The 57,671-nt window shown below is 50.5% G+C and carries 52 protein-coding genes, 1 tRNA gene, 1 rRNA gene and 2 other annotated features (1 of these 56 running past the window's edge); of the genes, 52 read left to right on the top strand and 2 right to left on the bottom strand.

Translation table 11 applies throughout. The annotated features are described in order from the left end of the window. The 4 genes from ACLB09_RS21355 to pstA all read left to right on the top strand — a co-directional run. Positions 1-671, top strand: partial view of a stalk domain-containing protein gene (locus ACLB09_RS21355; RefSeq protein ID WP_410771875.1) — the 3' portion only. The gene continues 757 nt to the left of window position 1, outside the view; only the last 671 of its 1,428 coding nucleotides appear in the window; the start codon falls outside the window, past its left edge; it ends in the stop codon at positions 669-671. 25 nt (positions 672-696) lie between these two features. Beyond that, positions 697-1,557, top strand: a complete 861-nt coding sequence (locus ACLB09_RS21350; RefSeq protein ID WP_410771874.1) for a phosphate ABC transporter substrate-binding protein — start codon at positions 697-699, stop codon at positions 1,555-1,557. A 78-nt stretch (positions 1,558-1,635) separates the two neighbouring features. Further along, a complete protein-coding gene (gene pstC, locus ACLB09_RS21345) occupies positions 1,636-2,583 on the top strand; it encodes a phosphate ABC transporter permease subunit PstC (protein WP_410772111.1) in 948 nt (315 codons plus the stop codon). Beyond that, positions 2,580-3,461 carry a phosphate ABC transporter permease PstA gene (gene pstA / locus ACLB09_RS21340; protein ID WP_410771873.1) on the top strand — a complete coding sequence of 294 codons (882 nt, stop codon included), beginning with the start codon at positions 2,580-2,582 and terminating at the stop codon, positions 3,459-3,461. Before pstC ends, pstA begins: the two co-directional genes overlap by 4 nt. A gap of 107 nt (positions 3,462-3,568) precedes the next feature. Here the strand turns inward: pstA and ACLB09_RS21335 are convergent, their stop codons facing one another. Then, a complete protein-coding gene (locus ACLB09_RS21335; protein WP_410771872.1) occupies positions 3,569-4,063 on the bottom strand; it encodes a glutathione peroxidase in 495 nt (164 codons plus the stop codon). A 236-nt stretch (positions 4,064-4,299) separates the two neighbouring features. On the opposite strand from ACLB09_RS21335, the gene ACLB09_RS21330 reads away from it, so the two are divergent. Continuing rightward, positions 4,300-5,259, top strand: a complete 960-nt coding sequence (locus tag ACLB09_RS21330) for an L-lactate dehydrogenase (RefSeq protein WP_410771871.1) — start codon at positions 4,300-4,302, stop codon at positions 5,257-5,259. Between the two features lie 357 nt (positions 5,260-5,616). Here ACLB09_RS21330 and ACLB09_RS21325 read toward each other — a convergent pair. Then, positions 5,617-5,690: transfer RNA gene (locus ACLB09_RS21325), tRNA-Arg, on the bottom strand. Positions 5,691-5,946: 256 nt separating this feature from the next. Here ACLB09_RS21325 and ACLB09_RS21320 point away from each other — a divergent pair. From ACLB09_RS21320 to ACLB09_RS21090, 47 genes are all read left to right on the top strand, one after another. Further along, positions 5,947-6,777, top strand: coding sequence for a hypothetical protein (locus ACLB09_RS21320; RefSeq protein WP_410771870.1), 831 nt, complete (start codon positions 5,947-5,949; stop codon positions 6,775-6,777). 199 nt (positions 6,778-6,976) lie between these two features. Further along, positions 6,977-8,401, top strand: a complete 1,425-nt coding sequence (gene tig / locus ACLB09_RS21315) for a trigger factor (RefSeq protein ID WP_410771869.1) — start codon at positions 6,977-6,979, stop codon at positions 8,399-8,401. Positions 8,402-8,656: 255 nt separating this feature from the next. Beyond that, positions 8,657-9,247, top strand: coding sequence for an ATP-dependent Clp endopeptidase proteolytic subunit ClpP (clpP, locus tag ACLB09_RS21310; RefSeq protein ID WP_410771868.1), 591 nt, complete (start codon positions 8,657-8,659; stop codon positions 9,245-9,247). A gap of 12 nt (positions 9,248-9,259) precedes the next feature. Further along, a complete protein-coding gene (gene clpX / locus ACLB09_RS21305) occupies positions 9,260-10,516 on the top strand; it encodes an ATP-dependent protease ATP-binding subunit ClpX (RefSeq protein ID WP_410771867.1) in 1,257 nt (418 codons plus the stop codon). A gap of 120 nt (positions 10,517-10,636) precedes the next feature. After that, positions 10,637-11,755: a flavodoxin-dependent (E)-4-hydroxy-3-methylbut-2-enyl-diphosphate synthase gene (ispG, locus tag ACLB09_RS21300; protein ID WP_410771866.1), complete on the top strand. Its 1,119-nt coding sequence runs from the start codon at positions 10,637-10,639 to the stop codon at positions 11,753-11,755. A 146-nt stretch (positions 11,756-11,901) separates the two neighbouring features. Beyond that, positions 11,902-13,620: an ATP-dependent protease LonB gene (gene lonB, locus ACLB09_RS21295; RefSeq protein ID WP_410771865.1), complete on the top strand. Its 1,719-nt coding sequence runs from the start codon at positions 11,902-11,904 to the stop codon at positions 13,618-13,620. A gap of 115 nt (positions 13,621-13,735) precedes the next feature. Next, positions 13,736-16,072, top strand: a complete 2,337-nt coding sequence (gene lon, locus ACLB09_RS21290) for an endopeptidase La (protein WP_410771864.1) — start codon at positions 13,736-13,738, stop codon at positions 16,070-16,072. A gap of 14 nt (positions 16,073-16,086) precedes the next feature. Then, a complete protein-coding gene (yihA, locus tag ACLB09_RS21285; protein ID WP_410771863.1) occupies positions 16,087-16,743 on the top strand; it encodes a ribosome biogenesis GTP-binding protein YihA/YsxC in 657 nt (218 codons plus the stop codon). Between the two features lie 172 nt (positions 16,744-16,915). After that, a complete protein-coding gene (locus tag ACLB09_RS21280; RefSeq protein ID WP_410771862.1) occupies positions 16,916-17,503 on the top strand; it encodes a non-ribosomal peptide synthetase module in 588 nt (195 codons plus the stop codon). Between the two features lie 119 nt (positions 17,504-17,622). Next, positions 17,623-17,778, top strand: coding sequence for a DUF421 domain-containing protein (locus ACLB09_RS21275; protein WP_410771861.1), 156 nt, complete (start codon positions 17,623-17,625; stop codon positions 17,776-17,778). Next, positions 17,762-18,256: a DUF421 domain-containing protein gene (locus ACLB09_RS21270; RefSeq protein WP_410771860.1), complete on the top strand. Its 495-nt coding sequence runs from the start codon at positions 17,762-17,764 to the stop codon at positions 18,254-18,256. The genes ACLB09_RS21275 and ACLB09_RS21270 overlap by 17 nt, the downstream gene beginning before the upstream one ends. Positions 18,257-18,499: 243 nt before the next feature. Further along, a complete protein-coding gene (gene speD, locus ACLB09_RS21265; protein ID WP_410771859.1) occupies positions 18,500-18,898 on the top strand; it encodes an adenosylmethionine decarboxylase in 399 nt (132 codons plus the stop codon). A gap of 214 nt (positions 18,899-19,112) precedes the next feature. Further along, the gene (gene hemA / locus ACLB09_RS21260) at positions 19,113-20,504 is read left to right on the top strand and encodes a glutamyl-tRNA reductase (protein ID WP_410771858.1); all 1,392 of its coding nucleotides are present in this window, start codon (positions 19,113-19,115) and stop codon (positions 20,502-20,504) included. Positions 20,505-20,695: 191 nt separating this feature from the next. After that, the gene (locus tag ACLB09_RS21255) at positions 20,696-21,343 is read left to right on the top strand and encodes a precorrin-2 dehydrogenase/sirohydrochlorin ferrochelatase family protein (RefSeq protein WP_410771857.1); all 648 of its coding nucleotides are present in this window, start codon (positions 20,696-20,698) and stop codon (positions 21,341-21,343) included. 2 nt (positions 21,344-21,345) lie between these two features. Beyond that, positions 21,346-22,308, top strand: a complete 963-nt coding sequence (hemC, locus tag ACLB09_RS21250; RefSeq protein WP_410771856.1) for a hydroxymethylbilane synthase — start codon at positions 21,346-21,348, stop codon at positions 22,306-22,308. Between the two features lie 5 nt (positions 22,309-22,313). Beyond that, positions 22,314-23,870, top strand: coding sequence for a uroporphyrinogen-III C-methyltransferase (gene cobA, locus ACLB09_RS21245; protein ID WP_410771855.1), 1,557 nt, complete (start codon positions 22,314-22,316; stop codon positions 23,868-23,870). 45 nt (positions 23,871-23,915) lie between these two features. Further along, entirely contained in the window at positions 23,916-24,920 is a 1,005-nt protein-coding gene (hemB, locus tag ACLB09_RS21240; RefSeq protein WP_410771854.1) for a porphobilinogen synthase, read from the top strand. A 34-nt stretch (positions 24,921-24,954) separates the two neighbouring features. Further along, positions 24,955-26,256, top strand: coding sequence for a glutamate-1-semialdehyde 2,1-aminomutase (gene hemL / locus ACLB09_RS21235; protein ID WP_410771853.1), 1,302 nt, complete (start codon positions 24,955-24,957; stop codon positions 26,254-26,256). A gap of 8 nt (positions 26,257-26,264) precedes the next feature. Continuing rightward, positions 26,265-27,167 carry an RluA family pseudouridine synthase gene (locus ACLB09_RS21230; RefSeq protein WP_410771852.1) on the top strand — a complete coding sequence of 301 codons (903 nt, stop codon included), beginning with the start codon at positions 26,265-26,267 and terminating at the stop codon, positions 27,165-27,167. A 168-nt stretch (positions 27,168-27,335) separates the two neighbouring features. Next, positions 27,336-28,709: a LysM peptidoglycan-binding domain-containing protein gene (locus ACLB09_RS21225; RefSeq protein WP_410771851.1), complete on the top strand. Its 1,374-nt coding sequence runs from the start codon at positions 27,336-27,338 to the stop codon at positions 28,707-28,709. A 157-nt stretch (positions 28,710-28,866) separates the two neighbouring features. Further along, positions 28,867-29,138: a binding site (T-box leader), on the top strand. Positions 29,139-29,276: 138 nt separating this feature from the next. Beyond that, positions 29,277-31,949: a valine--tRNA ligase gene (locus ACLB09_RS21220; RefSeq protein ID WP_410771850.1), complete on the top strand. Its 2,673-nt coding sequence runs from the start codon at positions 29,277-29,279 to the stop codon at positions 31,947-31,949. Positions 31,950-32,081: 132 nt separating this feature from the next. After that, complete coding sequence (locus ACLB09_RS21215) at positions 32,082-33,458, top strand: bifunctional folylpolyglutamate synthase/dihydrofolate synthase (protein ID WP_410771849.1); 1,377 nt, start codon at positions 32,082-32,084, stop codon at positions 33,456-33,458. A gap of 8 nt (positions 33,459-33,466) precedes the next feature. Then, positions 33,467-34,843 carry a UDP-N-acetylmuramate--L-alanine ligase gene (gene murC, locus ACLB09_RS21210; protein WP_410771848.1) on the top strand — a complete coding sequence of 459 codons (1,377 nt, stop codon included), beginning with the start codon at positions 33,467-33,469 and terminating at the stop codon, positions 34,841-34,843. 436 nt (positions 34,844-35,279) lie between these two features. Then, positions 35,280-36,584 (top strand): SPOR domain-containing protein, encoded by a 1,305-nt coding sequence (locus ACLB09_RS21205; RefSeq protein ID WP_410771847.1) that lies wholly within the window; start codon positions 35,280-35,282, stop codon positions 36,582-36,584. A 232-nt stretch (positions 36,585-36,816) separates the two neighbouring features. Then, on the top strand, positions 36,817-37,416 hold the full coding sequence (locus tag ACLB09_RS21200; RefSeq protein ID WP_410772110.1) for a Maf family protein: 600 nt from the start codon (positions 36,817-36,819) through the stop codon (positions 37,414-37,416). Positions 37,417-37,530: 114 nt separating this feature from the next. Continuing rightward, positions 37,531-38,202 (top strand): RadC family protein, encoded by a 672-nt coding sequence (gene radC, locus ACLB09_RS21195; RefSeq protein WP_410772109.1) that lies wholly within the window; start codon positions 37,531-37,533, stop codon positions 38,200-38,202. Between the two features lie 38 nt (positions 38,203-38,240). After that, positions 38,241-39,275 (top strand): rod shape-determining protein, encoded by a 1,035-nt coding sequence (locus ACLB09_RS21190; RefSeq protein WP_410771846.1) that lies wholly within the window; start codon positions 38,241-38,243, stop codon positions 39,273-39,275. Between the two features lie 209 nt (positions 39,276-39,484). Beyond that, entirely contained in the window at positions 39,485-40,363 is an 879-nt protein-coding gene (gene mreC / locus ACLB09_RS21185) for a rod shape-determining protein MreC (RefSeq protein ID WP_410771845.1), read from the top strand. After that, a complete protein-coding gene (gene mreD, locus ACLB09_RS21180) occupies positions 40,360-40,890 on the top strand; it encodes a rod shape-determining protein MreD (protein WP_410771844.1) in 531 nt (176 codons plus the stop codon). The genes mreC and mreD overlap by 4 nt, the downstream gene beginning before the upstream one ends. 77 nt (positions 40,891-40,967) lie before the next feature. Then, positions 40,968-41,630 (top strand): septum site-determining protein MinC, encoded by a 663-nt coding sequence (gene minC / locus ACLB09_RS21175; protein ID WP_410771843.1) that lies wholly within the window; start codon positions 40,968-40,970, stop codon positions 41,628-41,630. A gap of 3 nt (positions 41,631-41,633) precedes the next feature. Further along, positions 41,634-42,428 carry a septum site-determining protein MinD gene (gene minD, locus ACLB09_RS21170; protein ID WP_410771842.1) on the top strand — a complete coding sequence of 265 codons (795 nt, stop codon included), beginning with the start codon at positions 41,634-41,636 and terminating at the stop codon, positions 42,426-42,428. A 6-nt stretch (positions 42,429-42,434) separates the two neighbouring features. Then, positions 42,435-43,583 carry an FtsW/RodA/SpoVE family cell cycle protein gene (locus ACLB09_RS21165; protein ID WP_410771841.1) on the top strand — a complete coding sequence of 383 codons (1,149 nt, stop codon included), beginning with the start codon at positions 42,435-42,437 and terminating at the stop codon, positions 43,581-43,583. A gap of 149 nt (positions 43,584-43,732) precedes the next feature. Continuing rightward, complete coding sequence (locus tag ACLB09_RS21160) at positions 43,733-44,635, top strand: peptidoglycan DD-metalloendopeptidase family protein (RefSeq protein ID WP_410771840.1); 903 nt, start codon at positions 43,733-43,735, stop codon at positions 44,633-44,635. Continuing rightward, positions 44,628-45,485, top strand: coding sequence for a M50 family metallopeptidase (locus ACLB09_RS21155; RefSeq protein ID WP_410771839.1), 858 nt, complete (start codon positions 44,628-44,630; stop codon positions 45,483-45,485). Before ACLB09_RS21160 ends, ACLB09_RS21155 begins: the two co-directional genes overlap by 8 nt. Positions 45,486-45,550: 65 nt before the next feature. Further along, positions 45,551-46,732, top strand: a complete 1,182-nt coding sequence (locus tag ACLB09_RS21150; RefSeq protein ID WP_410771838.1) for an Rne/Rng family ribonuclease — start codon at positions 45,551-45,553, stop codon at positions 46,730-46,732. Between the two features lie 67 nt (positions 46,733-46,799). Continuing rightward, positions 46,800-46,887: a sequence feature (ribosomal protein L21 leader region), on the top strand. 14 nt (positions 46,888-46,901) lie between these two features. Further along, positions 46,902-47,213, top strand: coding sequence for a 50S ribosomal protein L21 (gene rplU / locus ACLB09_RS21145; RefSeq protein ID WP_059040908.1), 312 nt, complete (start codon positions 46,902-46,904; stop codon positions 47,211-47,213). A gap of 13 nt (positions 47,214-47,226) precedes the next feature. Then, entirely contained in the window at positions 47,227-47,559 is a 333-nt protein-coding gene (locus ACLB09_RS21140; protein ID WP_410771837.1) for a ribosomal-processing cysteine protease Prp, read from the top strand. Between the two features lie 19 nt (positions 47,560-47,578). Further along, the gene (gene rpmA / locus ACLB09_RS21135) at positions 47,579-47,890 is read left to right on the top strand and encodes a 50S ribosomal protein L27 (protein WP_044481732.1); all 312 of its coding nucleotides are present in this window, start codon (positions 47,579-47,581) and stop codon (positions 47,888-47,890) included. A 238-nt stretch (positions 47,891-48,128) separates the two neighbouring features. Beyond that, positions 48,129-48,872, top strand: a complete 744-nt coding sequence (locus tag ACLB09_RS21130) for a Spo0B domain-containing protein (protein WP_410771836.1) — start codon at positions 48,129-48,131, stop codon at positions 48,870-48,872. Between the two features lie 14 nt (positions 48,873-48,886). Next, positions 48,887-50,200, top strand: a complete 1,314-nt coding sequence (gene obgE, locus ACLB09_RS21125) for a GTPase ObgE (RefSeq protein WP_410771835.1) — start codon at positions 48,887-48,889, stop codon at positions 50,198-50,200. 215 nt (positions 50,201-50,415) lie between these two features. Then, the gene (locus tag ACLB09_RS21120) at positions 50,416-50,853 is read left to right on the top strand and encodes an ACT domain-containing protein (protein WP_410771834.1); all 438 of its coding nucleotides are present in this window, start codon (positions 50,416-50,418) and stop codon (positions 50,851-50,853) included. Positions 50,854-50,908: 55 nt separating this feature from the next. Beyond that, entirely contained in the window at positions 50,909-52,195 is a 1,287-nt protein-coding gene (locus ACLB09_RS21115) for a homoserine dehydrogenase (protein WP_410771833.1), read from the top strand. A 114-nt stretch (positions 52,196-52,309) separates the two neighbouring features. Then, positions 52,310-53,278 (top strand): homoserine kinase, encoded by a 969-nt coding sequence (thrB, locus tag ACLB09_RS21110; RefSeq protein WP_410771832.1) that lies wholly within the window; start codon positions 52,310-52,312, stop codon positions 53,276-53,278. Further along, positions 53,275-54,168 (top strand): prephenate dehydratase, encoded by an 894-nt coding sequence (gene pheA / locus ACLB09_RS21105; protein ID WP_410771831.1) that lies wholly within the window; start codon positions 53,275-53,277, stop codon positions 54,166-54,168. The genes thrB and pheA overlap by 4 nt, the downstream gene beginning before the upstream one ends. Next, positions 54,168-55,046, top strand: coding sequence for a branched-chain-amino-acid transaminase (gene ilvE, locus ACLB09_RS21100; protein ID WP_410771830.1), 879 nt, complete (start codon positions 54,168-54,170; stop codon positions 55,044-55,046). Before pheA ends, ilvE begins: the two co-directional genes overlap by 1 nt. A gap of 158 nt (positions 55,047-55,204) precedes the next feature. After that, positions 55,205-56,914 (top strand): LysM peptidoglycan-binding domain-containing protein, encoded by a 1,710-nt coding sequence (locus ACLB09_RS21095; protein ID WP_410771829.1) that lies wholly within the window; start codon positions 55,205-55,207, stop codon positions 56,912-56,914. Positions 56,915-57,341: 427 nt separating this feature from the next. Further along, positions 57,342-57,671: ribosomal RNA gene (locus ACLB09_RS21090) — 16S ribosomal RNA — on the top strand; the annotation flags it as partial.

Genomic DNA, 57,671 nt, shown 5'->3' with positions numbered 1-57,671 from the left:
AAGACGGCAAGAGCATTTATTTTATCCAAGGGGACAAACAAGAGAAGATTGCATACATAAGCGTGGATACCGGCAAAGTGACCGAGGTGCTGGCGGATAAAGTGGAAAACAAATCCGGTGTAAGGATTACGGAAGACGGGAAAAAAGTGATCTATTTCGTACAAGTGACGGGTAAAGCCGAAACGGACAAAGAAGGCACGGAGGAGTCGCTCAAAATCGATTATTCTAAAGCTGGTACTCAGGTATTCTCCCTGGATCTCGCCACCAAAGATTCTAAGCCTGTTCAATTAACGAACGATACTTACAATAAGCTGTATCTTTCCGTGCTGGCGGACGGTAGAGCCATTTACGTAAGCGCAGATCCGGATGGTGTGATTCCGAACAGCGTGCTGAAGGTCGTTTCTGCGGACGGGAAGAACATAGCGGATTTAGCGGGTGATCTGGATGTTATCTCGGCCGTGGTGTCGGGAGGCAAACTGATCGTGCTGGCAGCGTCGGAAAACGGCAGCAAGGTATATGAAGTGGCTTCGTCGGGCGCTAAAACCGAACTATACAGTACGGATAAAGATGTGACCGAGTTGACGGTTTCCAAAACGGGGACTGTCGGGTTAATCGCCGAAGGCAAAGTAGTGCTGGTACAAGGCGGCAAAGGAACGGAATTGACCAAATAGAACGGAATCGAGAGGAGAATCATCCATGAAATTTTTCAAAAAATTATCTTTGTTAACTGTAGCATCCGCTTTATTACTGTCGTCGGCGATCGCGGGTACGGCCGGGGCCAAGGACGATTTGAAAGGTAAAATCACCGTCAACGGTTCGACGGCATTGCTTCCGCTCACTTTGCAGGCCGCAAAGGAGTTTCAAAAACTCCATCCAAAAGTTAAGATCGCTGCCAGCGGCAAAGGTTCCGTTACAGGCCCCCAGGCCGTGAAGAAAGGAATTGCCGACATCGGAGCGTGCGACTGGGACGCCAGTACCGATGTGCCCGGGTTTAAAGCATTCGACGGTCAAGTGGCCAACAAGGTCGCCGTCATTCCGTTTGCCACGATCGTAAACAAAAGCGTAAAAGTCGATAATTTGACCACCGAGCAGCTTAAGGGCATCTATTCCGGTAAAATCACAAACTGGAAAGATGTTGGCGGCGAAGATGAGGACATTGTGGTGATCACCCGTTCCTTCGGTTCCGGCACGCGCGTCAATTATCAGGCTAAAGCACTGGGCGGCGGCGATATCGTGAAAAAAGAAAAGAACTACAAAGAAGTCGGCTCCAGCGGCGACATGAAAACAGCTGTAGCGACGACTCCGAATTCGATCGGTTACATCGACCTTACCTATATCAGCGGCAGCGACATTAAAGCCGTGAAGCATGACGGCGTTGCGGCGACTACGGAAAACGTCATTAACGGCAAATACAAAATCTGGTCCTACGGTTACTACATGACCAAAGGCAAGCCAACCGGGGCGACCAAAGAATTTATCGAATATGTGCAAAGCAAAAAGTTCCAAGAAAGCTCGCTGAAAAAGCTCAAGTTCATTCCGATCTCCGCCATGAAATAATTTGTTCTTTTTGTGATCGTAACCCGGCCAGCCCTGTTATCGGGGCTGGCCGCTGTATGGGAGGATACTATTGTGAGCATGCCAGTTCATCAAGCCGGCAACCCGGAGGAAGCTGATTCGGCCCCTTCGTCCAATCGCCGTGTGACCGGGCGGTTTAGCAAGGCGCTTTTTATAAACAAGTTGTTTAAAAATTACTTTCTGTTCAGCATTCTAACGCTCTGTGCCGTGCTGGCGATGGTCGTCTTTTTTATCGGCAGAACGGCGGTTCTTGTGTTCGGGGACATTTCTCCCGCCGAGTTCTTCTTCTCGCTGGACTGGACGCCGGAAGAGGGGCGCTTCGGAGCTGCCCTGTTTATTTTAAATACACTGTCTTTAACTTTGCTGACTTTGATTATGGCTGTTCCGATTTCCGTCGGGCTTGCGATTCTCATGGCTGAAATTGCGCCGAAATGGCTGAAAAAATCGATCCGTCCGGTTCTCGATCTGCTTGTAGGCATCCCTTCGATCGTATACGGTTATCTGGGTTTAACGGTCCTCCTCCCGCTCCTTCGTGAGCTGAGCGGCGAAGGATTGGGGGACGGCTTGTTGGCAGCCGCCATCGTGCTGACGATTATGATTCTGCCGACGATCAGCCGGATTAGCGACGATGCGATCGGAGCCGTCCCGAAAAAATACCGTGAGGCCGCCTACGCGCTGGGATCAACCCGCCTGCAGGTCATTTTTCGGGTTGTCCTGCCGGCGGCCGGCCGGGGAATCGTGGCCGCGGTCATTCTCGGAATGACCCGGGCCATCGGAGAAACGATGGCCGTTGTTATGGTAATCGGCAATACGCCACAGTTGGCCAAGTCGTTATTTGCATCAGCGTCGGTGTTGACGAGCAATATCGTGATGCAAATCTCGAACGTCGAGTTTGATTCGACATGGAATTATGCGCTGCATATGATGGCTTTCCTGCTGCTCCTCATTTCCTTCGCGCTCATTCTGATCATCCGCTATCTTGGAAAAAAAGGAGGGGCTGAGTCATGAACCGATTCGGCGCATCACGAAAACAGGTCCGCTCTCTGCGGTTGGACCGGATTGCAACGGCTTGTTTCTACGGACTCGGCGCACTGGTATTGCTCCTGATTTTCTGGCTATTGTTTACGATTTTAGGGAAGGGGTTGCCGGGAATTACCCTGTCCTTCCTGACCAAGCTTCCCGAGGAAATCGATCCTGGCGGCGGTATCGGCCCCATGCTGTTCAATTCCTTTTACGTGCTGATTCTGTCGCTGATCATCTCTATTCCGATCGGAGTCGGAGCCGGCATTTACATGGCCGAATATGCGCCGAAGAACCGGTTCACGGAAGTGCTGCGAATCTGCGTCGAATCGCTGTCCTCCGTTCCGTCCATCGTTTTCGGCCTCCTGGGACTCGCGATCTTCGCCGAGCTGCTCGGCATCGGGCTTACGATTCTGGGCGGCGCGGTAAGCCTCGCCTTCCTTAATCTGCCGATGCTGGCCCGCGTAACGGAGGAAGCCGTCCGCGCGGTTCCGGACGACCTGCGGAACGCTTCGTATGCGCTTGGCGCGACGAAGTTCGAGGTGATCCGCACGGTCGTTCTTCCTGTGGCGATGGATGGCATCGTCACCGGCATTTGTCTTGTGGCCGGGCGGGCTTTCGGGGAGTCGGCCGTCATTATTCTGACGGCGGGTCTCAGTACGTCCGGAGAGATGTGGGACTTCAATCTGTTCTCGCCGGGTGAGACGCTGGCGGTTCATCTATGGTATGTCCAGTCCGAAGCGATCGTGGAGGATGCCCGCCAGATTGCGGATAAATCCGCAGCGGTGCTGGTTTTTGTGGTGCTGCTGATCAACCTGGTATTCCGCGTGCCTCTGTGGTTCAACAACCGGAAGTTGAAACGTTAAAAAAATCGCTGTATTCGCAAGCGGCGGAGGCTGGTTACCCGCTCTTGCGATACAGCGATTTTTTGTTTATTTAGGTCTGTGGGATCGGGATGAAGGTTTTTGGCATGCTATTTCGCCTTATGAAGCTGACGGCGGATGTCCTCTTCCAACGCTTCCGGCTCGGTGCGGGCACTGTACTGCTTCACGATATTGCCTTGACGGTCGATGAGGAATTTGACGAAGTTCCACTCGATATCGCCTGTACGGTAAGGCTCCGGGGTATTTTCAACCAGATATTTGTATAGCGGGTGGGCGTTATCCCCCTTCACATCGACTTTGCTGAACATCGGGAAGGTTACCTGATAGTTCAAGTCGCAGAAGCTTTTAATTTCTTCTTCGGTCCCGGGTTCCTGTCCGGCGAATTGGTTGCAGGGAAATCCGAGCACGGTAAAACCCTGATCCTTATAAGTGCCGTAAAGATGCTGAAGCCCTTTGTAATGCGGGGTAAGGCCGCAGGCGCTGGCCGTGTTGACGATCAGCAGGACCTGTCCTTTGTAGGGCTCTAGCGTGGTTTCTTTTCCGTCGATGGTATTTACCTGGAAGTTATATATGGATTGACTCATGGCTCCGCCTCCGTTTTCAAATGTAATCTCTTCAATTTTAACTGATTAGGATGGCGAAACTCAATTGGATGAGAAAATGGATCGATGATCAAAAGGGAGCGAAATAGACTAAAAAGTGTAAAAAATATGAAAGCAAATCATTGGAATGCCCCTATCGATTCCGGTTATAATTTAGGAAGATATTTTTTTTGAATATAGATAGCGGATCGGAATCGGTTAAAAATGGAGGCGGGAAGATGGCCAGGAAATCAAGAAAAGTGACGATCGTCGGGTCAGGTCTCGTCGGGGCGGCTTGCGCATATTCGATGATCAACCAGTCCATCTGCGATGAGATCATTATGGTGGACCGAACCTATGACCGTGCGGTGGCCCAGGCGCTGGACTTGTCGCATTGCATGGACTTTACTTCCAACAGAACGAAAGTCCATGCCGGTTATCTGGAGGATTGCAAGGATGTGGACGTAGTCGTGCTGACCGCCGGAGCCAATCCAAAGCCGGGGCAGACGAGGCTGGATGTTCTGGAGGACGCGGAAAAAATCACCACGGACATCGTGACCCGGATCATGAGCAGCGGCTTTGACGGCGTGTTCGTCGTGGCGGCGAATCCGGTGGATATCGTGACTTACATTGTGCGCGAGGTTTCCGGATTTCCGCGTCATAAAGTGATCGGCACAGGAACCTCCCTGGACTCGGCGCGTTTGAAAACGCTGCTGTCCGACGTTTTCTCCATCGACCCCCGCAGCGTAAACGGGTATGCGTTAGGAGAGCACGGGGAATCTCAATTTGTAGCCTGGTCCCACGTGACGATCGGCGGGAAGCCGGTGCTACAAATCCTCGATCAGCATAAGGAACGATTTAAAGATGTAGATTTGAACGAGATCGCGCGCAAAACGAAGGATGCGGGATGGGAGATTTTTACCCGGAAGGGCAATACCCAGTTTGGAATCGGAAACGCGCTTGCCTACATCGTTCGTTCGATTCTCAATGACGAGCATAAAATTATCGCTATCTCCGTCATCCTCGAAGGCGAGTACGGACAAAGCGGCGTTTGCACCGGCGTCCCGGCCATCATCGGAGAAGGCGGCATCCAGGAAGTGGTGGAGCTCAACCTGAATGAAGAGGAACAGCGAAAATTCGATGAATCCTGCTCCATATTGCGAAGCGCGATCCAGGGTCTTCCCGGGAAAGCGGTTTGAGTGACAAAAAGCAGCTGCCGATTGGAAATATCCAACAGGCAGCTGCTTTTTAGAGTGACTCTGCACGTGGGATACTCGCGCTCCTGCGCGAGACTCCGCTGGGCCACTCCCGCTAATCGCGGGAGGCCTCGCTCCGACGAACCCCCAAAGGGGTTCTCATCCTCAGAGACGCAAAAAGCTCTCCGGAAAGGAGAGCTTTTGACTTATACGTCCCAGGAGGGATACTCGTGCTCCTGCGCGAGACTCCGCTGGGCCACTCCCGCTAATCGCGGGAGGCCTCGCTCCGACGAACCCCCAAAGGGGTTCTCATCCTCAGAGACGCAAAAAGCTCTCAGGAAGGAGAGCTTTTAACTTATACGTCCCAGGAGGGATTCGAACCCCCGACCGACGGCTTAGAAGGCCGTTGCTCTATCCAGCTGAGCTACTGGGACATGAAAAATAAAAAAACAGAAGCAAAAAATATATTATCATAGCTAGTTAGAATTCGCAACAGATTTTTTGCAGGGCGCTGAATCCGGTTGATGCGGACTCCGATTTTTTGTCTTCTATACTCTCTATGCTATAATCTCTGATGAATTAGACCGGAAGAAAGGAGGTGCCCTTATTAGCGAACATCATCAGAGCGAGAAGGACAACCTTGTTTTATTTCCCAAAACATTGGATTTTTATCAGATAGAGCTAACGAGAATGCTGGAGACGGAGCGTTACGGCGAAGCTTCGGAGCTCCTGAAATTTTTACTGCAATGCCAAGGGCAGGACCCTAGACTATACGAGGAATGGCAGGCGCTGTTGGATTGGCTGACAGACGCTTTTCCCCTGCTGCAGGGGAGCGGATCGGGCAGTGACGAGGATGAAGAAGTTGGCGAGGAAGACATGGCTAGACAGCATGTGGAGGCCAAGCTCGCTGAAGATAGCAATTATGCCGACAAACTGCTTCATGCCGTTATGGATAAGCCGATGTCTGAACAGACTTTTCTGGCGCTGGAACAACTCGCCTACCTGGATCGGCCGGAGGTCGACGATGAACTGATCGGCTGGCTGCACCGCATGGAGATACATCCTCTGCTTCAATATCGGGTATTGCAAATTTTGCGGCGCCGGGGAACCCAAGGTTTGATACAATTTTTCCGTTCGGGTGAACATGTGGAAATTGAAATAGAGTCGGTGCCGATCAAACCGGAGGAATTTCCCCAGTCCGTTCAAACCGTTTTGGAGCGGGTGGGGAATCAGACCCAGGTTCACGATCCGACGTTGTTTTATTTTGCCCAGGAACTTTGGACCCAATTTGTGATGGCGATTTACGGAACGAACGATTACAAATCGCTGCTTGGCGAAGAGGAGGCCATGATCGATATTTGGGCGGCGGCGCTGCATCAAATGGTGGCCGACAGTCTGCCCGGGGGAATAAGCGATGAGGAGATCCGCAGCCTCTACGGGATTACGGACAGTCTGCGTCTCCGTTACGAGCAAGCATACCGCTCTATGCGCCAATTCGTTGCTGCAGGAGTGAACGGGTAGTATTTTTATAAAAAGGCTAGATTGCTGTAAGAGTGGTTTCGAGCGGCTCTTGTAAAAAAAAGTTTTGTTGTTTATAATATAATGGTTATTCTGAACGTGGACTAAGGACAGCTATACTGGAACCAAGGTAGCTGCTTTTATCGCGCGATTCGGTTTCAGTATTTTAAGTATATGTGAAATTTGGAGGGGAAGGCATAAAATGAAAGCAACTTGGGAAAAAATAGAGAAGAACCTCGGCGTTCTTGAGGTTGAAGTGGAAGCGGAACGTGTATCCGCTGCACTGGATAAAGCTTTTCAAAAAGTAGTCAAGAAAGTAAACGTACCTGGTTTCCGTAAAGGTAAAGTACCTCGGGGTATTTTCGAATCCCGTTTCGGTGTTGAAAGCTTGTACCAAGACGCCATCGATATTTTGCTTCCTGAAGTTTATACTGAAGCGGTTGATCAAACCGATATTTTCCCGGTAGACCGCCCGGAAGTGGACGTTGAGCAATTCGCTAAAGGACAACCTTTCAAGTTTAAAGCTAAAGTAACGGTAAAACCTGAAGTGAAGCTTGGCGATTACAAAGGAATCGAAGTTCCTGCAACTGACGTTGAAGTCAGCGAAGACGAACTGAACGAAGAGCTTACCCGTATGCAAGAGCGTCATGCTGAACTCGTTGTTATCGATGAGGAAGCCGCGCAAAACGGTGACACGGTTGTGATCGACTTTGACGGTTCGGTAGACGGCGTTCCATTTGAAGGCGGCAAAGCGGAGCGTTATTCGCTCGAGCTCGGCAGCAATACGTTCATTCCTGGTTTCGAAGAACAAGTAGTCGGTCTCGCAACTGGCGACTTCAAGGACGTAACCGTTACGTTCCCTGAAACTTACCATGCTGAAGAACTGGCAGGTAAAGAAGCGGTATTTAAAGTGAAGGTTCACGAAATCAAACGCAAACAACTTCCTGAATTGGACGACGAGTTTGCTAAAGACGTTAGTGAATTCGACACGTTGAATGAGTATAAGGAAGACTTGAAGAAACAACTGGAATCCCGCAAGCAAAAAGAAGGCGAAGCGGAACGCGAAAGAGTTCTCGTCGATAAAGTCGGCGAAAGTGCAGAAGTTGAAATTCCGCAAGCTATGGTCGACAGCGAAGTTCAAAACATGGTTCGCGATTTCGATAACCGTCTTCGCGCTCAAGGCATGAACCTGGACATGTTCCTCGGTTTCTCCGGCCAAAGTATCGATGACTTGAAAGAACAGATGAAGGGTGACGCCGAGAAACGCGTTCGCAACAATCTGGTTCTTGAGCAAATCGCTAAAGCTGAGAAAATCGAAGCTACGGAAGAAGAAATCAATAAAGAGCTTCAGGATATGGCTGACGCTTACAAACGCAGCACTGAAGAAATCCGTAACATCCTTGCTGCAAACGGCTCGCTCGGCAGCTTGAATGAAGACGTGCTTCTCCGTAAAACGATTCAGTTCCTGCTTGAAAACTCCAAGGAAGTTCCAGCCGTAAAAGCTGAGAAATCCGAAGAATCCAGCAAGCCGGCTGCCAAAAAGACGACCAAAAAAGCAGCAGCTAAAGCCGAACCAAAAGCAGAGGCTGAAGAAGCTGTAACCGAAGATAAACAAGACGAAGAATAATCATCGTCTTTTCGCCTAAGAGATTCACGGGCGCATAACACATTGCAAATGTTAAGGCACGTATACAAAAATGCGTGCCTTAATTTTTCACTTTTCGACATACATTTATTTCCAAAATTAATCGGGACAATCCATCGGTTACATATTGTGTTTTCGAGGACATAAACTGTAATGTGTGAAAAATGACATGCGCGTTTGAACGTGATAGAATATTGTAGGGCGCAGGAAAATTGATAAGGAAAAGAGGTTGGTCACATGAGTCTGGTACCTATGGTCGTAGAACAAACAAACCGGGGAGAACGGTCTTACGATATCTATTCGAGACTGCTCAAGGATCGCATTATTTTTCTCAGCAACGCGATTGACGATGACGTAGCCAATCTCGTGATCGCCCAACTGCTGTTTTTGGCAGCGGAAGATCCGGAAAAGGACATTCATCTGTACATCAACTCGCCGGGTGGTTCTGTTACAGCCGGGATGGGTATATATGATACGATGCAATATATCAAACCCGATGTGTCAACGATCTGCGTGGGAATGGCTGCCAGCATGGGGTCGCTTTTGCTTACTGCAGGTGCACCGGGCAAGCGTTTTGCGCTTCCGAACAGCGAAGTGATGATTCATCAGCCTTTGGGAGGAATCTCGGGGCAGGCAGCGGATATTAAAATTCATGCCGATTGGATTATCAAGACGCGGGAGAAACTGAATCAAATCTATGTGGACCGGACGGGTCAACCCCTTGAAAAAATTCAGCGCGATACGGATCGCGATTTCTTCATGAGCGCGGAAGAGGCTAAGGCCTACGGGATTATCGACCAGGTCATCAACAAGCCCATTAAATCTTAAAGGGGTGTTTACATGTTTAAATTCAACGATGAAAAAGGACAATTAAAATGCTCGTTCTGCGGCAAATCGCAGGAACAAGTCCGCAAGCTCGTTGCCGGACCGGGCGTTTATATATGCGACGAATGTATCGAATTGTGCACGGAAATCGTGGAGGAGGAGCTCGGACATGAAGAAGAGCTCGATCTGAAAGAAATTCCGAAGCCAAAGGAAATTCGCGATATTTTGGATCAATACGTAATCGGGCAGGAACAAGCGAAAAAATCGTTATCCGTGGCCGTCTACAACCACTACAAACGGGTTAATACGCAAAGCAAAATTGAAGACGTCGAATTGCAAAAGAGTAACATCCTCCTGCTTGGGCCTACGGGCTCCGGTAAGACGCTGTTAGCGCAGACGATGGCTAAAATTTTGAATGTGCCGTTTGCGATTGCGGATGCGACTTCTCTTACGGAAGCCGGTTATGTCGGTGAAGACGTGGAAAATATTTTGCTGAAGCTGATCCAAGCTGCTGACTATGATGTGGAAAAAGCGGAACGCGGCATCATTTATATCGATGAAATCGATAAAGTGGCGCGCAAATCGGAAAACCCGTCCATTACGCGCGACGTTTCCGGTGAAGGCGTTCAGCAAGCTCTCTTGAAAATTCTGGAAGGCACGGTGGCTTCCGTTCCTCCTCAAGGCGGACGTAAGCATCCTCATCAAGAATTCATTCAAATCGATACGACGAACATTTTGTTTATCTGCGGCGGTGCTTTTGACGGGCTGGAGCAGATGATCAAACGCCGGATCGGCAAAAAGGTGATCGGTTTCAACGCGGTCAGCGATGGACAAAAGGATTTGAAACCGGGCGAATACTTGTCGATGGTACTGCCGGAAGACCTGTTGAAATTCGGATTGATTCCGGAATTTGTCGGCCGTCTGCCAGTCATCTCTACATTGGAGCCTTTGGACGAGAAGACTTTGGTCCGCATTCTGGCCGAGCCGAAGAACGCCTTGGTGAAGCAGTACCAAAAACTGCTTGAACTGGACAATGTGACTCTCCAGTTTGAACCGAAAGCGCTCGAGGCTATCGCTCGCGAAGCGATTAAACGGAATACCGGCGCTCGCGGACTTCGCGCCATCATTGAAGGCATCATGCTTGATGTGATGTATGAAGTTCCTTCCCGAGACGACATCACGGATTGCGTTATTACCGAGAAAGTCGTTCTGGAGAAAACGATACCCGAACTGGAAGACAAGAAGAGCAAGAAACAAGAAGAGAGCGCGTAAGGCTTTAAGCCATAACCGCTACAAAATAGATGCCGAAATCTCCATCTTTGCAGCAGAAAGGTCCCTTGATGGGCCTTTCTTTGCAGGGGTGGAGCTTTGGCGTTATGGGGGAGACCTAAAATGTTCTTGAGACAAGATACGCGGCCGGTCAAGGTCGGGAATCTGACGATCGGCGGCAGCAATGAAGTGATCATTCAGAGCATGTGTACGACCAAAACGGCGGATGTCGCCGCTACGGTTGCCGAAATTCACCGGCTGGAAGAAGCCGGATGTCAATTGGTGCGTGTGACGGTCAACAATGAAGAAGCGGCTGCGGCCATCAAGGAAATCAAGAAGCAGATTCATATTCCACTCGTCGCCGACATTCATTTCAATTACAAATTGGCTCTCATGGCCATTGAAAATGGTATCGATAAGGTCCGGATTAATCCGGGCAATATCGGCCGCCGCGAAAAGGTGGAGGCCGTGGTTAAGGCTTGTAAAGAGCGCGGGATTCCGATCCGCATCGGCGTTAACGCCGGTTCCTTGGAAAACCATCTGCTTGAGAAATACGGATATCCCACGCCTGAAGCGATGGTGGAAAGCGCCTTGTACCATATCGGTATTTTGGAGGAGCTGGATTTTCACGATATTATCGTTTCGTTGAAAGCTTCTGACGTGCCGATGGCTATTGCTGCTTACAGCAAGGCAGCAGAGGTAATTCCCTATCCGCTGCATTTGGGGATTACGGAAGCGGGTACGCTGTTCTCGGGTACGGTGAAAAGTGCTGCAGGGATCGGGGCGCTGCTCTCCATGGGTATTGGATCTACGCTGCGTATCTCGCTTAGCGCCGACCCGGTGGAAGAAGTAAAAGTGGCGCGGGAACTGTTGAAAACGTTCGGGTTAATTACCAATGCGGCAACGCTCGTTTCCTGCCCGACCTGCGGACGGCTTGATATCGATCTGTTCTCCATAGCCAATGAGGTGGAGGATTATATTTCGAATTTGAAGGTGCCGATTAAAGTTTCGGTCCTTGGCTGCGCCGTAAACGGTCCGGGTGAGGCTCGCGAAGCGGATATCGGAATTGCGGGAGCCAGAGGGGAAGGCCTTTTGTTCAGATATGGAGAAATGATCCGCAAAGTGCCGGAAGCCGAATTGCTGTCCGAACTGAAAAAGGAAATCGACCACATTGTCGAGGTCTTCGAAGCGACCGGGGAGATTCCCGGGCGCAAGGAGCATCGTCCTACTGCCGCAAGATAATGTCTGCAAGCGCAAGCGTGAAAATTGGATGAACAAGCCTGAGGCGTAGCCTCGGGCTTTTTTGTACTTTTAAGATATCCCCGTTTTATGATGGAGCGAAAAGGCTATACTACCAAGTATCAGTCAAAGTGGGGAGGCTCTGTGACATGGAACTGAATGTGATTCTGATGTCCGTCCAATTGTTTTTTGCCGTTGTCGTCGGTTTGTATTTCTGGAACCAGCTGCGTAGCCAGAAGGGAAACCGTACGGCCGTTGATCGCGAATCTCGTAAGGAGATGGAGAAGTTGCGCAAGCTGCGGGCAGTGTCGCTTACCAAGCCGCTTGCGGAGCGGACGCGGCCGGCTTCACTGACCGATATCGTAGGTCAGAAAGATGGGCTTCGCGCGTTAAAAGCGGCGCTGTGCAGCGCCAATCCGCAGCACGTGATCATTTACGGGCCCCCGGGGGTCGGTAAAACGGCGGCTGCGCGGGTTGTGATGGAAGAGGCCAAGAAGAATCCGGCCTCACCGTTTAAAGCCGATGCGAAGTTTATGGAGATCGATGCGACGATCGCCAGGTTTGATGAGCGCGGCATTGCGGATCCTTTAATCGGATCGGTCCATGATCCGATCTACCAGGGGGCCGGAGCCATGGGCGTCGCGGGCATCCCGCAGCCGAAGCCGGGGGCGGTGACGAAAGCGCATGGCGGGATCCTGTTCATCGACGAGATCGGCGAACTTCATTCGATCCAGATGAATAAGCTGCTGAAGGTGCTGGAAGACCGTAAAGTGTACCTGGAGAGCGCCTATTACAATTCGGAAGATACCGGAACGCCGGCGTATATTCACGATATTTTCCAAAATGGGCTGCCGGCGGATTTCAGGCTTGTAGGCGCGACCACGCGGTCACCACAAGAAATCCCGCCAGCACTTCGTTCGCGCTGCATGGAGATTTATTTCCGGCCGCTGCTTCCCGAAGAAATCGCGCAGATCGCCGATGATGCGGTGAAACGGATCGGCTTCCAGCCTTGTCCGGAAGCCGTTGACGTCATTAAAAAATATGCGACAAACGGCCGCGAGGCGGTTAATATGGTTCAGCTTGCCGCCGGTCTTGCCTTGACGGAGAAACGCGATCATCTGTTGGCCGCGGATCTGGAATGGGTGGCGACCAGCAGCCAGCTGACGCCGCGCCCGGACCGCAAAATTCCGTCTCAGCCGGAAATTGGCGTGGTAAACGGGCTTGCGGTTTATGGCGCCAATATGGGAACGCTCCTAGAAATTGAAGCTACGGCGGTTCCCGTGGAAAAAGGAAAAGGAACCTATAACATCACCGGTGTAGTGGATGAAGAAGAGATCGGCGGCGGCAGCCGTACGCTGCGACGTAAAAGCATGGCGAAAGGTTCGGTCGAAAACGTTTTAACCGTCCTGAAGCGGATCGGTCTGGATCCATCCGGATATGACCTCCACATTAATTTCCCTGGCGGAACTCCGATAGACGGCCCGTCTGCCGGACTCGCGATTGCTACGGCAATCGCTTCGGCGATCAAACGCGTTGCCGTTGATCACCGTATCGCCATGACCGGCGAAATCGGAATCTACGGCAAAGTAAAACCGGTAGGCGGCGTTGTCGCTAAAGTGGAAGCCGCTTTTCAGGCGGGAGCAACGACCGTGCTGATTCCGAAGGACAATTGGCAAACCTTGTTCGAAGGTTTGGACGGCCTTCGCGTAATTCCTGTCGAGTCGGTGGGCGAAGTATTCCGCCACGTGTTCGGGGCCGAAGCCGAGAAGGATTTCGGACTCATCGCAGGCGGGGAACTCTTCGCACCCCCTCCTGCTCCGGCGCCCTTCCTTCATGCGGAATCACCTCCGCCCGGCGGTGTCATGTAACGGGATTTATCTTGGGCGGCTGCCATGCGAGCAGCCGCTCTTCATTGGTGTTTTCATGTAACATTTGCTAAAATAGGAATGATATCTTACGAGAACGTTTGGAGGTGCGAAAGCGATGGGACCCCATAAATCCAAAGGCCGTCGTTTTCCTTTGCTGCCTTTGCGCGGCCTTCTCGTCTACCCTAGTATGGTGCTGCATTTGGACGTAGGTCGGGAAAAGTCTGTAAAGGCGCTGGAAAAAGCGATGGTCGACGACAATTTGATTCTCCTCTGTTCTCAATCTGAAGTGAACATTGAAGAGCCGACCCAGGAAGACATTTTTCGAATAGGTACGGTAGCAAAGGTCCGGCAGATGCTGAAGCTACCCAACGGCACTATCCGCGTGCTGGTGGAGGGCATGGAACGTGCCGAGATCGTGGAATATTTGGATAATGAGGAATATTACGAGGTGATCGCGAAGGAGCGGCCGGAAGAAGATTACACCGACCCTGAAGTCGATGCGCTCATGCGCACGGTGCTTACCCAATTTGAACATTATATCAATTTATCCAAGAAGGTAACGCCCGAGACGCTAGCAGCGGTATCGGATATTGAGGAAGCGGGCAGGCTCGCGGATGTAATTACGAGTCACTTGTCGCTAAAAATCAAGGATAAACAGGAGATCCTGGAGACGATTGATGTCAGACAACGGCTTGAGAAGCTGCTCGATATTTTAAATAATGAGCGCGAAGTGCTCGAACTGGAGCGGAAAATCAGCCAGCGCGTCAAAAAGCAGATGGAAAAGACGCAGAAAGAGTACTATTTGCGCGAGCAAATGAAGGCGATCCAGAAAGAGCTTGGCGAGAAAGAAGGCCGCGCCGGCGAGGTGGAGGAGCTTCGGGCACAGCTTGAGGAGAAGAATCTGCCTGATAAAGTCCGCGAAAAGACGCAAAAAGAAATCGACCGGCTGGAGAAAATGCCATCTAGTTCTGCTGAGGGCGGAGTCATCCGCAATTATGTGGATTGGCTGCTCAGCTTGCCGTGGGACAACAAGACCGAGGATGACCTGGATTTGAGCAAAGCGGAGCAGGTGTTAAACGAGGATCATTACGGTCTGGATAAGCCGAAAGAACGCGTCCTGGAATATCTCGCCGTTCAGAAGCTGGTCAAAAAGTTGAAGGGACCGATTCTTTGTCTGGTGGGACCTCCAGGGGTCGGTAAAACCTCGCTCGCCCGTTCTATCGCTCGTTCGCTTGGGCGTGAATTTGTCCGGATCTCCCTTGGCGGTGTTCGCGATGAAGCCGAAATCCGGGGACACCGGCGCACCTATATAGGTGCGATGCCGGGCCGCATCATTCAAGGCATGAAGACGGCAGGAACGCTGAATCCGGTATTCCTGCTGGATGAGATCGATAAAATGGCTTCCGATTTTCGCGGAGATCCTTCCTCTGCACTGCTGGAAGTGCTGGATCCGGAACAGAATAACACGTTCAGCGATCATTTTATTGAAGTGCCGTTCGACTTGTCGAACGTCATGTTCGTCACGACGGCCAATGCGGTGCATAACATTCCGCGTCCGCTGCTCGACCGGATGGAAATGCTCTATATTCCTGGGTATACGGAATTGGAGAAGCTGCAAATCGCGACACGCTACCTGTTGCCGAAACAAAAACGGGAGCATGGCCTGGAGCCGGAGCAACTGGAACTCGGCGAAGAAGCTTTGCTGCGGACCATCCGGGAGTATACGCGGGAGTCCGGCGTACGGAATTTGGAACAGCAAGTCGCCGCGCTTTGCCGGAAAGCCGCCAAAAAGGTCGTTTCCGAAGGTTTGGAGCGCATCGAAATTCTGCCCGGGGACATCAAGGATTACCTGGGGGTTCCGAAATACCGCTACGGCGTAGCGGAACTGGAGGACCAGATCGGAACGGTGACCGGGCTTGCCTGGACCGAGGTGGGCGGAGAAACGCTCGTTATCGAGGTAACCGTTGTGCCGGGCAGCGGGAAGTTGATTTTAACCGGGAAGCTTGGGGACGTCATGAAGGAATCGGCGCAGGCAGCGTTCAGTTATACGCGGTCAAAGGCGTCGGAACTTGGAATAGCGACCGATTTTTATGAAAAGAACGATATTCATATCCACATTCCTGAAGGGGCTATCCCTAAAGACGGGCCTTCCGCGGGCATCACGATCGCAACCGCACTAATCTCCGCGCTGACTGGCCGCCATGTGTCCAAAGACGTAGCGATGACCGGGGAAATTACGCTGCGCGGCCGCGTGTTGCCAATCGGTGGACTGAAGGAAAAATCATTGGCCGCCCATCGGGCCGGCTACAAAAAAATACTGCTGCCGAAAGACAATGAGCGCGATTTGCGCGACATTCCGGACAGTGTGAAGGAAGACGTGGTTTTCGTGCCGGTGTCCCATATGGATCAGGTACTGGAGCATGCGCTTGTGGAACAGTCCGGGCTGCATTAGAGAGGATTGGAACGATGAAAATAACCAACGCAGAATTTGTGATCAGTGCCGTTGGCCCCAATCAATATCCTGAGGACGCCTTGCCGGAGATTGCCCTGGCAGGGCGTTCCAACGTGGGGAAGTCTTCGCTGATCAACCGCATGATCAACCGCAAAAATTTGGCCCGGACGAGCTCGACCCCCGGGAAAACCCAGCATTTGAACTATTACCGCATTAATGATGGGATCTACTTTGTCGATTTTCCGGGATACGGCTATGCCAAGGTATCGAAATCTCAACGCGAGGTATGGGGTAAAATGATCGAGAAGTATTTGCTGGAGCGGGAAACCCTTCAATTAGTACTGCTTGTGATCGATTTACGGCATCCGCCGTCCAAAGACGACGAATTGATGTACGATTGGCTGAAGCACTATGACCTGCCGGTCTGCGTCGTAGCTACAAAAGCCGATAAAATCCCGAAATCACGCTGGCAGAAACATCTGAAAATCATTAAGGAAGCGCTTGTCATGCGCGCCGGCGACCAGATCATCATGTTCTCTTCCGAGGAGGGCATGGGCAGAGACGAGCTGTGGGCCCATATTTCGCGATTTGCCTTTCCGGAAAGCCCGGAAGAGGCAGGGGAAAATATTAGAAAAAATTTGCCCGAATCGTTGGATAAAGAAGGGATTTGAAGAATGGTCGGCAGGAAAGTGAGCATGCAGGGGGAATTTTGCATCTAAAAACGGCTTAAACCGTTTTTTTCTGAAAAATGGCAGGATTTCACGTTTTAGCCGCTGAGCAAATAATTGAATGAGTAGTGTATAATTATTTTAAAGGATTGTTAAAAGAATTGAGGAGATTTTTATGGCTCAGCGGTTAGCCACAGAGTATGTTAATGCCAGTTTAAGTTTGTCGGAAGTTCAGATGTCGCAGTTTGTTCACAAAGTCTATGATCCACATGTCCGCCAGCGGGTGAAAGTGCTGGACAACGGCGGCCAAGTGGTGGTACTGGAGGATGACGGCGGGGAAGAAGTCCATCTGCCTTTTGACCGCAAGGACGGTTATTATGTCTGTGAATTGTCTTTCCGCTTGGAAACACCACATTTAACGAATGTTATGAGACTTTTGTTCGCTGCTTTCAAGGGCTCGGGAATGGTTACAAGAATTTATAACGGATTCATGATGATGTATTATTATCAAAATGGCCGGGTACGCAAAATCGTGGAATACTCTCGTGATTCGTACAAATTGGTGTTCGAATTCAAGGACACTTTGGGAGAACTTCAAAGAATCTACCGGAATAATGATGTGGAACGGGAGATTGAGTCGATTCACGTAAGCATCAATACCCTGCTCGACAAACGCATTATCGCCATGGACCCGGAAGCCGTGAACCTCATTGACGATGAACTCCGCGGCTGCACGCGCCGATTATTCGTACTGGAAGCATAGTAATTTCTAAATAGCAGCTTTAACCCGCCGATAAGGGTGACCATTCCTTTTCGGCGGGTTTTTTCCTTTTTTTAGAGATTATCTTTCCCTCACTGCTTACATTCGCGGTGCTTCTGTTAGTGACGCGGCTGTTGGGAAAAAAGCAGATCAGCCAATTGACTTTTTTTAATTACGTCACCGGAATTACCATCGGCTCCATCGCGGCCGATTTCACGGTGGATCAGGATATAACGGTTACCGAAGGAACGACTAGCTTGCTTGGATGGCGTTACTGACTTTTCTGGCCGGATACGTCAGCATGAATCAACAAGGGCGAGAGGTCGCATTGACGGGCAGCCTACGATCCTCATCAAGAATGGGGAAATTCTCGAAGAAGCTCTTCGTTCACGCCGGCTAAACATGGATGATTTACGAATGTTGCTTAGAGAAGAGAATACTTTTACCATTAAAGATGTAGAATACGCCATTCTGGAGCCGAACGGAAAACTCAGCGTGTTGAGCAAGCCGGAAAAGGAAACGGTCACGCGGGAAGACCTCCGTCTTCCTTCATCCCCGGGGAATAGGAGGATTCCCACCCAAGTTGTTTCCGACGGACGGATTATTTCCGGAAATCTCAAGGCGTTGAACTTGAATGTAACATGGCTCGAGCAGGAACTGTCCAAGGAGGGTGTCACTCCAGATCAAGTTTTCTATGCAGAAATCCAGGAGGACGGGTCGCTTTTTCTGGACGAATATCATGATTCTATTCACTGAAATTCCCGCAAAATGAGCACAACTGATCTATGAAAAGAATATTATTTACCTGGGAGCAAAAAAGTATTGCATTTGTCACCGAGAGATGTTATTTTTAATCTCGTTGAAAAGAATATAGGAACCAGGATTCACTCAGGACATGGAGATGTTGCGAGAGATTTTTCCCTCGGGAAGTGAATGACGTAGGTCCTAGCGGATGAAATTTTTTCAAACATTTTATTCCTAGGAAGGGGGAACCGGAAGATGGAATATTCAACTTTCGGAAGACACGTTGCTGTTGATACTTGGGGAGTCGACTTTGATGTACTGAACAACGCGGAGTTGCTGCAGGTTCATTTGGTGGAAGCCGCCGAAGCTTGCGGAGCTACGGTGATGTCCATTCAAGCCAAACAGTTTGAACCACAAGGTGCTACGGTGCTTGTTTTGCTGTCGGAGAGCCATCTCTCGATTCATACGTATCCTGAGAGAGGTTTTGCTGCGATCGATTGTTACACTTGCGGAGAGACTGTAGACCCACAAATGGCGATTGATTACCTGGTGACCGTTTTGCAACCTGAAAAATGCTATGCTAAGAAATTGATTCGCGGTTTGGGCGAACTTGAAGTGGTAACGCCTGAAATTAATCAAGTAGAGCTTGTTTAAAAGCGATTTTTATAACATAAGAAAAATGGGTAAACTAAGATAACCATGGAATTTTCCATGGTTATTTATTTTAGCTATGCGTCTTTACATTTCATAAATAATTCATAAAAAAATCATAGAAATTGCAAGGTAACGGACTACCCCTGTGATATAATTAACATAGTTTGTTTGCATATATTGCTGTGACATCTTTTTAGAGGCAGGTGAACTTGCAATGCACATTGTCGTAGTCGGGCTGAACTATCGGACGGCGCCTGTTGAAGTCAGGGAACGTTTTTCGTTTGCGGATAAAGATATGCCGCAAGCGTTACAGGAGCTTCTACGCACCAAAAGTGTATTGGAAGGCGTCATTATTGCTACCTGTAACCGGACTGAAATTTATGTGGTCGTAGATCGGTTGCATATGTGCGGGTATTTTATTCGTAGTTTTATGGAGAAATGGTTTGGGATTCCGCGTGAGGAGTTTACCAAACATTTATATATGTATGAGGATGAGCAAGCGGTACGTCATCTTTTCCGGGTATCCTGCGGATTGGACTCCATGGTGCTCGGCGAGACGCAAATTTTGGGTCAGGTCCGCAACGCATTCCTTCTGTCTCAAAGTGAAAAAGCGACCGGTCAGTGGTTTAATATGCTGTTTAAACAGGCAGTGACTCTGAGCAAACGGGCCCACTCGGAAACCGCGATTGGGGAAAGCGCCGTTTCCATCAGTTATGCGGCCGTTGAGCTGGGCAAGCGGATCTTTGGCAGCTTCAGCGGGAAAAGGGTGCTGATTCTGGGAGCCGGCAAGATGAGTGAATTGACCGCCAAACATTTGAGCGGCGCGGGAGCCGAAGAAGTGTTTGTCGCCAATCGAACCTTCGCACGGGCCCAAGAACTGGCTTCCAAATTCAGCGGGACTCCTTGCTCCATGCAGGAGGCGATGCAGCGGCTGGAGGAAGTGGACATTCTGATCAGCTCCACCGGCGCTGAAGGCTATGTCGTTACTTCATCGCAAGTGTCGCAAAGTATGAAGGGGCGTCCGAACCGCCCGTTATTCATGATCGACATCGCGGTTCCGCGGGATATCGATCCGGCGATTAGCGAATTACAGAATGTATTTCTATATGATATTGACGATCTTGAGGGTATTGTGGAGAGCAATATGGAGATGCGTCGGGGAGAAGCCTTGAAAATTGAGGATATGATTGAGGAAGAAATCGCGGCTTTCGGAAACTGGCTTCAGACGCTGGGGGTTAAACCCGTCATCCGCGCTTTGCAGGAGAAATCTTCATCGATTCACGAAAGCACGCTTGAAAGTATGTTCAACAAGCTTCCCGAGCTTGATGAGCGCCAGCGGAAAGTCATCCGCCGATTGACCAAAAGCATCGTGAACCAGATGATGCATGATCCGATTAACCGCATTAAGGAAATGGCGGGCGAGGAAAACGGAGCGGAAGCACTGAATTGGTTTACACAGATTTTCGCTTTGGAAGATCAATTGGAGATGCTGGCCGATTCCGGTAAGGAAAGCGGTGCTTCCCTTGAGATACCTCAATCTTCGGCGGATGAAAAGCAACCGCTGGAAGAAAAGCCGTCGCTGTCCCTGGTACAGGCATCGGTTTAGTTATATGCCCTGGGCTTACTGTTTCATCCGGGTACTGCAGAGTTTCTGCAGTCGGAGAGAGACTGTCGGCACGGGGCTTATTTCTATCGCTGGAAAAATGCTGGGGCGTACAGTATGCTATACACAATGACTAACGCGATATTTAGTTGAGAAGAGGCTTAGACCTGTTCGGTAGCCGGGGAGGGTTGCTTTTGACACATTATGTTCCCATAATGATGAATCTTGAAGGACGAAGGTGCGTTATCGTCGGCGGCGGAACTGTAGCGGAACGGAAAGCGGCGTCTTTGATCGAAGCCGGTGCAAAAGTAACATTGATTGCTCCCTCGGCTACAATCCGCTTGCAAAGTTATCATAATAAAGGTCAGATTGACTGGATGCAGCGTGCTTATCAAGCGGGCGATCTGGCCGGCGCTTTTTTGGCCTATGCCGCAACGGACCAACCGGGCATTAACGATGAAATTGTCCTGGAAGCCGAAGGATTGGGCATTCCGGTTAATCATGCCGGGGACGGGAGCAGAGGCTCCTTCATCACTCCAAGCGTCGTGCGGCGCGGGGGCCTGATTCTGGCTGTTTCTACGTCAGGAGCAGGACCTGGAGCTTCCAGGACGTTAAGCCGGGAAATCATTGAACGGTATGGCGATGACTATGAAACTTATGTGGATTTTTTGAGTTTTGTCAGGTCTGCGGTGAGAAACCGGGTTCAAGACCGCCAAATGAGGGCAAAGCTGTATAAATCATTGGCCGAAATGGATATATTGTCATCGATTCGGAAAGGGTGCTTCCAACCCTGGAACGAGGCGGAAGTAATAGCATGGATGGATTCATACCGGGAGGAATGAAGATGATAAAGCGAACTATAGTAGTAGGAACCAGACAGAGCCAATTGGCCTTGACGCAAACAGGTCATGTGATCGAGGCGTTGAAGGCGATTTGCGAGGAGCACCGGCTGCCGTACGATTTTGAAATCAATAAAATAGTCACTAAAGGGGATCGCATCCTGGATGTCACGTTGTCCAAGGTCGGGGGAAAAGGCTTATTTGTCAAAGAAATCGAACAAGCGATGCTGGACGGGGAAATCGATCTGGCGGTACATAGCATGAAGGATATGCCTTCCGAATTGCCGGAAGGCCTGGTGACCGGGGCCGTGCCTAAACGGGTGGACCCCCGGGATGCATTCATCTCAAGAGAAGGACTAAGCCTCGACGAGTTACCACAGGGAGCCAAGGTGGGTACAAGCAGCTTGAGACGCTCAAGCCAGCTTAGCGCTTATCGCCCCGACCTCGTAATTGAACCTTTACGGGGAAATATAGATTCCAGGTTACGGAAACTGGAGACGGAAAACTTTGATGCGATTATTTTGGCGACGGCCGGATTGTTTCGGATGGGCTGGGAGGATAAAATCACTTCCTATCTCCCCGTGGATATTTGTTTGCCGGCTGTAGGACAGGGAGCGCTCGGTATCGAGTGCAGGGAAAATGATGAAGAGGTACGTTACTTGCTTTCGCTCTACAATGATCCGGAAACGGCGTTGACGGTCGGAGCGGAGCGTAGATTCTTGGGTGTGCTTGGCGGGAGCTGCCAGGTTCCTATCGGTGCTTACGCCGTATTGGGTAAACATAATAATGGGGACGAGAGTGGCCTTTCCAGCGAAATCGTGCTGACCGGTATGGTCGGGACGCCGGACGGAGGCGTTGTCCTGAAAGAAACGATGGCGGGAAATGACCCTATGACGCTAGGAGAGGCGGTAGCAGACAAGCTAATTTCCAGAGGAGCGGACGAAATTTTGGCAGCAGCCGGGGAGTGAAGAACATGACGGGAACGAAGGGGAAAGTGTATTTAGTCGGGGCAGGACCCGGAGATGCAAGACTGATTACTTTGAAAGGTCTCGATTGTCTGGAAAAAGGGGATGTAGTCGTTTATGACCGCCTCGCAAATCCAAGCTTACTCGGGAAAATGAAGCGGGGAGCCGAAAAAATATACGTTGGTAAACGGACGGACCGCCACACGATGAAGCAGGAGGATATCAACCAGTTGTTGGTCGATCTGGCTTTGACGGGCAAAACGGTCGTACGCCTGAAGGGCGGGGATCCGACCATTTTCGGACGAGTCGGCGAAGAAGCCGAATTGCTTCGCAAACATGGAATACCTTATGAAATCGTACCGGGCATTACCGCTGCGATTTCGGTCCCGGCTTATGCCGGGATTCCGGTAACGCACCGTGATATGGCTTCTTCGCTGTCGATCATTACCGGGCATGAAAGCCCGGACAAGCTGGACTTGTCGATCAATTGGGAAAAGGTGACCAACGCTACGGGTACGCTTGTGTTCATGATGGGCGTAGCTAAAATCGGGTATATCAGCAAGCAGTTGATCTCCTATGGCAGACCGCCGGAAACGCCGGTCGCACTTGTGCGCTGGGGAACCCGTGCCGAACAGGAAACGCTCACTGGTACGCTATCCGACATTGAGCAAAAGGTTATCGAGGCCGACTTTAAGCCGCCGGCCGTCATCGTCGTCGGGGAAGTCGTCAAACAGCGGGAGCAATTGAAATGGGCGGAAGATATGCCCCTGTTCGGCAAGCGGATTCTCGTCACCCGTTCCCGTTCCCAGGCTAGCGAACTGGTCCGGCAAATCGAGGATCTTGGCGGAGAGGCCTATGAGTTTCCCGTTATTGACTTTGAACTGCCGGCTGGCGACGTTCTGAACAGCACTAGCGAAGCTCTGGACAAGTTGACGGAGTATGACTGGGCATTTTTCACCAGCGTAAACGGGGTTGAATTTTTCTTCAAACACCTGGACAGGCTGGGGAAAGACATCCGTTCACTGCACAAAGCCCGGGTCGCTGCTGTCGGCCCGGCGACGAAGGAGGCGCTGCGGAAGTACGGCATTTGCGCCGAAGAGCTGCCTGGACGATATCAGGCCGAAGGACTGCTGGGGCAATTCGAAGGGGCGCTGAAGGCGGGACAGAAAGTCTTGTTGCCGCGCGGCGACTTGGCTCGCTCCTGGCTGCCTGAGGTGCTTCGCGAGCTGGGGCTGGCCGTCACGGAAGCCGTAATGTATGCGACGGTCCCGGTTGGAGAAGATGACGACGAACTGGCCAAGCTGCTTAAAGAAGGCCGCGTTCATGCCGTTACGTTTACCAGTTCCTCTACCGTAACGAATTTTATCGGTGCTTTGAAGGGGATAGGATTTGAAGATCCGGCTGAGGCTTTGAGCGGGGCGCAGATCGCCTGCATCGGACCGGTTACGGCTAAGACGGCGGAAGACGCAGGCCTTAACGTCGGCATTCTTGCCGAGGAGGCTACCATCCATAGCTTGGTGGCGGCACTATGCGATTGGAAACAGAGCGCAGAAAATAACGGTTAGCCTGATTTGGCTGTAATATATATGAATCCAGGAGGTAATTTCATCATGAGTTTTCCTATAGTAAGACACCGCCGTTTGCGGCAATCATCTGCGATCCGCGGCATGGTGCGCGAAACGGTATTAACGGTGGATGATTTCATCCAGCCGATTTTCGTTACTTACGGCAGCGGCGTGAAAAACGAAATCTCATCCATGCCGGGCGTGTTTCATTTTTCGCTCGATACGCTTGACCAAGAAGTAAAAGAAATAGTTGACCTCGGCATTCCGGCGGTACTGCTCTTCGGTATTCCGGAGAGTAAAGACAGCGTCGGTTCATCGGCTTTTGCCGAGGATGGCATCGTTCAACAGGCGACGCGCAAGATCAAATCGCTGTATCCCGACCTGCTTGTCGTAGCGGATACCTGCCTTTGCGAGTTTACGGACCATGGGCATTGCGGCATGGTGCATACCTTTGAGCGGGACGGTCATGTATGCGGCGATGTCATGAACGATGAATCGCTGGATTTGCTGGTGCGTACCGCAGTTTCCCAAGCCCGGGCGGGTGCGGATATCATCGCTCCGTCCAACATGATGGACGGCTTCGTACAGGCCATCCGTTCAGGGTTGGATGAGGCTGGGTTCACGAACGTGCCGATCATGTCGTATTCAGTTAAGTATGCCTCGGCGTTTTACGGTCCATTCCGCGAAGCGGCCGATTCGGCGCCGCAATTCGGCGACCGCAAAACCTATCAGATGGATCCGGCCAATGCGCGGGAAGCGCTCAGAGAAGCGGAGTCCGACGTGCTGGAAGGCGCGGACATGCTGATGGTGAAACCGGCACTGGCTTTTATGGACGTGCTGCGGATGCTGCGCGACCAATTCGATCTGCCGCTCGTTGCTTATAATGTCAGCGGCGAGTACTCCATGGTCAAGGCGGCGGCTCAAAAAGGATGGATCAATGAGCGGGCCATCGTAACGGAAATGCTGCTTGGCATGAAACGGGCCGGAGCGGATATCATTATTACGTATTTTGCCAAAGACGCCGCGCGCTGGCTGCGCGAGGGAAAGTAAGAACAACCCATCAACGGACAAGGAGAGGGTTTTGATGAGTGAAAAGATCGGTCGCCGCGGCGAGGAGTTATCCAAGCAGGCTTTCGAGGAAGCGAAACAAGTTTTGCCGGGCGGCGTAAATAGCCCGGTACGTGCCTATAAATCGGTTGGCTTAACGCCAATTTATGTAGAACGGGGCGTAGGTTCGCGGATTTATGATATCGACGGGAACGAGTATATCGATTATGTCGGCTCTTGGGGGCCGCTCATTATGGGCCATGCCCACCCGGAAGTGGTCTCTGCGCTGCAAGCGACGGCGGCCAAGGGAACAAGCTTCGGCGCGCCCACGTTGCTGGAGACGAAGATGGCCAAGCTGGTTGCCGAGCGTGTCCCATCGATCGATGTAGTCCGGATGGTCAATTCCGGGACGGAGGCGACGATGAGCGCGATTCGCCTGGCGCGCGGCTATACGGGCCGGAACAAAATATTGAAGTTCGAAGGTTCTTATCATGGTCATGCGGACAGCCTGCTGATTAAGGCCGGGTCCGGCGTGGCTACGCTGGGTCTTCCCGACAGTCCGGGCGTGCCGGAAGGGGTAGCTGCAAACACGATCACCGTCCCTTATAACGATCTGGAATCCGCGGAGCTGGCCTTCCAGCGTTTCGGGACGGAGATTGCTGGCGTAATTGTGGAGCCCGTGGCCGGGAATATGGGCGTGGTTCCGCCGCAACCGGGCTTTCTGGAAGGTCTGCGCCGGTTGACGACGGAGCACGGAAGCCTGTTGATTTTCGATGAAGTGATGACCGGCTTCCGGGTCCATATTCAATGCGCCCAAGGCCGTTTCGGAGTCACCCCGGATCTGACTTGCCTCGGTAAAGTCATCGGCGGGGGACTCCCCGTCGGAGCCTACGGCGGCAAACGCGAAATTATGGAGCAGATCGCGCCGAACGGACCGATTTATCAGGCAGGAACGCTGAGCGGTAACCCGCTGGCCATGACGGCCGGATTCTCGACGTTGTCGCTGCTGACTCCGGAAGTTTATGACCGTCTGGAACTCTTGTCGGCAAAACTTGCGGCCGGATTCGCGGCCAATGCCAAGGAAAAGGGTATTCCTTGTACGATTAATCGCGTAGGATCCATGGTGTGCCCATTCTTTACGGATTCGGAAGTGATTAATTTTGAAACGGCCAAGAGCAGCGATCTGGATCTGTTCCGCCGCTATTTTGCCGCGATGATTGAAGAAGGCATCAATATTGCACCATCCCAATTCGAAGGGATGTTTGTTTCCGGGGTTCATACCGAGGCTGACATTGATGCAACGATTGAGGCGCACCGCCGTGCGCTGCAAAAGCTGTGAGTACCGGGATGAATGGACAAAAGCGCGGCGAGTGGCTGGAACTTATGCCGGGCAAGCTGAATCCGCCGGAACAGGGGGGCCGCTATGAAGCGGCCCTCATTTGGCTTGAACGCGTTTTCGGCTTCCCTCCAAAATTGCTCCGGTCCCTGGACGCGGTAGGTGGAATCAAGCTGGCCGGAGACCGTCTCCGGTTGCGGCTGTTCCCGCCGAAGACTTCACAATACGAGCCGGTGGAACGCCAGGTTAGAATACTTTACGAGGATGATTTCTGCCTTGTCGTACATAAACCGGCCGGTATCAAAATCCATCCGGACGGAGCGAACCGGGAGCCTTCGCTTGCCAATCTGGTGTCCGCGATCTATGCGCAGCGGGGGGAGCCGGTAGCCCCCGAGCATATCCATCGTCTGGACGAGTATACGTCCGGGCCGGTACTATACGCCAAAAATACTTATGCCCAGCTTAAACTGGACGCTGCCATGGCGCGCAAGGAAATCGGGAGGGTTTATGTGGCGCTTGCCGAAGGAATCGTGCCTCCTTCCCTCAAAAGCATTGACGAGCCGATCGGCAGAGACCGCCATCATCCTTCGCGCCGCCGCGTGTCCCCGTCGGGCAAAGAAGCGAGGACACGTGTGGAACTTCTGGAGACTTATTCGAAAGCCAGCCTGGTTCGCCTCATTCTCGAAACCGGGCGGACACATCAGATCCGCGTTCATCTGAGCCATGCCGGCCATCCGTTGATCGGCGATGCATTATATGGCGGAAGCACCCGCTATTTATCGCATCAGGCGCTCCACGGGGAAAGCCTGGCTTTCCCGCATCCTTTAACCGGTGAGATACTTCAGGTGTCGGACCCGTGGCCGGCGGAGTGGGATAAGCTTCGGGCCAAACTGCTTTCCGAAACAATGAAATAGATTGAGCTTTGGTCGGCTGGTAACTCCAACTGCTTATTGCCGTTTATGGTGAAAAAGCAGGCATGCACTCTTTTTTCAAGCATATAGATAAAAACGAGCGATGATTTGGACCATGCAGTTTTCTGGATACAAAATCATGTTTGTATATGCTGAAAGGAGGCAATATTTTTGGCGGATCAATCCTACGGTCTGAGGTTCGATATTTATGAACGCGTACATTTGTCTGAAAATGTGGTCGGGATCGACGAACTTGAAGAAATTGAACTGTTCCCGAAAATTCAGGTCACCCCAGGGGAAGAATATGCTTCGCTTCGCGGTCACTTGTTGCTGACTGGACTTTATCGAGGCGGGGGCGGAACCCAAGAACTGGAGCATTGGATTCCGGTGGAGATTACGATTCCGCTCAGCCGGGTCGGTAAACTGGAGGACATCGCAGTTGAGATTGAAAATTTCGATGTCGACCTCCTTAGTGCCCGCAGCCTGAACATTACGGGCGTTTTGTCCCTGCAAGGAATTGAAACTTCGTCGCTAACCGTGGAGACAGAGGATTGGAAGGACCGTGAATTTGTGGCGGCCCATGAGCCTTCTGCTGATTACCGTGGCGATGAAGCGCAATCCGAGAGCAAGCTTTCAATCCGGGAAGGATTGGATGCTGAAACTCTTGAACGCAGTTATACCGAACATTTCCGCGCCTGGGAGAAAGAGGCCCTGCCGGAATTGAGTGATACGGACGAGCAGCAAAGTATATTGACTTGGAACGATAACGCGTCTCCGCTTTTTGCCCAGTCCGTTTTGGCGGACAAGGAGGCGGATGCGCTGGAGGAGAATCCGGCTGCCGACGAAGCCGGCTTCACGAATGAAGATAATGATAAGAGCCGGGATCAAGAACCGCAATTTGCAGAAGAACAGCAATCGCAATCCTGGTTTAAAGAAGAACAACAGTCCTGGTTTAGAGAAGAGAGTCGTCCGTCGGTAACGGTTTCCGAGATTGCCCTTGATGATTTAGCGGACCATGTTCAGACCGAAAGGGAAGAAGCGGCTCCATTCTCTGGAGAAGCGCCGTCTCAGTTCGAAGCGGATAACCCTGTTTTCTCCAATTTAGAGGATGAAGAATATGTACTGACCGGGGAAGACGGTCAAGAACCCGAAATCCGCCCCGGGACGGAAGAGAAAAAGGAACTCAAAATTGCTCTCGGCAGCAAAAAAAGCGGAGACGGCGTGCAGGACACCCAATACGGCATCAGCAAACTGTTGTCCACGCATCGTCCGGATGCCGAATCCGGGCAGATTTTGCAGGAAGAGCAGAGCGCCGTCTTGACGGCGGAGCAAAGCGATGGAGAAGAAGTCCGCTGGAAGAGCTTGTTCATCGGGAATTCCGAGGATCAGACGCCGTTCCGCAAAGTCAGACTGGTGATTGTCCAGCGTGAAGAGACATTGGATGAAATTGCGGAGCGGTATCAGCTCAGTTCCCGGGAATTGCAGCTTTACAACCGTCTGTCGGAGCAACATATATCGGAAGGACAGGTGCTTTACATCCCTTAAATTAATGTTGCTTATGATAAAAAGCTGCACGCTGAATGTGCGGCTTTTTTGTTTTTGTCCTCTGCAAGTGGACATTTGTCTATTTTCAACCCCTTTTGTTGACTCATGAAGGTATTCAAGCTATTATGATAGAGATCAGCTTAAATTAATCTTTAATGTAAAGACTTGGAATGGGAAGAGTAGGCAGTGAACCCTTCAGAGAGCGGAATTGTTACGCTGGAAAATTCCGCAGGACACAGCTGTCCGAAGTCGCCCGGGAGTCGTCCGTTTGATCCTCAGCTTCTATAGGTTAGAACGGGCCGGCAGCAACCGTTATCTGCATGAGTGTCGTAAGCGGAGATTCGCCCTGTCCCGAAAATTCGGGACGCCAAGAATCCAAGCCTGCGAAACAAAGGTGGTACCGCGAAAGATAAGCCTTTCGTCCTTTGAGACGAGAGGCTTTTTGTGTTTTTTGCCTTCGGTAAACGATATGCAGGCTGACCGGCCTGCCCTGCTCCCAGTAGCTGCGCCCTCCATTGATATCGCCTACCGCCTAGGTCATTTAATTGTTACGGAGGTTTGAGACAAATGACAGAAAATCATGAACAATCCCAGTCGGCTGAGATGCCGACAACGTACGATCCTAAAGCGGCCGAACAGAAATGGTACCGCTATTGGATGGAAGGCGGCTTTTTCAAGGCCGGAAAGAATCCGGAAGCAGAGCCTTATACGATTGTGATTCCGCCGCCCAATGTGACTGGTATGCTGCATATCGGACATGCGCTGGACTGTACGCTTCAGGATATTTTGATTCGTACAAAACGGATGCAAGGTTACGATGCGCTTTGGCTCCCGGGATCGGACCATGCCGGAATCGCCACCCAGACCAAAGTGGAGCAAAAGCTTCGCGAAGAGGGCGTGACACGGTATGATCTTGGACGCGAGAAATTCCTCGAGAAGGTATGGGAATGGAAAGATAAATATGCGGCTTCCATTCATGAGCAGTGGGCTAAAATGGGCTTCTCTCTTGATTATTCAAGAGAACGGTTTACGTTGGATGAAGGTCTTTCTTTGGCCGTACGCGAAGTGTTCGTCAAGCTCTATGAAAAAGGCTTGATCTACCGGGGCAAGTACATTATTAACTGGGACCCGGTTGCCCGCACGGCGCTTTCCGATATTGAAGTGGAATATAAAGAAGTTAACGGCCATTTGTATCATTTACGGTATCCGCTTAAAGACGGCAGCGGTTTTATTACGGTTGCCACCACGCGGCCCGAAACGATGCTTGGCGATACAGCGGTAGCGGTTCATCCCAAGGATGAGCGTTACAAGGATCTGGTAGGCAAAATGCTTGTTTTGCCGATCACCGGCCGGGAAATTCCGGTCATTGCAGATGATTATGTCGATAAGGAATTCGGCAGCGGGGCCGTGAAAATCACGCCGGCGCACGATCCGAACGACTTTGAAGTAGGCCTGCGCCATGAGTTGCCGCAAATCATCGTGATGGATGAGAGCGGTACAATGAACCAGGAAGCGGGTAAATATCAGGGACTCGACCGCAGCGAATGCCGCAAACAAATCGTTAAGGATTTGCAGGAAGCGGGCGTCCTGGTTCAAATTGAGGATCATGTCCATCAAGTCGGGCACAGCGAACGGACAGGAGCGGTAATTGAACCGTATTTGTCAACACAATGGTTCGTAAAAATGAAGCCGCTGGCTGAAGCTGCAATCGCCTCCCAAAAATCGGGCGAAGGCGTTCAGTTCGTACCGGACCGCTTTGAAAAAACGTATCTTCATTGGATCGAAAATGTCCGCGACTGGTGTATCTCCCGGCAATTATGGTGGGGGCACCGCATTCCGGCCTGGTATTGCGAAGCGACCGGGGAAATGGTTGTTGCCCATGATGAGGCGGAAGCCAAGGCCAAGCTGGGACGGGATGATATAAAACAGGATGAGGATGTTCTCGATACCTGGTTCAGCTCCGCCTTATGGCCTTTCTCGACACTCGGCTGGCCTAACGAGGAGAGCGAAGATTTCAAGCGTTATTTCCCTACAAGCGTACTGGTTACGGGATATGACATTATTCCGTTCTGGGTCTCCCGCATGATCTTTACCGGATTGGAGTTTACAAAATCGATTCCGTTCAAGAATGCCTTAATACATGGCCTGGTCCGCGATAGTGAAGGCCGCAAAATGTCCAAGTCGCTCGGCAACGGGGTTGATCCGCTGGAAGTTATCGAGAAATACGGCGCCGATGCGATGCGATATATGCTTTCGACCAGCAGCACGCCTGGACAGGATCTTCGTTTCCATTGGGAACGCGTAGAGCAGGCTCGTAACTTTGCCAATAAAATCTGGAATGCTTCCCGCTTCGCATTGATGAACCTGGAAGGTGTTACGATTGAAGATATTGATATCAGCGGCGATCTGGCAACCGCCGACCGCTGGATTCTGCACCGGTTCAATGAAACGACAAGAGAAATCACCCGGTTGATCGATGCCTACGAATTCGGAGAAACCGGTCGTCAGCTGTATAATTTTATCTGGGACGATCTCTGCGACTGGTATATCGAGTTTGCGAAATTGTCGCTCTATGGAGAGGACGCAGCCGCTAAACGCAAAACCCAGTCCGTACTCGCTTACGTGCTTGACCGCACGCTGCGGCTGATCCATCCGTTCATGCCATTTATTTCCGAGGAAATATGGCAGCATTTGCCGCATCGTGGCGAATCGATTACGCTGGCTGAATGGCCGAAGTACGATCCTGCGCTTGAGGCTCCGGATGCTGTTCAGGAAATGAGCCTGCTTGTCGACGTTATTCGCGCCGTTCGGAACATCCGTTCGGAAGTGGGCGTTCCGATGAGCAAAAAAATCGAATTGCTCGTTAAACCGGCATCTGCGGAATTGTTGCAAATCGTGAATCAGAACGGTCACTATATCCGCCGCTTCTGCAACACGTCCCAGTTTGAAGCTTCTTTGGAGGCAGCAGTTCCTGGCAAAGCGATGACCGCCGTGGTTACCGGTGCGGAATTGTATTTGCCGCTCGCGGGTCTGATTGATATCAGCCAGGAAATCGCACGCCTTGAAAAAGAGGTTGAACATTTGAACAAAGAAGTGGAACGCGTGGAGAAAAAGCTGGCTAACGAAGGCTTTGTCGCCAAGGCACCGGCCAAGGTGATTGAAGAAGAACGCGCCAAGATGGCGGACTATTCCGGCAAGCGCGATATCGTATTGGCGCGGATCAGCGAACTGAAAGGCTAAAGCCCTCGGGTCACTCTTCCCATCCGGCTGAGGTCATATGTCCTATAATTAAGGACAGCGATCGCAGCCGGACCTTATTGTGATGATGAGACGATGTTTTTTATTCCAACAATTCAAATGAAGGTGAAAGTGATGGGGGCTCATAAAGAAAAGAGCGAAGAAGTGCCGTTGCAAAGTTACGGCGAAGCTGTCGATTGGATTAACGGGCTGATTCCGTTCGGAATTCGTCCCGGATTGGAGCGGATCCATTTGTTAATGGATCGTTTGGGCAATCCGCAGCGGAGGCTGAAATTCATACATGTGGCCGGGACGAACGGCAAAGGATCATCCTGTGCTTTTTTAACCCAAACGCTGCTCGAATGCGGGTATAGTGTTGGAACGTACACCTCCCCGTATATCACCAAATTTACGAACCGGTTTCAGTTCAATGGAGAAGATATTCCGGAGGAAACGCTATTATCCCTGACAAATCGGCTTCAACCGCTGGTTCTGGAAATCGCGGAAACCGAACTTGGTTCTCCGACGATGTTTGAGGTCAGCACGGCACTTGCCATCCTTTACTTTGCCGAGGAATGCTACCCGGATGTCGTGGTATGGGAGACAGGTCTTGGGGGAAGGATGGATGTAACCAACATTGTGACGCCGATCGTTTCGCTGATTACGAATATCGGATATGATCATACGGATGTCCTTGGAGATACAATCGAACAAATCGCCACCGAAAAGGCCGGAATTATCAAGCCTGGCGTTCCGGTAGTCAGCTGCGTGGAACAAACCGAGGCGATTGGCATATTGAAGGACACGGCAGCGAAGCAGAACAGCAGTCTATATTTGATGGGCGAGCAATTCTCCTTCGAACGTCTTCAAGTCAGTGACCGGGGGCAAAGCATGCTGTTTCGCGGACCATTCCGCGAGTTCGAATTGCAGATGACGATGCTGGGTGAGCATCAATGCAAAAACGCGGCCGGAGTCATGATGGTGCTTGAAGTGCTGCGGCAATATATGGCTTTTGTGCTGGAAGACGAAACGGTGTTATCCGGTTTTAAAACGGCCTTTTGGGCAGGACGCCTGGAACAGGTGTCGGCTGAGCCGCGTATCGTACTCGATGGGGCACACAATCCCGAAGGAGCGGAAACCCTTGCCAAGAGTATCCGGGAAACTTTCAGGTACCGAAAGCTGAATTTGATGATGGGGATGCTAGCTAATAAGCATCATCATGCCTACTTGCAGCATATATTACCTATAGTGGATACACTTATACTGACCGAGCCCGATTTTCGCCGTAAACTGGATGCGGAAGCGCTGTACGATCTTGTCCAGGAACTGAAAGACGCCAAGGCGAAACCTGAGTTGGAAATCATTGTGGAACGTGACTGGAGAAAAGCTCTTTCGCTATTGGAGTCACGGACGGAACGGGAAGATCTTGGGGTAGTCACCGGCACGCTGTACATGATTTCGGATGTGCGGGCAACTCTTTTGCATCAAACCGATTCTGAAAAAGGCTGGTGAACTATAAATTGTTAAATACGACTGAACAACATGTGCATTTTATCGGTATCGGAGGGTATGGCATGAGTGCCATTGCCCGCGTGATGCTGGAGATGGGTTATACCGTAACCGGATCGGACGTGGCTTCCCAGGAATTGACGGAGAAGCTGGCGGCTAAAGGAGCCAAAATCTATATCGGTCATACGGCAGAGCATGTCCATGGTGCCGATCTGGTGGTTTATTCAACCGCACTGCCGCAGGATAACGTGGAACGTTTGGAAGCCGAGGAGCAAGGGATTCCGATTTTGCACCGTTCGCAGATGCTGGCCAGACTGCTCAACGAACGACATGGGGTAGCGGTTGCAGGAGCACACGGCAAGACTACGACATCTTCGATGATCGCGCTTGTCATGGAACAGTGCGGAATCGATCCGACCTATATTATCGGCGGGGAGATTATGGACATCGGGACGAACGCCAAAGCCGGACAAGGAAAGTTTGTTGTGGCCGAAGCGGATGAAAGCGACGGATCGTTTCTTCAATACCATCCCTATCTAGGGGTTGTTACGAATATTGAAGCCGATCATCTGGAGAATTACGGCGGCGATTTTGGCCGCTTGAAGGAAGCTTACGTCCAGTTTTTTAATCAGATCAAGCCGGAAGGTAAAGCTGTGATCTGCGGAGATGACGATAATATCAGGGAATTGCTGCCTAACCTTAAATGTCAGAGCATTACTTACGGCATTGAATCGGACTGTGATTATACGGCGGAACAAATCAAGCTTGGGGACCGCCATGTGAAGTTTACGATGATGCATGGGAAGCAGGAGCTAGGCGTAGTAGAGCTTTCAGTTCCGGGGAGACATAATGTATATAACGCTATGGCTACAATTATCGTATGTCTCGAAGCCGGCATTCCTTTTGCAGAGATTACCGCAGCCATTACCGGATTTCATGGAGCAAAGCGCCGGTTTCAGGTGCTGGGCGAAAGCGGCGGGATCCTCATCATCGATGACTATGCGCATCATCCGACGGAGATTGAAGCGACGATTGCCGCCGCAAAAGCAACCGGCAAGCGAATCATCGCCGTATTCCAGCCTCAACGCTATACGCGGACGTTCTTTTTGCTGGATGCGTTCAGCCGGGCGTTCGGCGGGGCGGATGAAGTGATTATCACGGATATTTACTCACCGGCCGGCGAGAAACAGATCGAAGGGGTAAGCTCATCCAAATTGGTCGATTTGATTAAGGAAAACAGCAACGCGGGAGCCAGATATCTTCCGACGAAACAGGATGTTATAGATGAACTTCAAGGACGACTTCAGCCAGGGGATCTTGTACTGACGATGGGAGCCGGGGATATTTACAAGGTTGGATACGAACTTGCCAAAAAAATGTCCAACTAATAACTAGTTAAGTTACTAGTAACCGGCCGATTATAAGTGCTGTGGCTTCGTGTGATTGGCTGGCTGCTGGTTGGAGTTACGGAGTTCAAATAGCTGGAAAATATACAGTTAATTTCGTTCTTTTCTGCGGAATTCCGAAATTAACTGGAAAATATCCAGCTAATTTGCAGTGGTTATTTGTATAACTGCAATCTCGGTTGAATTAGCTGTAGGTTTTCCATCTATATGAGTCTATCAGACTGGAAAAAGCAAATTAACTGGATAAAATCCAGTTAATTTTACCTCAGACAGGATCCATGCCTCGCATTAGTTATTTGCTATAAGGAATCGACCAAAGAAAGCCTCGCGTAAGCGAGGTTTTTCTTATGGGCTGGCATATAAGCGGCTCTCTGTTCATATTGTATTTTTAGAAGAATGGACAAGGAGCGTGCGGACAGTGAATAAGGCCAAAATGACATTCCGGTTTGACGACCAAGGGAGGCAGACCCCGGATCATCGACAAACTCCGCAAGAGGAGCAGGCTCATCATAAATGGCAAACTCCGCAAGAGGAGCAGGCTCAGGGTAAATGGCAAACTCCGCAAGAGGAGCAGGCTCAGCATAATCGACAAATGTCTCATGAGGAGCAGATTCAGCGTAAGTGGCAAGCTTCGCAAGAGGGGCAAGCTCCCCCTAATCGCTTAGATCCTCAAGCCGGGCAAACCCCGCCCAAACGGACACTATATGCGGTACCTACACCGGAATCGGATTTTAACGGGGATGAGCATGGGGAGCCCATTCCTCCGGGGCAAAGCTACCGCACAGTGGAGATGACGGATGATTGGGGAGATCCCTTTACGGACTATACGGGAACGGGAGGGACGATTTTGCCGTCCTATACCGCTGTTCGTGAGCATCGTACGTCGTGGTGGAAGGTTGCGGGTTCGCTGACCGGAGCCATAGTTACGGGGGCTTTGTTCGGATTTGTGGTCTTGTCCATGTTCAACGGGGAAGTGACCGTCCCTATTCCCGGAATTTCCGTCCCTAATCAGACTTCGGCGGGAGAGTCCGCCACGGATATTCCCGTTTTAGGCCCAATCATCGGATTGGACGATACGGAATCTTCCGCGGGCATGAAAGTCAACATCGCGTTACCTCCGCAAAGCTATCATTTCCTTCAGTACGGCGTGTTCAGCACGGCTGAAGGGGTGGAGCTCGCACAGAAGGAATTGCAAAATTCAGGAATCGCCGCAGCCAGAGATACGGTCGACGGAAAGCGGGTTTATGCCGGGGTCTCCTCCGACCGCGAGCAGGCCAAGTTGCTCAGTAGCCAACTGAAGACAGCCGGGGTTCACCTCATTTTGCATGAAATATCGCTGCCATCGTCGGCGGAGATCGTGTTCGACGGAGACGTGACGCTGCTTGAAAAGTATTTTGCCGAAAGCGCCGAACTGGTCGGCTTGCTCAGTTCCCTGTCGGCTTCGCGGCTTGTTGAAACTGATCCGCAGGCTCTACCGGCCGAGGAGATTGAAGAACTCCGACAGAAGCATCAATCTTGGACGGAAAGCGCGGCGATCGTCCGCGGTAAGCAACCGGAGGAATTTGCCGCCGAAGCCAGTGAAATGGAAAAGGCGATGAACAGCGCCGTAGAGGCTATGGCCGAATATAACAAAAAGCAAGTTAAAACTTTGCTTTGGGAAGTTCAGGATGAGGTCATGAGCTTTATTTTGGCAGAACAAAAAATGGTGGGTTCGGGAGGCTGACGAAAGGCCGTTCCGCAACAAAACGGCAGGGGATTGGTAATACTTCCCCCTGCCGTTTTTGTGTTTGTATTGAGGCTGAATAAACCTTATAATAATGAGGTGTCAAAAAATGGCGAGGATGACAGTGAAAAGCTGTCGATTTTTATTCAAATTAAATCTGGTGAGCGGCAATGCCCAAGGAAGAGAGGCTTCCTTTGGACAGGCCGGGCCGGTAAAGGAGAGTAGTGCACCTTTGGATTCCTCAGCAGCACGCCGCATCATTCTTGCATCGACATCCCCGCGCCGACGTGATCTTGTGTCTTCTTTACATATTCCGTTTGAAGTTGTGCCAAGCCATGCCGATGAAACGACGCCGGAGGGATGGACGCCGGAACAAATCGTGAAGGAGCTTGCGAAACGGAAGGCAGACGCCGTTTACCGGACCCTAGAGAAATCAGAACATGGTGTCATTGTCGGTAGCGATACGATTGTTGTAAGAGACGATGTCGTGCTTGGAAAGCCGAAGGATACACAGGAAGCCGCCTCCATGCTTCGTTCATTGCAGGGCAGAAGCCACCAGGTGTTTACCGGGGTTGCCTGTTTGGACAGCATTACGGGAGCAAGCCGGGTGGATTACCGGATGACGCTAGTGACGATGAAGCCGTTGACGGAAGAGCAGATCGCAGCTTATGCCGCCAGCGGAGAAGGGCTCGACAAAGCCGGTGCTTACGCTATTCAAGGTCTTGGTGCGACAATCGTATCCGGGATTGAAGGGTGTTATTTTAATGTGGTCGGACTTCCGTTGTCATTATTAGCCGACATGCTGGCTTCTTTTGGTATCGCCGTTTTTTAGAGTCAAGGAAGAGATAAAGCATATCCTTCCGGAATGCATTTTGCCCACAAGGCCGTTCAGGCTTTGTCAAAAACATTCGGAAGCGAGGGATTGCAATTGGAAACGGCAACTTATATGCTACGTGACATTCCTAATGAAGAACGGCCCAGAGAACGGTTGCTGCAGTATGGAGCAGGCGCGTTAAGCCTGACTGAACTGCTGGCTATTTTGCTGCGGACGGGAACCCGCCATGAATCGGCGATCCATGTGGCCCAGCGCATGCTGGGGGAAAGCGGAGGCATACGCGGCATCGTGGATCTCAGTCTTGATGAATTGACAAAAATGAAAGGGATCGGACCGGCCAAAGCGGTGCAGATCAAAGCGAGCATCGAACTTGGACAAAGACTGGCCAAAACCCGTCTGCCGGAGGCACAGATTATCCGCAGCCCGCGGGACGCCGCCGATCATCTTATGGAACAGCTCAGGTATTTGCAGAAAGAACATTTTGTCTGTCTATTTTTGAATACGAAAAATCATATCATTGCTCAAGAAACGCTGTCGATCGGGAGTCTGAATGCATCGATTGTACATCCGCGCGAAGTATTCCGCGCCGCTATCAAGTGCAGCAGTGCATCTGTCGTCTGCGCTCACAATCATCCAAGCGGCGACCCGACGCCAAGTCCGGAGGACATTCGGATGACGGAACGTCTGTGTAAGGCAGGAGATATTGTGGGAATCGACGTATTGGACCACATCGTCATCGGCGACGGAAAATTCGTCAGTTTGAAGGAGCAGGGCTTGATGTAATATAATAGATAAGATACAGAAGGAAAGGGAGATACAGCATGTTTGGTGGCTTTACGAAAGATTTGGGAATCGATTTGGGGACGGCAAACACCCTGGTTTATATCCGTGGAAAAGGAATCATTGTGAGAGAACCTTCGGTAGTAGCAATCCATACCGATACTAAAAATATTGTCGCGGTCGGAGAATCGGCCAAGAAAATGATCGGCAGAACGCCGGGCAACATCCGGGCGATCCGTCCGATGAAAGACGGCGTAATCGCAGATTTTGATACGACGGCAACGATGATCAAGTATTTCATACGCCAAGCACAGAAACAGCGTTCGCTGTTCCAGCGCCATCCTAACGTAATGGTATGCGTTCCTTCGGGCATTACTGCCGTTGAACAACGTGCCGTTGAGGATGCGACGAAGCAAGCCGGAGCACGTGAAGCCTACACCATCGAGGAGCCGTTTGCTGCAGCGATCGGAGCCGATCTGCCGGTTTGGGAACCGACGGGAAGCATGGTCGTGGATATCGGCGGCGGAACGACGGAGGTTGCCGTTATTTCGCTCGGTGGCATTGTAACCAGCAAATCGGTACGTGTTGCCGGAGATGAAATGGATGAATCGATCATCCAATACATTAAACGGCAATATAATTTAATGATAGGCGAAAGAACCGCCGAACAGTTGAAAATGGATGTCGGATCCGCCCTTGCATTGGAAAAGGTGGAAACGATGGAAATCCGGGGCCGCGATTTGGTTTCCGGTTTGCCTAAAACCATCACCATCACTTCGGATGAAATTTCCGAAGCGCTCAGCGATACGGTAAATGCCATTGTTGACGCTGTTAAGGTAACGCTTGAGAAATGTCCTCCAGAGCTTGCTGCCGATATCATGGATCGTGGTATCGTGCTGACCGGCGGCGGCGCTCTTCTGCGCAATCTCGACAAGTTGCTGGCCGGCGAGACGGGAATGCCCGTTATTGTCGCTGATAACCCTCTGGACTGCGTGGCGATCGGAACGGGAAGAGCCTTGGATAACATCCATATGTTTAAGTCCAAGAGCAGTTCCGCACTCCGCTCCAAACGTTAATAGCGATCAAGATGTCTTCCAGCTTGATATATGTCGGTAATATGCCTTGGAAGCATCATTCCGGTACGAAAATTTTGGATTTATGAACGCATAATTATTAGCGGCGCCGTCCGGCAGCGGACGGCCAAGCCGTTTTTCTCTGTTTTGATCGTATTTATCCGGGAGAATCCCTGCCTGCGGGGATAGGGAGAATAATGTAAGGTTGGAGGGTGCTTAAACTGTTTAAGCTGCTTGGCAACAAAAGACTGTTTATTTTGTTGATGGGACTCATTCTTTTTATTGCGGTCATGGGTTTCACCCTCGGATCGAGAACCAACTTGTCCTGGCCAGAGAAGTTTGTGAAGGATACGGTCGGCTTCGTGCAATATGTGTTTTACAAGCCCGCTGGTTACGTAGCGGGCTTGTTTGAAGATATCTCGGAATTACGTTCGCTTCAGGAAGAAAACGAGGAACTGAAAATTGCGTTGTCTCACTATACGCGGGATAAAGCTTATTTTAACTGGGTTGAGCAGGAGAATAAACGGTTGCAGAATGACCTGAATTTTACGAATGCCCAGAAAGAAATGTACGACTACACCTGGAAGATCGCGCATGTCGTCAGCGTGAATGATGATCCTGTCAACCGGACGGTCGTGCTCAACATCGGAGGACGGGAAGGCGTAAAAGAAGGCATGGCCGTTTCATCCGCCGAGGGTCTGGTCGGCGTCGTTAGCCATGTAAGCAATTTTACGTCAACCGTGAAGCTCGTCACGACGATGGATGCAAGAGACCCCAATTCGAACGGAATCGCGGTGACGGCCCAAGGCAAGGAAAATCAGGTTTTCGGGGTCATCGAGACTTTCGACAAATCGAATGGTACCTTCTTGATGAGCCGGATCGAAGATCAGAAGTCTCTGGCTAAGGACGACCTTATCGTTTCCTCCGGGATCGGGGGCGTGTTTCCCCGCGGGATGATCATTGGAAAGGTGACCGACATTCAGGTAGGCGAATACGGTCTGACATATACGGCTACCATTAAGCCGGCGGCAAGCTTTACGGATTGGAAGGAACTGTTCGTAGTCTTTGAACCGGAGGCTGAAAAAGAGTGAGGAAACGCAAATATATCCTGATTCTGCTGCTGTTCCTTCTGTTCATTCTGGAGGGAACGATCATCCCTTGGCTAATTCCTCCTTCCTGGGAGACTCGTATTATTCCGCATTTAGTATATGTCGCCATTTTATTTTTCTCCGTTTATGAGAATCGACATACCGGGCTGGTACTGGGACTCTGTTTTGGATTGCTGCAAGACGTGGTTTATTATGGTTCCATGATCGGCGCCTATTCGTTTGCGATGGGACTTTCCTGTTACTTGTTGGGGCTATTGTCACGCACGCGTCAAGCTCCGCTTCCTTTAATGATGATTATCATTTTGATAGGAAGCTTGCTTTTGGATTCGATTTTATTCGGGACGTATTCTTTGTTCGGTCTTGTTCATGAGCCGTATTCCTGGGCCTTGATGAATCACATCATTCCGAACGTCTTCGTTCAATTTGTATTCGCGTTAGTGATCTATGTGCCGCTTCGACGTCAGCTAGAAATCATTACCAAACGGCGCTCCGTCGAGGAAAAGGCTTGATTCCATGACTTTTGCTCTCCGACAAGCAGGAACTTTCCGCCTTCTGCTCGAATTGAATAGGGAGGAGGGACAGGCTTATGACGGTAAAACCCAATCATGTTACGATCAAGGGCATCAAAGATGGCCTGGTTTTCCTGCTGGACGACAAGTGCGAATTCGAAACCTTGCTAGAGGAACTGCGTTATAAATTAGAGCATAGCCATCAAAATATTTTGACCGGTCCAATCATACATGTTGATGTAAAGCTGGGAGCAAGGATCGTAAGCGATGACGAGAAAGAGTTGATCCTTGATATATTGAGGCAGAAGGGCAACCTGCTTATCCGCTCTGTGGAGATGCCGGAGCTTGCGCCTGCCGCGGATCCGATGGAATCTTTGACTACGATGTGCGGGATTGTCCGGTCAGGTCAAGTGCTTCACCATGAAGGGAACCTGATGTTCCTTGGAGACGTGAATCCTGGAGGGACTATCGCTTGCACGGGTGACATTTTTATCCTTGGATCATTGCGAGGTATGGCGCATGCAGGGGTGGAGGGCAACGAAGAAGCGGTAATAGCGGCCTCTTATTTGGCACCTACCCAGCTCCGAATTGCCGAGATCATCAGCCGGCCTCCGGATGAATGGGAGAACCGGGAGACCAGCATGGAATTTGCTTTTTTGCGTGACGGAAAGATGCAGATTGACAAAATTAGCAATATGCTCCGGATCAGGCCGGATTTTATCGCGTTTAAAGGGGTGTAATCTATGGGAGAAGCTATCGTTGTCACATCCGGTAAAGGCGGTGTGGGGAAGACGACCACCTCGGCCAACATAGGCACGGCGCTTGCGCTGCTTGGCAAAAAGGTGTGTCTGGTGGATACGGATATCGGACTGCGGAATCTGGACGTCGTTATGGGTCTCGAAAACCGAATCATTTATGATTTGATCGATGTGGCGGAAGGGCGTTGCCGGTTGAATCAGGCTCTTGTCAAGGATAAACGTTTTGACGAGTTATATATGCTGCCCGCGGCGCAAACCAAGGACAAGAACGCCGTGAGTCCGGAGCAGGTCAAGGATATCATCCTTGAATTGAAAAAAGAACATGAATACGTGATTATCGACTGTCCTGCCGGGATCGAGCAAGGATTCAAAAATGCGATTGCCGGTGCGGACCAAGCTATTGTCGTGACTACGCCGGAGCATGCCGCGGTGCGGGATGCGGACCGGATTATCGGCCTGCTTGAAAGCTCGCATATCGCTTCGCCCAAATTGATCGTTAACCGCATCAGGGCAAACATGGTTAAGGCCGGCGACATGCTTGAAATCGAAGATATCCTCCAGGTATTGAATATCGATCTGATCGGTATCGTGCCGGATGACGAGGCTGTTATCAAAGCCGCCAATTCCGGCGAGCCTACGGTGATGAATCCCGATTCCCGGGCGGCCATCGCCTACCGGAACATCGCCCGCAGAATATTGGGGGATACGGTTCCGCTGATGCTTCTGGATCAGAAAAAGGGTATGTTTACGCGCTTCAAAAAGTTTTTTGGAATGGGTTGATTTCCGTTGTTTTTTAAACTGAAAAAATTGGACTGGCCGATGGTGGGCATCCTCGTCGTATTCATGGTGTTCAGCACGCTGCTGGTTCGAAGCGCAATCGCTCCCTACGAAACGCAATTTAGAGCCTACGATTTGAAGACGCTTGGATTTTATCTTGTCGGATTTATCGTCGTGTTCGGAATGTCTCTGGTGGATTACCGGACGCTTTTGAAATACAGCTGGTATATTTACGGGGGAGGCTGCTTTCTTCTCATCTTGGTGTTTTTGTTTGCCCCTGAAATTAATGGAGCCCGCAGTTGGTTTATGCTTCCGGGAGGCCTACAGTTTCAACCGGCCGAGCTGGTCAAGGTTATCTTGATTCTGACTACGGCTTACTTGCTGGGTCAACGAAACGGACAGCCGCTGCGCTTCCGCCGGGATATTATTCCCATCGCGGCAGTGACCATGCTTCCGTTTATTTTGGTGCTTATCCAACCCGATCTGGGCAACGCCATTATATATTTGGTCGTATTAGTCGCCATGCTGTGGATCGGCAATACGAAATATAGCCATGTGCTGATCGGACTTACCGCCGTCATCGCGGCTTTAATTGCTTTTGTCACCATTTTCAACAGCTACAATGTGCAAATTCACGATTATCTGGAACAGCACAAGAAGCTGCACTGGTACCAGCGGATCAATACGTTTATTAATCCGGATCAGGCTTCAAGCGACGACAAGCATCAATCCAGTTACGCCAAAATCGCAATAGGTTCCGGGGGATTGCTGGGAGACGGATATTTGCAAGGCGAACTGAAAAATAAAAAATTCGTTCCCTATCCATATTCGGACTCCATATTCGTCGTGGTCGGCGAAGAATTCGGATTTCTCGGCTCCGCTTTACTGCTCCTCATCTACTTCCTGTTTATTTACAGGATGATTCTTATTGCCTTGCATTGCATCGACAAGAGGGGTGCCTATATGATCGTCGGCATTGCCGCGATGTTTTTGTTCCAGATTTTCGAGAATGTCGGAATGATGATCGGATTGATGCCGATAACGGGAATAACGCTCCCCTTTATCAGTTACGGCGGGACCTCGTTGCTGATCAATATGCTGTGCATCGGACTGGTATTCAGTATAAAGCTGCATCAGGAAAAGTATAAGGTAGACTAAATAACCGGTGCCGATGGGCATCGGTTATTTGTATTTGGTATATTGAAAATCAGGAAGCGTTACGGGCTCCCTCCGCAAGAAGCTCGTTCATATTCTGGTCAAGCCCCTCATACATATATAGCACGAGATGTGATCGGAGGGTGCGGAACATGGACGTGAAATCGAATGTGCGAAAGCGGCGCGAAGAACGAATTAGACAGTTGACCGCAGGTGATTTGGCCAAAAGAGAGCATCCCACTGATTTTGATGAAATGCCTTCCGGAAAGGGAGAGGGATATATCGGCCGGACAGGCAAGCCGATCTCAAAGCCCCTCTTTCCGGCCGATACGGAAGAGCCGGATCCGGAGTTGCTCTGGAAACGGGGACAGGGCCGTTGGAATGGTATGGATGTGACGGGGCCTGGGGAGGGCGGATTTTCCGGCAGGAGCCGGACATCGTTTTGGAGTATGCTCTTTATACGAATGGTGATCAGCACGCTTCTGTTTGCCGCTTTATGGGGAATTGAAAAGTATGAACCCGGCTGGTCTCTTCCGGTCCGTGCGTTCGTGGCCCAGTCGCTCACAAAGGAAATGGATTTCAGTGCGGCCGAGGCCTGGTATGAAAGAACGTTTGGGGGGCCGCCTTCTTTTATTCCAATATTTAAGCATCATGAGGAGAAAGGTTTAAAAGTGGGATCGGCAAACGGGTTTACGCTTCCGATTAGCGGTACGCTTGCTGCTCCATTTGCTCTTAATCTCAAGGGAGTCGAAATCATTCCTGCAGAAGATTCGGATCGCGGCGAACAGGTTAAAAGCGTAGAAACGGGACGTGTGTTGACCGTTGCCCGCGACGCTTTCACGGGGATGACCGTCACGGTCCAGCATGCGGGAGGATATACGTCGGTGTATGGCCATTTGGACCAATTATCGGTAGCTAAAGGGGATTGGGTGGAAAGCGGTGATATTATCGGGAGCCTTCCGCCCCCAAAAGATTCCGTTCGCTCTACCTTGTATTTTGCCATGAAAAAAGATGATCGGCATATCGATCCCGCGGATGTGATTCCGTTTGATTAAATGGAGCGGCATGAGTATCTCCTTCCATCCCTTTTTTGTCCTGATTATGCTTGCTTCGGTTTTTACCGGCCATTTTTTGGAGTTGCTCGCCTTGTTTGCGATCGTCTTTGTGCATGAGCTCGGTCATGTTGCCTGTGCACGCCTGTTCGGCATTAGCGTAATATCCGTTCAAATGCTTCCGTTTGGCGGCGTTGCGGTAATGGAAGATACCGGACACTTAACCGCCGGCCGCGAAGTTGCCATCGCGCTCGCCGGCCCGGCGCAAAATCTGCTGCTGATCGGAATATCCTGGCTTCTTCATGCCGCCGGCATTTGGGAGGGGCCCTTTTTTTCATATTTTGTACAGAGCAATTTGCTTATTGCCTTGTTCAACTTGCTGCCGATCCTGCCGCTGGATGGGGGGAAGATCTGCCAGGCTTTGTGCAGCATCGGACTTCCTTTTCATACCACACTGGTTTGGTCGCTAAGAATCAGCATCTTATTTAGCCTGCTGGTGATCCTGTATTCTCTGATTCCGCTGTTGCTGGGATACGGAGCCTTGCAACTCAATTTGCTGCTGGTGGGGGCATTTTTGTTATATTCCAACCTTACGGATTACAGGAATATTCCATACCGGTTTTTGCGCTTTCTGGTTAACCGCGAGCATGCATTTACCCGCCATCTGTTGACCGGAAGTTTGGCTCAGCCGATTGTAGCCGACAAAGCGAAACCTTTGGATGGTCTTTTGCGTCTCTTTAGGAGGGAAAAGTATCATTTCATCTATATTATGAATGCTCAAGGGAATATTGTAGCCGTGGTGCCGGAGCAGAGGGTGATTTCCTCTTATTTGCGGGGGGACCCCGGCGCTTGAATTCCTGAAGCCATGGTATAATGGAGAAAATAGTTTGGATAGAACGTAGAGTGAGGGTGAGATCAATGAAACAGTTGATTGTTCACTGCGGCCCTGATTCCACCCAGATGGCGCTGCTGGAAGAAGACAAGCTGGTGGAATATGCAGCCGAGCGTTCTCAAAAAAGAGGACTTGTTGGCAGTTTTTTTAAAGGAAAAGTAATGAATGTAATTCCCGGAATGCAAGCCGCTTTTGTCGATATCGGCCAAAAGAAAAATGCGTTCCTCTATATTGATGATTTGCTGCACCCGCATTTGGAGAAACAGCCCAAGCAAAAGCCTTCCATATCGGATTTGCTTAAGCCGGGCCAGGAACTGATCTTGCAAGTGGTGAAGGAAGCCATGGGCAACAAGGGAGCAAGGGTAACGACGCATTATTCGCTTCCCGGGCGGTGGCTCGTATACATGCCATCGGCCGGCTATGTGGCCGTATCCAAGAAGATCGGACACGAGGAAGAGCGCCAGCGGTTAAAGGAGATAGGTGAAGAGCTGCGGATGCCTGAAGAAGGGCTTATCCTCCGCACGATAGCGGAACACGAGGAGAAGGAAGCGATCGCGGAAGACCTGTTGCAGTTAAGGCAGCAGTGGGAGAGTATTTTGGATAAAGGCGCATCGGCACCGGCTCCTTCCACGCTGCACCAGGATCTCAGCATGGTGCAGCGTTTGATGCGGGATGTCTACAGTCCGGAAACGGACGAACTGATCATGGACTGTCCGGAGCAAGCCGGCGAAGCCGCATCTTTTTTGACAACGATGCTGCAAGGAAAAAGTCCGGAAATCCGGATTTACGGAGGGGATATCCCTTTGTTTGAATATATGGGTATCCGACAGCAACTGGATAAGGACTTTCAACGCAAACTATGGCTTCCGGGAGGCGGATATCTCGTCTGGGACACCACGGAAGCGCTGACGGTCATCGATGTGAACACAGGGAAGTTTACCGGAGGAGAAAATTTGGAGGATACCGTTTTCAGGACGAATCTGGAAGCGGCCCGGGAGATTGCCCGGCTTGTCCGGCTTCGGGATACCGGAGGGATCATTATCGTTGATTTTATCGATATGAGCAGCGAAGATCATCGTGCAGCGGTGCTGGACATGCTTGAGAACTCGTTGACAGGGGATCGGACGCAACATCATATTTTGGGGTGGACCAAACTGGGGCTGCTTGAAATGACCCGGAAAAGAATGAGGGAGCAACCTGTTTTTTAAGTTGTGATTGATTTCTTTATAAACCCATGGTAGTATATTAGGGTATGTGTTATGAGTTTGTCTTGTACACATGCTGTAACCGCTCCGATCGGGTTGGGAAGTCCGTCTGTTCCTAGGGACGGCGGCACCTGAATCAGGCGAGTCTGAGACATGAGGAGGTGCAAGCAAAATGTACGCAATTATCGAAACCGGCGGTAAACAATACCGTGTTCAAGAAGGCGATGTTCTTTACATCGAGAAATTGAACGCTGAGGATGGCGCTAGTGTGACGTTCGACCGCGTGTTGGCAGTGTCGAAAGGTGAAGGTTTGGTAACGGGCGCTCCATTGGTATCCGGCGCAAGTGTAACGGCGAAAGTCGAAAAACACGGCAAAGGCCAAAAAGTGATCGTATACAAATACAAGCCTAAGAAGAACTACCACAAAAAACAAGGTCATCGTCAACCTTACACGAAAGTGACCATCGAGAAAATTCAAGCGTAAGAAGGTGCGGTAGATGATTATCGTCTCCATATTGCGCAGTCGGGATAACGATATTAAAGGATTTGAAGTGTCAGGTCATGCTGGCTACGCCAAATCAGGACAGGATATTGTATGTGCCGGTGTATCAGCCGTTACCGTAGGTACGGTGAATTCCATTGAGGCACTTACGGGTACCGTGATGGATGCCGAGATGAAAAACGGCTTTCTGAATGCGAATCTTCCCGATAATATTCATCCGGATGCGGTCCGCCAGGTGCAACTTCTGCTATCGTCCATGGTCGTTATGCTACAGAGTATCGAAGGCTCATACGGAAAGTATATTCAAATAAAAGACGTGAATATTTGAAGAAGGAGGTAGATGGACAATGTTGAAATTGGATCTTCAGTTGTTCGCTTCGAAAAAGGGCGTAGGCTCCACGAAAAACGGACGCGACAGTATCGCGAAACGTCTTGGCGTTAAACGTGCTGACGGTCAAACAGTTACCGGCGGAAGCATTCTCGTGCGTCAACGCGGCACGAAAATTCACCCGGGTACTAACGTGGGAATCGGTAAAGATGACACGCTGTTTGCAAAAGTGGACGGCGTCGTGAAATTCGAACGTTGGGGTCGCGACCGTAAAAAAGTGAGCGTCTACCCAGTGGAAACCGCTCCTGTAGCGGCTGCAGTGGAAGCTTAAGAGCTTCGCTCGGTTAGCCATAGCTTTATAAAGCCCTCGGCATGTGAATGCCGGGGGCTTTTTTGATGATAGCGGCGTAATAAGGCAGTGGGAACAGGTTACGGCCGCCGAATGTTTTTTCTGAGTGAAGCAGAAAGTATACATTTTGGAACGTTATTTGGACAAGGTTTATGATATACTGGGTATTGATGTCAGGGTGGAAAGTTCACCCAATCTGTTTAGAGGAACGGGGAAACTCATGAAACATCGGTTTACGGCGCCGGCGATCGTGGCGACGCTATCCATTGCTTGTCTGATCCTTATGTATTTTTTTCACTCGCCGGCGGCTTTTATATTTATCAGCCTGTGCCTGCTGCTCGTGTTTTTTATGCATGTAAGGTATGTAAAGAGACAAGCGGAAAAAGAGCGAAAACAATTGCTCGAATCCGTACAAAGGACGGCTGCGGCGACCCTTGGTCATCATCGGCATGATTGGATGAACGATCTGCAGATTTTATACGGATATATTCAGTTAGGCAAGTATGATAAACTGGCGGGCTGTGTGGAAAGAATAAAAGAACGCATGGCAGCGGACAGTAAAATTTCCAGACTGGGCATCCCGTCGCTTGTCTTTTATTTGCACTCGTTCCGTGAATTAAACAGTTCGGTTCAACTTGAGGTATGCATTCAGGAAGATTTGCAGCTCGGAGACCTGCTCATGGCGGAGGATGCGGAACAATTCACGGAAGCGATTATTGCGACAATTAGAGCTTATCAGTTTACGGGAAGATCCTCCTGGGGTGAAGTACTGCAGCTTAAACTGTCGATTTGCCGGGAAGGCGGCGAGATATTGGCCGTGTTTGAACGTCAAGATAACGTTTCCGACAACGTAGAGATATTGAAACGGCACCTGGATGAATGGAATTCCGGCAAAAGAGTGCTGGCGGAGCAAATTGATTCGAAGCACGAATCCTTAAGGCTTCGGGTAGCCTGCGCAAACTAGAATGAGGTGAATGCATGTTTGTAGATAAAGCGAAGATTTATGTTAAAGGCGGCGACGGTGGCGATGGAATCGTGTCGTTCCGGAGGGAGAAATACGTACCGGAAGGAGGCCCTGCCGGCGGCGACGGCGGCAAGGGAGGAGATGTCATCTTCCGGGTAGACGAGGGTCTCAGGACGTTGATGGACTTCCGCTATCAGCGCCATTTCAAGGCGCAACGCGGTGAGAAAGGACGGAACAAAAGCCAGCACGGGGCCAATGCGGAAAGTATGATCGTACGCATTCCTCCGGGAACCGTGATCATCGACGATGACACGCAGGAAGTGCTGGCGGATATGACCCGTCACGGCCAGCAAATCGTTGTTGCCAGAGGCGGCCGCGGGGGGCGTGGGAACATCCGCTTTGCCACGCCGAATAATCCGGCCCCGGAACTGGCTGAACACGGCGAAGAAGGCCAGGAACGGTGGATCGTACTCGAACTGAAAGTGATGGCCGATGTTGGACTTGTCGGCTTCCCGAGCGTCGGCAAATCGACTTTGCTTTCCGTAGTATCGGCGGCGAAACCGAAGATCGGTGCGTACCATTTTACCACGATAACGCCAAATCTTGGGGTTGTAGATGTTAGCGAAGGCCGAAGCTTCGTAATGGCCGATCTTCCGGGACTTATTGAAGGAGCCCATGAAGGCGTCGGATTGGGACATGAATTTTTGCGCCATGTGGAACGGACCAGGGTGATCATTCATGTCGTTGATATGGCCGGATCGGAAGGGCGCGATCCGTTTGACGATTGGATGAAAATCAATGATGAACTCAAGTTGTATAATGCGGAACTGGAGAACCGGCCGCAAATCGTAGCCGCTAATAAAATGGACATGCCCGAATCGCAGGAGAATTTGGAAAAATTCCGGGAGCAGGTCAAGGAAGTTCGTCCGGATCTCGAAATTTTGCCGATTTCTTCATTGACCCGCCAAGGCGTTCAGGAGCTTCTTTACCGGGCCGCCGATTTACTGGATCAAATACCTGAGGCTCCGGCGATCGAAGAAGTCCAAGAGCTGGACGAACGGAAGATATACAAGCTGGATAAGAGTGATGACAACAGCTTTACGATCCGCAGAGAGAACGAAACCTTCATTGTCGAGAGCGTCAAGATCGAGCGCATGATGAAGCGGATGCAGTTGAATACCCATGATGCCATCTTGAAATTGGCTCGCACGCTTCGCCATATGGGCGTGGATGAGGAATTGCGGAACCGCGGCGCAAAAGACGGGACCTTGGTTCGTATCGGCGATTTCGAATTCGAGTTCGTCGAAGGCAGCAGCTACTACTACTAAACCGATAGACATGACGAAACGGGTACCATCCTGAAGAGGATGCTGTAGCCGTTTCTGCTTATCTAAGCCTCGAAAATCCTTCATTGTCAGGCATCCCCTCGATCCTATGCTGAAATTTCCGCACTTTATATTCACAAAAGTGGATTGCCTCCATGGAAGCTTTCCGTTATAATGTCCACTATAGAAAAACAAAAGTCTTTAAGGAGAGGACGTTTGTGAAAGAACGCTATTATTTGATCCGTGAGGATATTTTGCCTGAAGCGGTGATTAAGACGTTGCAGGTCAAGCAGCTTCTGGCGGCGGGCGATGCGAAAACCGTTCATGAAGCGGTGGCGCAAGTGGGGTTAAGCCGCAGCGCATTTTATAAATACAAAGACGGCATTCATCTTCTTAATCAGATGGAACGGGAAAGCATAGTGACCATATCCTTCGATCTGGAGCATCGTTCCGGCATTTTATCCAAAGTGTTGTCGCTCATTGCCGGATCGGGAGGCAATGTTCTGACGATTAATCAGAGTATTCCGCTCCAGGGAAGAGCCAATGTGGTCATTTCCGTGGAAACTTCCCGGCTGACGGAAGAATTCGATGCCTTGATGGAACTGCTTCAAACTACTCCCGGCGTCAGAAAAACGCAGATCGTCGGCCAGGGTTAAGTCTTTTTGGTTACAGAAAGAAACGAAAAACGGAGTTAAGGGGAGGGGTCGTAAATTGAAACCCGTTAAAGTAGGTTTGCTTGGATTGGGAACGGTGGGAACCGGCGTCGTCCGTATTGTAGAGGGACATCAGGAGGACTTGAGCAGTCAAGTCGGGTCTCCGATCGTGATCGAGAAAGTAGCGGTCAAAAGTCTGGATAAAAAACGGAGCATTGAAATAGACCGCAGCAAATTGACGGAGGATCCCTGGGAAGTCATCCGCGATCCGGAAATCGACGTTATCGTGGAAGTTATGGGCGGCGTTGCGGGTACAAAAGAATATATTTTGGAAGCCCTCGACCGGGGGAAACATATCGTTACGGCCAATAAAGATTTGATGGCTCTTTACGGTTCCGAAATTTTGGCCAAAGCGCTGGAAAAACAGTGCGACGTGTTTTATGAAGCGAGCGTGGCTGGCGGCATTCCGATTATCCGTACATTGATCGAAGGCTTCTCCTCGGATCGGATCATGAAAATCATGGGCATCGTAAACGGAACGACGAACTATATTCTTTCAAAAATGAGCCAGGAAGGGGCTTCTTACGAAGATGTGCTGACGGAAGCTCAGGAACTTGGCTATGCCGAAGCGGATCCGACTTCCGATGTGGAAGGTTTGGATGCGGCGCGCAAAATGGCCATACTTGGAACGCTAGGGTTCCGGACGAATGTCGAACTGCAGGATGTACAGGTTCGGGGAATTTCATCCGTGTCCAAAGAAGACATTCAGTATGCCAAACGTCTCGGCTATGAAATGAAGCTGCTTGGTATCGCGGATCGTCAGGATGATGAATTCAGCATCACCGTACAGCCGACCATGGTCAAGAAAACCCATCCGATTGCAGCGGTAAACGGAGTTTATAACGCGGTTTACGTCTATGGGGAAGCTGTGGGAGAAACCATGTTCTACGGCGCGGGAGCCGGGGAAATGCCGACGGCGACTTCCGTCGTTGCCGATTTGGTAGCGGTGGTCAAGAACCTTAAACTGGGGGTCAACGGACTGAAAGCCATCGTGCCTTACAAGCCGAAGAAGCTGAAGAACGACGAGCAGATCTCGTTCAAAAACTTCCTGTTGCTTCAGGTTTCCGACAAAGCGGGGGTACTGGCGCAAATTACGCAGGTCTTCGCGGAGTACGAAGTGAGCCTGGAGTCGGTGGTCCAATCGCCGAACGCGGACACGCCGGATGCCGAAATCATGATCGTGACCCATAATGCCAGCAAGGCAAGCATGGATCAGGTATTGCATCATTTTGAAGGATTGGATGTAATCCGCCGGGTCAAGAGCGTATATCGGGTGGAAGGGTAGAAGTCGGGATTGCGAATATTCCGATTATTGCGAATTTCATATTCATAAAGGAGTTTCAAATGAGCGGCATTAGCATTGTACAAAAACGCAAAGAATACGAAGGGAGGGGTGCCCATGATCCGCAGTGAAGGGGTTCGGGTTAAAATTCCGGCAAGTACGGCGAATTTGGGACCGGGTTTCGATACGCTTGGCATGGCGCTTACCCTCTATGCTTGGATCGAGATGAAACCGGCGGAAACCACTCTTTTTCACCTTCATGGCGATAATTTGGAGGGACTGCCGAAGGATAAAAGCAATCTGATTTACAAAGTAGCCCAGTCGGTGTTTGCCGAGGCGGGAGTATCGATCCCGGAATTGGAGATTACGATGTACTCTGATATTCCATTGACCCGCGGGCTTGGGAGCAGCGCTTCGGCCATCGTCGGGGCTCTGTTCGCCGCCAATCTGCTGATCGGGTCGCCATTGGACCTGGAGAAATTGTTCGATATGGCTACCTCGCTCGAGAATCATCCCGATAATGTAGGAGCTTCCCTGTTTGGCGGTATAATAACGGCGATTTGGGACGGCTCTCATGCTACGGCGCTGCGCATTGAACCGCCTGCCGATCTTGAAGTATTGGTGGCTATTCCGGATTTTCAGCTTTCGACCTCTAAGGCGCGCGAGGTTTTGCCGAAACAGGTTGGCATGAGCGACGCCGTATATAACATAAGCCGGACTTCCCTGCTGACGGCTGCTATGGCCTCAGGCCGATTGGATCTCATTAAGGAGTCGATGCGCGACCGGCTGCATCAGCCGTTCAGGGCTTCGCTGATTCCGGGAATGGCCCGAATTCTTGAAGAGGCCACTCTGCATGGTGCGCTTGGTACGGCCCTTAGCGGCGCCGGCCCTACCTTGCTGTCGCTGGTTGATCGCAATAGCAATCAGGTCGGGGAACTCGAAGCATTCTTGTTGAGCGTTCTTGCAAGCGAGGGCATTCCGGCAAAAACACTTTTACTGAAACCTTGCACAGATGGCGTTACCGAGCTTACTATGTTAAAAGAGGTTTCATTACTGGAAATGATCAAAGGGGAAGTAAAAGCATGAAACGTATTGCATTGCTGCCGGAAGGTTCGGTATCCCACGAGGCGGCGCTTCATTTATTCGGTGACGAGCCGGTAGAGCTGCTTCACTTCAAACAAATTTCGGATGTCTTTATGGCTACCGCGAACGGGAAAAGCGACTACAGCGTAATTCCGATGGAAAATACGATCGAAGGCTCGGTCAGCCTTCACATGGATTGGCTTGTCCACGAGGTGGATATTCCGATGCGAATCGAATGGGTATATCCTTCCATCCAAAACCTAGTCGGCCGGCGCGAAGAACTTGAAGGAACTTCGGGGAGCGGCATTGATTACTCGAAAGTGACGAAAGTACTCTCTCATCCCGTCGCGATGGCGCAGTGCTTGCAGTTTATCCGGTCACGGATGCCTCATGCGGAGCTGGAGCATGTCGGAAGTACGTCAGAGGCGGTGGAACTCGTAAAGCAGCATCCCGGCGTCGGCTGGACTGCTGTTGGGACCGCTTTGGGAGCCAAACATCATGGCCTCGACATCCTGGCGGAAAAAGTTACGGACCACGACAATAACTTTACACGTTTTGTCCTGATCGGCCCCGATCCGCTGCGAATTCCTTCTAATAATTTTGAGGACAAGACGAGTATTCTCGTTACTTTGCCGGAGGATTTTCCAGGAGCGTTGCATCAGGTGTTGTCGGCATTTGCCTGGCGCAAACTGAACCTGTCGCGGATCGAATCCCGGCCGACGAAAAAACGGTTGGGTAGTTATTATTTTTATATGGATGTGCTTGCCCCGATGGACTCGGTGCTTCTTCCTTCCGCAATTGGAGAAATCGAGGCTTTGGGTTGTCAGGTGCGCATTTTGGGCAGCTATCCCAGTTACTCTTATGAAGGACTAAAATCGGAGGTGCAGAAATAGTGGCAGAACAATGGATCTATTTAGACGGACAATTCGTGACAAAAGAGAATGCAAAGGTTTCGGTATTCGACCACGGTTTTTTGTATGGTGACGGGATATTTGAAGGAATTCGCATATATAACGGCAACATTTTTAAATGCAAAGAGCATTTGGATCGTCTATATGATTCGGCAAAATCGATCATGCTCAATATCCCGCTAACGTATCAGGAAATGGAAGAAGCTCTTGTCGAGACACTGCGCCGCAACGAGTTGCGCGATGGCTATATTCGTCTGGTCGTATCGCGCGGGGCCGGCAATTTGGGGCTTGATCCGAACCGTTGCCCGAAGGCCTCCGTCGTGATAATCGTGGAGCAATTGGCCATTTACTCGGAGGAAGCTTATAAAACGGGACTCAAAACCGTATCCGTCTCCACCAAGCGCAATCTTCCGGACGCCCTTAATCCGAAGATCAAGTCGCTTAACTATTTGAACAATATTTTGGTGAAAATCCAGTCCAATCTGTCGGGAGCGGGCGAAGCGATTATGCTGAATGCTCAAGGTTACGTTACCGAGGGCTCGGGCGACAATATTTTTATCGTCAAAAATGGAATGATTACTACGCCTCCGTGCTATCTGGGTGCCTTGGACGGCATTACCCGCCAGGCGATTATCGAGATCTGCGGCAATAAAGGCTATAAGATCAAAGAAGAACCGTTCACGCTTCATGACGTGTATGTTGCGGATGAAGTATTTCTGACGGGGACGGCAGCCGAGGTCATTGCGGTGCGAGAAGTGGACGGACGGATCATCGGTGAAGGTTATGCCGGACCTGTTACGTTGAAGTTGCTTGAAGAATTCCGCAGTATCGTTGACAAAGACGGCTTGAAAGTGTGGTAATTTAATTTTTGGAAATCCTATTCACTCTCGAAAGAGGTGGGTAGGATTTTTTATTTTTCCAGGATGTCAAAAACCTAGGCTTCTGCATAGGATGTATTAATTGGGCCCCGGGCGGGAGAGTCGCGTACCGGAGAAGAAATCTAGGAGGTCTTTAACGCGTGAAAATCCACATTGTAAAAAAGGGCGAATCCTTATTTGATCTTTCGAAAAAGTATAATGTTCCGCTCCAGAAGCTGATTGAAGCCAATCCGCAAATCGTGAATCCGGATCAGTTGAACGTGGGCGACAAGGTAAAAATTCCGGCCGCCGCGGTGCCGATCGATGGTGATGGCGGAAATGTCTACAAGCATGTAGTTAAGCAGGGCGATACCTTATGGAAACTTGCCAAAGCTTGGGGGCTTCCAATGCAATCCCTTGTTCAAGCAAACCCTCAATTAAGTGATCCCAATGCCCTTAAAGTGGGGGAAGTAGTCAATATTCCGACAACCGGGCAATCCACACACGTCAATCCTAATCCGGGTCAGAGTAATGTGAATAAAGCTCCTGTCGGATCCGGGTCCACGGGAAAGAAAAATACGGCGCCAATAGCTGAGAAAAAGACGGAGCAAATGAAGCCAAAACCGGCACCTGTTCCGGCACCTGCCCCAGCACCCGTTCCAGCACCATCGCCGATTAACGTTGAGCCTCCTAAACCTGCGCCGGCAGTACCCGTCCCAATTCAATTGGAAGTAAATGTTGAAAACATCACTTACGAACCGATTAAATATGAAAATCCTCCATTTGAAAACATAAAAGCGGAAGAGTCGCCATGTCCTCCAAAGCACGATTATCCCATGCTACCGAATCCTCAACTTTACCAGGTTGAACAGCCTACTTATATCGCACCGGCTCCGGTTTATCCTTCTTCTCCATGCGGTTGTACGGGAGCCGAGTCGAAAATGGATAATGATAACTTGTTCTATCAATATCAGGTAAATGCCGAGAAAGTCTCCTCCTATTATGATTTTCCGCAGATGCCTCAGGAACATGTCATGGGTATGCAACAACCTTATGACGGAGAGTATCCGGGAATTTCGAACGCTCCTATGCATCAAATGCCAGAATATATGGGGCCTTGCATGCCGGGGTATCCTATCTCTCCATATATGGAGCATTCCATGGAAAATATGCACCATGAATCTCCATGGCAAAATCCGTATATGGACAATTATCCTGTAAATGAAATACATCCAAATGAAATGTATCCAAATGAAATGTATCCAAATGAAATGTATCCAAATGAAATGTATCCCAATGAAATGCATCCCAATGCAATGCATCCCAATGCAATGCATGGAGAAGCCCAACAACAGGGTTATGGCTGGCCGATCCACTATGGGCCGTCTCCTTGCTGCGGATCTTTCCCGATGCATCAACATCCATATCCGCATTATGGCATGATGCATCCATATACAATGCACCCATACGGTTTCCCGCAAGGATATCCGAATCCTTATGGGATTGGAGGGTATGAAGCCCCGGGGATGCCAGGAGTGTCAGGAATTCCGATACAACCGAACGTTCCTATGTCTCCTCTAGGCGGCTTTGGTGTTCCGGAACCTGTGATGTATGACCGGGATGCTGAAAAGGCGGAGACATCGGGAGTGGTTGAACGACAAGGTTCAGAAAAACCGAATCAGGCAAAAGCTCAAACGAAAATAAAGGATAAAGGTAAAAAGGAAGCGAAAATATCAGGCAATGCAGTTTCCGGAAAAACAAATAAGAAGAGAACCGGGGCTGCTTCCGGGAGTTCCGCAAAAAAAGAGCGCCAAAATACGGAGCGCGTAAAACATCCTTCCGATCTACAAAATCCTTGGATTAATGAATAGCGATGTATGGAAAAAGCGGAGCTTCATTCCGCTTTTTCTTTTAATTTGTTGGTTATTGGCCATGTAATTATTTTCAATTGTTAATTTGCTTGAGACAGAGACAGAATTATGATATATTAATTATCCCGATGGAAGAGAAATTATTTCATTGGAATGAAAGCTATCATTAAGCGCTAGATTGAAAAAAGAAGTGCTAGATTGAAAAAAGTTTTTCAAAAAAAGTGCTTGCTTTCTTAGTATCAACATGATATATTATTTAAGTCGCCGCTGGAACGCAGCGACGAGCGAAAGCGAAAGTTGATCTTTGAAAACTGAACAACGAGTGAGTATTAAAATGAGAATTAATTTTCTCGTCAGTTTCAAAATGAGCAAGTCAAACACTTTGATGGAAAGCCGCTCCCCTTCGGGAGAGTAGATCCTTCCATCTTTATTGGAGAGTTTGATCCTGGCTCAGGACGAACGCTGGCGGCGTGCCTAATACATGCAAGTCGAGCGGACTTGATGAGGAGCTTGCTCCTCTGATGGTTAGCGGCGGACGGGTGAGTAACACGTAGGCAACCTGCCCGTAAGACTGGGATAACTACCGGAAACGGTAGCTAATACCGGATAATTTATCTTGCCGCATGGCGAGATAATGAAAGGCGGAGCAATCTGTCACTTACGGATGGGCCTGCGGCGCATTAGCTAGTTGGTGGGGTAACGGCTCACCAAGGCGACGATGCGTAGCCGACCTGAGAGGGTGAACGGCCACACTGGG

Origin of the sequence: Fontibacillus forbon, from assembly GCF_046559655.1 — a bacterium.
In the GTDB taxonomy this organism is placed as follows: domain Bacteria; phylum Bacillota; class Bacilli; order Paenibacillales; family Paenibacillaceae; genus Fontibacillus.
The sequence above is the reverse complement of the archived record's forward strand: the minus strand, read 5'-3'. Positions and strand labels throughout refer to the sequence as shown.

Excerpts from the sequence above, each read along its gene's own strand:
- ACLB09_RS21350 (WP_410771874.1), top strand. The coding sequence starts at position 697 with ATGAAATTTTTCAAAAAATTATCTTTGTTAACTGTAGCATCCGCTTTA.
- pstC (WP_410772111.1), top strand. The coding sequence starts at position 1,636 with ATGCCAGTTCATCAAGCCGGCAACCCGGAGGAAGCTGATTCGGCCCCT.
- pstA (WP_410771873.1), top strand. The coding sequence starts at position 2,580 with ATGAACCGATTCGGCGCATCACGAAAACAGGTCCGCTCTCTGCGGTTG.
- ACLB09_RS21335 (WP_410771872.1), bottom strand. The coding sequence starts at position 4,063 with ATGAGTCAATCCATATATAACTTCCAGGTAAATACCATCGACGGAAAA.
- ACLB09_RS21330 (WP_410771871.1), top strand. The coding sequence starts at position 4,300 with ATGGCCAGGAAATCAAGAAAAGTGACGATCGTCGGGTCAGGTCTCGTC.
- ACLB09_RS21320 (WP_410771870.1), top strand. The coding sequence starts at position 5,947 with ATGCTGGAGACGGAGCGTTACGGCGAAGCTTCGGAGCTCCTGAAATTT.
- tig (WP_410771869.1), top strand. The coding sequence starts at position 6,977 with ATGAAAGCAACTTGGGAAAAAATAGAGAAGAACCTCGGCGTTCTTGAG.
- clpP (WP_410771868.1), top strand. The coding sequence starts at position 8,657 with ATGAGTCTGGTACCTATGGTCGTAGAACAAACAAACCGGGGAGAACGG.
- clpX (WP_410771867.1), top strand. The coding sequence starts at position 9,260 with ATGTTTAAATTCAACGATGAAAAAGGACAATTAAAATGCTCGTTCTGC.
- ispG (WP_410771866.1), top strand. The coding sequence starts at position 10,637 with ATGTTCTTGAGACAAGATACGCGGCCGGTCAAGGTCGGGAATCTGACG.
- lonB (WP_410771865.1), top strand. The coding sequence starts at position 11,902 with ATGGAACTGAATGTGATTCTGATGTCCGTCCAATTGTTTTTTGCCGTT.
- lon (WP_410771864.1), top strand. The coding sequence starts at position 13,736 with ATGGGACCCCATAAATCCAAAGGCCGTCGTTTTCCTTTGCTGCCTTTG.
- yihA (WP_410771863.1), top strand. The coding sequence starts at position 16,087 with ATGAAAATAACCAACGCAGAATTTGTGATCAGTGCCGTTGGCCCCAAT.
- ACLB09_RS21280 (WP_410771862.1), top strand. The coding sequence starts at position 16,916 with ATGGCTCAGCGGTTAGCCACAGAGTATGTTAATGCCAGTTTAAGTTTG.
- speD (WP_410771859.1), top strand. The coding sequence starts at position 18,500 with ATGGAATATTCAACTTTCGGAAGACACGTTGCTGTTGATACTTGGGGA.
- hemA (WP_410771858.1), top strand. The coding sequence starts at position 19,113 with ATGCACATTGTCGTAGTCGGGCTGAACTATCGGACGGCGCCTGTTGAA.
- hemC (WP_410771856.1), top strand. The coding sequence starts at position 21,346 with ATGATAAAGCGAACTATAGTAGTAGGAACCAGACAGAGCCAATTGGCC.
- cobA (WP_410771855.1), top strand. The coding sequence starts at position 22,314 with ATGACGGGAACGAAGGGGAAAGTGTATTTAGTCGGGGCAGGACCCGGA.
- hemB (WP_410771854.1), top strand. The coding sequence starts at position 23,916 with ATGAGTTTTCCTATAGTAAGACACCGCCGTTTGCGGCAATCATCTGCG.
- hemL (WP_410771853.1), top strand. The coding sequence starts at position 24,955 with ATGAGTGAAAAGATCGGTCGCCGCGGCGAGGAGTTATCCAAGCAGGCT.
- ACLB09_RS21230 (WP_410771852.1), top strand. The coding sequence starts at position 26,265 with ATGAATGGACAAAAGCGCGGCGAGTGGCTGGAACTTATGCCGGGCAAG.
- ACLB09_RS21220 (WP_410771850.1), top strand. The coding sequence starts at position 29,277 with ATGACAGAAAATCATGAACAATCCCAGTCGGCTGAGATGCCGACAACG.
- ACLB09_RS21215 (WP_410771849.1), top strand. The coding sequence starts at position 32,082 with ATGGGGGCTCATAAAGAAAAGAGCGAAGAAGTGCCGTTGCAAAGTTAC.
- radC (WP_410772109.1), top strand. The coding sequence starts at position 37,531 with ATGCTACGTGACATTCCTAATGAAGAACGGCCCAGAGAACGGTTGCTG.
- ACLB09_RS21190 (WP_410771846.1), top strand. The coding sequence starts at position 38,241 with ATGTTTGGTGGCTTTACGAAAGATTTGGGAATCGATTTGGGGACGGCA.
- minC (WP_410771843.1), top strand. The coding sequence starts at position 40,968 with ATGACGGTAAAACCCAATCATGTTACGATCAAGGGCATCAAAGATGGC.
- minD (WP_410771842.1), top strand. The coding sequence starts at position 41,634 with ATGGGAGAAGCTATCGTTGTCACATCCGGTAAAGGCGGTGTGGGGAAG.
- ACLB09_RS21160 (WP_410771840.1), top strand. The coding sequence starts at position 43,733 with ATGGACGTGAAATCGAATGTGCGAAAGCGGCGCGAAGAACGAATTAGA.
- ACLB09_RS21150 (WP_410771838.1), top strand. The coding sequence starts at position 45,551 with ATGAAACAGTTGATTGTTCACTGCGGCCCTGATTCCACCCAGATGGCG.
- rplU (WP_059040908.1), top strand. The coding sequence starts at position 46,902 with ATGTACGCAATTATCGAAACCGGCGGTAAACAATACCGTGTTCAAGAA.
- ACLB09_RS21140 (WP_410771837.1), top strand. The coding sequence starts at position 47,227 with ATGATTATCGTCTCCATATTGCGCAGTCGGGATAACGATATTAAAGGA.
- rpmA (WP_044481732.1), top strand. The coding sequence starts at position 47,579 with ATGTTGAAATTGGATCTTCAGTTGTTCGCTTCGAAAAAGGGCGTAGGC.
- ACLB09_RS21130 (WP_410771836.1), top strand. The coding sequence starts at position 48,129 with ATGAAACATCGGTTTACGGCGCCGGCGATCGTGGCGACGCTATCCATT.
- obgE (WP_410771835.1), top strand. The coding sequence starts at position 48,887 with ATGTTTGTAGATAAAGCGAAGATTTATGTTAAAGGCGGCGACGGTGGC.
- thrB (WP_410771832.1), top strand. The coding sequence starts at position 52,310 with ATGATCCGCAGTGAAGGGGTTCGGGTTAAAATTCCGGCAAGTACGGCG.
- pheA (WP_410771831.1), top strand. The coding sequence starts at position 53,275 with ATGAAACGTATTGCATTGCTGCCGGAAGGTTCGGTATCCCACGAGGCG.